General features: G+C 75.7%; 53 protein-coding genes, 1 tRNA gene, 1 pseudogene and 1 riboswitch (1 of these 56 only partly in view). Of the genes and pseudogenes, 27 read left to right on the forward strand and 28 right to left on the reverse strand.

Annotated elements, in window-relative coordinates:
- Positions 1 to 70: 70 nt before the first annotated feature.
- On the reverse strand, positions 71 to 1,570 hold the full coding sequence (locus ACGBYP_RS16415; protein WP_411585812.1) for a S1C family serine protease: 1,500 nt from the start codon (positions 1,568 to 1,570) through the stop codon (positions 71 to 73).
- A gap of 230 nt (positions 1,571 to 1,800) precedes the next feature.
- On the opposite strand from ACGBYP_RS16415, the gene ACGBYP_RS16420 reads away from it, so the two are divergent.
- Complete coding sequence (locus tag ACGBYP_RS16420) at positions 1,801 to 2,445, forward strand: hypothetical protein (protein ID WP_411585814.1); 645 nt, start codon at positions 1,801 to 1,803, stop codon at positions 2,443 to 2,445.
- Between the two features lie 41 nt (positions 2,446 to 2,486).
- On the opposite strand, the gene ACGBYP_RS16425 is transcribed toward ACGBYP_RS16420, so the two are convergent.
- The gene (locus ACGBYP_RS16425; protein WP_411585816.1) at positions 2,487 to 3,353 is read right to left on the reverse strand and encodes an NAD(P)-dependent oxidoreductase; all 867 of its coding nucleotides are present in this window, start codon (positions 3,351 to 3,353) and stop codon (positions 2,487 to 2,489) included.
- Between the two features lie 78 nt (positions 3,354 to 3,431).
- Between ACGBYP_RS16425 and ACGBYP_RS16430 the strand changes: the two genes are divergently transcribed.
- The 4 genes from ACGBYP_RS16430 to ACGBYP_RS16445 all read left to right on the forward strand — a co-directional run bounded on the left by ACGBYP_RS16430 (position 3,432) and on the right by ACGBYP_RS16445 (position 5,631).
- Positions 3,432 to 3,506: transfer RNA gene (locus ACGBYP_RS16430), tRNA-Thr, on the forward strand.
- Between the two features lie 55 nt (positions 3,507 to 3,561).
- Positions 3,562 to 4,530, forward strand: a complete 969-nt coding sequence (locus ACGBYP_RS16435; protein WP_411585818.1) for a Gfo/Idh/MocA family protein — start codon at positions 3,562 to 3,564, stop codon at positions 4,528 to 4,530.
- Entirely contained in the window at positions 4,527 to 5,333 is an 807-nt protein-coding gene (locus ACGBYP_RS16440; RefSeq protein WP_411585819.1) for an LLM class flavin-dependent oxidoreductase, read from the forward strand. Before ACGBYP_RS16435 ends, ACGBYP_RS16440 begins: the two co-directional genes overlap by 4 nt.
- Positions 5,334 to 5,415: 82 nt before the next feature.
- Complete coding sequence (locus ACGBYP_RS16445; protein WP_163611292.1) at positions 5,416 to 5,631, forward strand: dodecin; 216 nt, start codon at positions 5,416 to 5,418, stop codon at positions 5,629 to 5,631.
- Between the two features lie 81 nt (positions 5,632 to 5,712).
- Here ACGBYP_RS16445 and ACGBYP_RS16450 read toward each other — a convergent pair whose 3' ends face one another.
- The 3 genes from ACGBYP_RS16450 to ACGBYP_RS16460 form a co-directional block, all read right to left on the reverse strand.
- On the reverse strand, positions 5,713 to 6,123 hold the full coding sequence (locus ACGBYP_RS16450) for a Rieske (2Fe-2S) protein (protein WP_411585821.1): 411 nt from the start codon (positions 6,121 to 6,123) through the stop codon (positions 5,713 to 5,715).
- Positions 6,124 to 6,207: 84 nt separating this feature from the next.
- Complete coding sequence (locus ACGBYP_RS16455) at positions 6,208 to 6,606, reverse strand: DUF5313 family protein (protein WP_411585823.1); 399 nt, start codon at positions 6,604 to 6,606, stop codon at positions 6,208 to 6,210.
- Between the two features lie 43 nt (positions 6,607 to 6,649).
- A complete protein-coding gene (locus tag ACGBYP_RS16460) occupies positions 6,650 to 8,305 on the reverse strand; it encodes a Na+/H+ antiporter (protein ID WP_411585825.1) in 1,656 nt (551 codons plus the stop codon).
- 141 nt (positions 8,306 to 8,446) lie between these two features.
- On the opposite strand from ACGBYP_RS16460, the gene ACGBYP_RS16465 reads away from it, so the two are divergent.
- The 6 genes from ACGBYP_RS16465 (at position 8,447) to ACGBYP_RS16490 (ending at position 16,251) form a co-directional block, all read left to right on the forward strand.
- The gene (locus tag ACGBYP_RS16465; protein ID WP_411585826.1) at positions 8,447 to 9,448 is read left to right on the forward strand and encodes an SDR family oxidoreductase; all 1,002 of its coding nucleotides are present in this window, start codon (positions 8,447 to 8,449) and stop codon (positions 9,446 to 9,448) included.
- 38 nt (positions 9,449 to 9,486) lie between these two features.
- The gene (gene rarD, locus ACGBYP_RS16470) at positions 9,487 to 10,401 is read left to right on the forward strand and encodes an EamA family transporter RarD (protein ID WP_411585827.1); all 915 of its coding nucleotides are present in this window, start codon (positions 9,487 to 9,489) and stop codon (positions 10,399 to 10,401) included.
- 192 nt (positions 10,402 to 10,593) lie between these two features.
- Complete coding sequence (locus tag ACGBYP_RS16475) at positions 10,594 to 10,887, forward strand: DUF3263 domain-containing protein (RefSeq protein ID WP_411585829.1); 294 nt, start codon at positions 10,594 to 10,596, stop codon at positions 10,885 to 10,887.
- A gap of 113 nt (positions 10,888 to 11,000) precedes the next feature.
- Positions 11,001 to 12,446, forward strand: coding sequence for a LytR C-terminal domain-containing protein (locus ACGBYP_RS16480; RefSeq protein WP_411585830.1), 1,446 nt, complete (start codon positions 11,001 to 11,003; stop codon positions 12,444 to 12,446).
- A gap of 53 nt (positions 12,447 to 12,499) precedes the next feature.
- A complete protein-coding gene (locus ACGBYP_RS16485) occupies positions 12,500 to 15,361 on the forward strand; it encodes an alpha/beta fold hydrolase (RefSeq protein ID WP_411585832.1) in 2,862 nt (953 codons plus the stop codon).
- Positions 15,358 to 16,251, forward strand: a complete 894-nt coding sequence (locus ACGBYP_RS16490) for an ABC transporter permease (RefSeq protein WP_411585834.1) — start codon at positions 15,358 to 15,360, stop codon at positions 16,249 to 16,251. The genes ACGBYP_RS16485 and ACGBYP_RS16490 overlap by 4 nt, the downstream gene beginning before the upstream one ends.
- A gap of 103 nt (positions 16,252 to 16,354) precedes the next feature.
- On the opposite strand, the gene ACGBYP_RS16495 is transcribed toward ACGBYP_RS16490, so the two are convergent.
- The gene (locus tag ACGBYP_RS16495) at positions 16,355 to 17,176 is read right to left on the reverse strand and encodes an HAD family hydrolase (protein WP_411585836.1); all 822 of its coding nucleotides are present in this window, start codon (positions 17,174 to 17,176) and stop codon (positions 16,355 to 16,357) included.
- A 59-nt stretch (positions 17,177 to 17,235) separates the two neighbouring features.
- Positions 17,236 to 17,361, forward strand: a riboswitch (SAM riboswitch).
- Positions 17,362 to 17,373: 12 nt separating this feature from the next.
- Between ACGBYP_RS16495 and thrC the strand changes: the two genes are divergently transcribed.
- The 4 genes from thrC to ACGBYP_RS16515 all read left to right on the forward strand — a co-directional run bounded on the left by thrC (position 17,374) and on the right by ACGBYP_RS16515 (position 22,007).
- Complete coding sequence (thrC, locus tag ACGBYP_RS16500) at positions 17,374 to 18,675, forward strand: threonine synthase (RefSeq protein ID WP_411585838.1); 1,302 nt, start codon at positions 17,374 to 17,376, stop codon at positions 18,673 to 18,675.
- A 192-nt stretch (positions 18,676 to 18,867) separates the two neighbouring features.
- Positions 18,868 to 19,068 carry a cold-shock protein gene (locus tag ACGBYP_RS16505; protein ID WP_411585839.1) on the forward strand — a complete coding sequence of 67 codons (201 nt, stop codon included), beginning with the start codon at positions 18,868 to 18,870 and terminating at the stop codon, positions 19,066 to 19,068.
- Positions 19,069 to 19,320: 252 nt separating this feature from the next.
- Positions 19,321 to 20,952 (forward strand): chaperonin GroEL, encoded by a 1,632-nt coding sequence (gene groL, locus ACGBYP_RS16510; protein ID WP_411585841.1) that lies wholly within the window; start codon positions 19,321 to 19,323, stop codon positions 20,950 to 20,952.
- A 230-nt stretch (positions 20,953 to 21,182) separates the two neighbouring features.
- A complete protein-coding gene (locus tag ACGBYP_RS16515) occupies positions 21,183 to 22,007 on the forward strand; it encodes a DUF72 domain-containing protein (protein WP_411585842.1) in 825 nt (274 codons plus the stop codon).
- Here ACGBYP_RS16515 and ACGBYP_RS16520 read toward each other — a convergent pair.
- Complete coding sequence (locus ACGBYP_RS16520) at positions 21,965 to 22,957, reverse strand: Gfo/Idh/MocA family protein (protein ID WP_411585844.1); 993 nt, start codon at positions 22,955 to 22,957, stop codon at positions 21,965 to 21,967. The genes ACGBYP_RS16515 and ACGBYP_RS16520 overlap by 43 nt on opposite strands.
- A gap of 33 nt (positions 22,958 to 22,990) precedes the next feature.
- Here ACGBYP_RS16520 and ACGBYP_RS16525 point away from each other — a divergent pair, with 33 nt between their 5' ends.
- Positions 22,991 to 23,257: a DUF4031 domain-containing protein gene (locus ACGBYP_RS16525; RefSeq protein WP_411585846.1), complete on the forward strand. Its 267-nt coding sequence runs from the start codon at positions 22,991 to 22,993 to the stop codon at positions 23,255 to 23,257.
- A gap of 16 nt (positions 23,258 to 23,273) precedes the next feature.
- Here ACGBYP_RS16525 and ACGBYP_RS16530 read toward each other — a convergent pair whose 3' ends face one another.
- The 3 genes from ACGBYP_RS16530 to ACGBYP_RS16540 all read right to left on the reverse strand — a co-directional run bounded on the left by ACGBYP_RS16530 (position 23,274) and on the right by ACGBYP_RS16540 (position 27,658).
- Positions 23,274 to 23,894: a metal-dependent phosphohydrolase gene (locus ACGBYP_RS16530; RefSeq protein WP_411585848.1), complete on the reverse strand. Its 621-nt coding sequence runs from the start codon at positions 23,892 to 23,894 to the stop codon at positions 23,274 to 23,276.
- Between the two features lie 286 nt (positions 23,895 to 24,180).
- The gene (locus ACGBYP_RS16535; protein ID WP_411585850.1) at positions 24,181 to 25,623 is read right to left on the reverse strand and encodes a glucose-6-phosphate dehydrogenase; all 1,443 of its coding nucleotides are present in this window, start codon (positions 25,621 to 25,623) and stop codon (positions 24,181 to 24,183) included.
- A 259-nt stretch (positions 25,624 to 25,882) separates the two neighbouring features.
- On the reverse strand, positions 25,883 to 27,658 hold the full coding sequence (locus ACGBYP_RS16540; protein ID WP_411585851.1) for a DEAD/DEAH box helicase: 1,776 nt from the start codon (positions 27,656 to 27,658) through the stop codon (positions 25,883 to 25,885).
- A gap of 227 nt (positions 27,659 to 27,885) precedes the next feature.
- Here ACGBYP_RS16540 and ACGBYP_RS16545 point away from each other — a divergent pair, with 227 nt between their 5' ends.
- The gene (locus tag ACGBYP_RS16545; protein ID WP_411585852.1) at positions 27,886 to 28,413 is read left to right on the forward strand and encodes an N-acetyltransferase family protein; all 528 of its coding nucleotides are present in this window, start codon (positions 27,886 to 27,888) and stop codon (positions 28,411 to 28,413) included.
- Positions 28,414 to 28,461: 48 nt separating this feature from the next.
- Here the strand turns inward: ACGBYP_RS16545 and ACGBYP_RS16550 are convergent, their stop codons facing one another.
- The 3 genes from ACGBYP_RS16550 to ACGBYP_RS16560 form a co-directional block, all read right to left on the reverse strand.
- Entirely contained in the window at positions 28,462 to 30,144 is a 1,683-nt protein-coding gene (locus ACGBYP_RS16550; RefSeq protein ID WP_411585853.1) for a DNA repair helicase XPB, read from the reverse strand.
- A gap of 159 nt (positions 30,145 to 30,303) precedes the next feature.
- Complete coding sequence (locus tag ACGBYP_RS16555) at positions 30,304 to 31,590, reverse strand: class I SAM-dependent methyltransferase (RefSeq protein WP_411585855.1); 1,287 nt, start codon at positions 31,588 to 31,590, stop codon at positions 30,304 to 30,306.
- Between the two features lie 141 nt (positions 31,591 to 31,731).
- A complete protein-coding gene (locus tag ACGBYP_RS16560; RefSeq protein WP_411585856.1) occupies positions 31,732 to 33,990 on the reverse strand; it encodes a helicase C-terminal domain-containing protein in 2,259 nt (752 codons plus the stop codon).
- A gap of 196 nt (positions 33,991 to 34,186) precedes the next feature.
- Between ACGBYP_RS16560 and ACGBYP_RS16565 the strand changes: the two genes are divergently transcribed.
- Together ACGBYP_RS16565 and ACGBYP_RS16570 are read left to right on the forward strand one after the other, a co-directional pair.
- A complete protein-coding gene (locus ACGBYP_RS16565; RefSeq protein WP_411585857.1) occupies positions 34,187 to 34,693 on the forward strand; it encodes a hypothetical protein in 507 nt (168 codons plus the stop codon).
- A gap of 113 nt (positions 34,694 to 34,806) precedes the next feature.
- Entirely contained in the window at positions 34,807 to 35,019 is a 213-nt protein-coding gene (locus tag ACGBYP_RS16570; protein WP_411585858.1) for a hypothetical protein, read from the forward strand.
- 44 nt (positions 35,020 to 35,063) lie between these two features.
- Here ACGBYP_RS16570 and ACGBYP_RS16575 read toward each other — a convergent pair whose 3' ends face one another.
- Together ACGBYP_RS16575 and ACGBYP_RS16580 are read right to left on the reverse strand one after the other, a co-directional pair.
- Positions 35,064 to 35,387 (reverse strand): DUF202 domain-containing protein, encoded by a 324-nt coding sequence (locus tag ACGBYP_RS16575; protein ID WP_411585860.1) that lies wholly within the window; start codon positions 35,385 to 35,387, stop codon positions 35,064 to 35,066.
- On the reverse strand, positions 35,384 to 35,752 hold the full coding sequence (locus ACGBYP_RS16580) for a YidH family protein (RefSeq protein WP_411585861.1): 369 nt from the start codon (positions 35,750 to 35,752) through the stop codon (positions 35,384 to 35,386). The genes ACGBYP_RS16575 and ACGBYP_RS16580 overlap by 4 nt, the downstream gene beginning before the upstream one ends.
- A 147-nt stretch (positions 35,753 to 35,899) precedes the next feature.
- Between ACGBYP_RS16580 and ACGBYP_RS16585 the strand changes: the two are divergent.
- Positions 35,900 to 36,085: pseudogene (locus tag ACGBYP_RS16585) on the forward strand (cold-shock protein); the annotation flags it as partial.
- Positions 36,086 to 36,298: 213 nt separating this feature from the next.
- On the opposite strand, the gene ACGBYP_RS16590 reads toward ACGBYP_RS16585, so the two are convergent.
- The gene (locus tag ACGBYP_RS16590; RefSeq protein WP_411585863.1) at positions 36,299 to 36,811 is read right to left on the reverse strand and encodes a DUF2771 family protein; all 513 of its coding nucleotides are present in this window, start codon (positions 36,809 to 36,811) and stop codon (positions 36,299 to 36,301) included.
- Positions 36,808 to 38,391 (reverse strand): MFS transporter, encoded by a 1,584-nt coding sequence (locus ACGBYP_RS16595; protein ID WP_411585864.1) that lies wholly within the window; start codon positions 38,389 to 38,391, stop codon positions 36,808 to 36,810. Before ACGBYP_RS16595 ends, ACGBYP_RS16590 begins: the two co-directional genes overlap by 4 nt.
- A gap of 115 nt (positions 38,392 to 38,506) precedes the next feature.
- On the opposite strand from ACGBYP_RS16595, the gene ACGBYP_RS16600 reads away from it, so the two are divergent.
- Entirely contained in the window at positions 38,507 to 39,319 is an 813-nt protein-coding gene (locus tag ACGBYP_RS16600) for a DUF3027 domain-containing protein (protein WP_411585865.1), read from the forward strand.
- 238 nt (positions 39,320 to 39,557) lie between these two features.
- Here ACGBYP_RS16600 and ACGBYP_RS16605 read toward each other — a convergent pair whose 3' ends face one another.
- On the reverse strand, positions 39,558 to 39,767 hold the full coding sequence (locus ACGBYP_RS16605; protein WP_411585866.1) for a DUF2530 domain-containing protein: 210 nt from the start codon (positions 39,765 to 39,767) through the stop codon (positions 39,558 to 39,560).
- A 190-nt stretch (positions 39,768 to 39,957) separates the two neighbouring features.
- Here ACGBYP_RS16605 and ACGBYP_RS16610 point away from each other — a divergent pair, with 190 nt between their 5' ends.
- From ACGBYP_RS16610 to thpR, 5 genes are read left to right on the forward strand one after another with little or no spacing between them, the layout of a single operon-like run.
- Positions 39,958 to 41,466: an NCS2 family permease gene (locus tag ACGBYP_RS16610; protein ID WP_411585867.1), complete on the forward strand. Its 1,509-nt coding sequence runs from the start codon at positions 39,958 to 39,960 to the stop codon at positions 41,464 to 41,466.
- A 45-nt stretch (positions 41,467 to 41,511) separates the two neighbouring features.
- Positions 41,512 to 41,946: a MarR family winged helix-turn-helix transcriptional regulator gene (locus ACGBYP_RS16615; RefSeq protein ID WP_411585868.1), complete on the forward strand. Its 435-nt coding sequence runs from the start codon at positions 41,512 to 41,514 to the stop codon at positions 41,944 to 41,946.
- A complete protein-coding gene (locus ACGBYP_RS16620; RefSeq protein WP_411585869.1) occupies positions 41,943 to 43,337 on the forward strand; it encodes an MFS transporter in 1,395 nt (464 codons plus the stop codon). The genes ACGBYP_RS16615 and ACGBYP_RS16620 overlap by 4 nt, the downstream gene beginning before the upstream one ends.
- 56 nt (positions 43,338 to 43,393) lie before the next feature.
- Entirely contained in the window at positions 43,394 to 43,927 is a 534-nt protein-coding gene (locus ACGBYP_RS16625) for a hypothetical protein (RefSeq protein WP_411585870.1), read from the forward strand.
- A gap of 29 nt (positions 43,928 to 43,956) precedes the next feature.
- Entirely contained in the window at positions 43,957 to 44,520 is a 564-nt protein-coding gene (gene thpR / locus ACGBYP_RS16630; RefSeq protein ID WP_411586062.1) for an RNA 2',3'-cyclic phosphodiesterase, read from the forward strand.
- A 75-nt stretch (positions 44,521 to 44,595) separates the two neighbouring features.
- On the opposite strand, the gene ACGBYP_RS16635 is transcribed toward thpR, so the two are convergent.
- The 10 genes from ACGBYP_RS16635 to ACGBYP_RS16680 form a co-directional block, all read right to left on the reverse strand.
- Positions 44,596 to 47,271 (reverse strand): FtsX-like permease family protein, encoded by a 2,676-nt coding sequence (locus ACGBYP_RS16635; protein WP_411585871.1) that lies wholly within the window; start codon positions 47,269 to 47,271, stop codon positions 44,596 to 44,598.
- Complete coding sequence (locus ACGBYP_RS16640; RefSeq protein WP_411585873.1) at positions 47,268 to 47,939, reverse strand: ABC transporter ATP-binding protein; 672 nt, start codon at positions 47,937 to 47,939, stop codon at positions 47,268 to 47,270. The genes ACGBYP_RS16635 and ACGBYP_RS16640 overlap by 4 nt, the downstream gene beginning before the upstream one ends.
- The gene (locus ACGBYP_RS16645) at positions 47,936 to 48,682 is read right to left on the reverse strand and encodes an ABC transporter ATP-binding protein (RefSeq protein ID WP_411585875.1); all 747 of its coding nucleotides are present in this window, start codon (positions 48,680 to 48,682) and stop codon (positions 47,936 to 47,938) included. The genes ACGBYP_RS16640 and ACGBYP_RS16645 overlap by 4 nt, the downstream gene beginning before the upstream one ends.
- 12 nt (positions 48,683 to 48,694) lie before the next feature.
- Positions 48,695 to 49,264 (reverse strand): TetR family transcriptional regulator, encoded by a 570-nt coding sequence (locus tag ACGBYP_RS16650; RefSeq protein WP_411585877.1) that lies wholly within the window; start codon positions 49,262 to 49,264, stop codon positions 48,695 to 48,697.
- Between the two features lie 74 nt (positions 49,265 to 49,338).
- A complete protein-coding gene (locus ACGBYP_RS16655) occupies positions 49,339 to 50,145 on the reverse strand; it encodes an ABC transporter permease (protein WP_411585879.1) in 807 nt (268 codons plus the stop codon).
- On the reverse strand, positions 50,142 to 50,858 hold the full coding sequence (locus ACGBYP_RS16660) for an ABC transporter ATP-binding protein (protein ID WP_411585881.1): 717 nt from the start codon (positions 50,856 to 50,858) through the stop codon (positions 50,142 to 50,144). Before ACGBYP_RS16660 ends, ACGBYP_RS16655 begins: the two co-directional genes overlap by 4 nt.
- A 79-nt stretch (positions 50,859 to 50,937) precedes the next feature.
- Positions 50,938 to 52,257 (reverse strand): diguanylate cyclase domain-containing protein, encoded by a 1,320-nt coding sequence (locus tag ACGBYP_RS16665; RefSeq protein ID WP_411585883.1) that lies wholly within the window; start codon positions 52,255 to 52,257, stop codon positions 50,938 to 50,940.
- Between the two features lie 91 nt (positions 52,258 to 52,348).
- On the reverse strand, positions 52,349 to 53,380 hold the full coding sequence (locus tag ACGBYP_RS16670; protein ID WP_411585884.1) for a hypothetical protein: 1,032 nt from the start codon (positions 53,378 to 53,380) through the stop codon (positions 52,349 to 52,351).
- Positions 53,381 to 53,396: 16 nt separating this feature from the next.
- A complete protein-coding gene (locus ACGBYP_RS16675; RefSeq protein ID WP_411585885.1) occupies positions 53,397 to 54,347 on the reverse strand; it encodes an NAD(P)/FAD-dependent oxidoreductase in 951 nt (316 codons plus the stop codon).
- Positions 54,348 to 54,479: 132 nt separating this feature from the next.
- Positions 54,480 to 55,484, reverse strand: coding sequence for a type IV toxin-antitoxin system AbiEi family antitoxin domain-containing protein (locus tag ACGBYP_RS16680; protein WP_411585886.1), 1,005 nt, complete (start codon positions 55,482 to 55,484; stop codon positions 54,480 to 54,482).
- 205 nt (positions 55,485 to 55,689) lie between these two features.
- Here ACGBYP_RS16680 and ACGBYP_RS16685 point away from each other — a divergent pair, with 205 nt between their 5' ends.
- Positions 55,690 to 56,412, forward strand: partial view of a TrmH family RNA methyltransferase gene (locus ACGBYP_RS16685; RefSeq protein WP_411585887.1) — the 5' portion only. Its footprint extends 87 nt past the window's final position; only the first 723 of its 810 coding nucleotides appear in the window; it begins with the start codon at positions 55,690 to 55,692; its stop codon lies beyond the right edge, outside the window.

Genomic DNA, 56,412 nt, shown 5'->3' on the forward strand with positions numbered 1-56,412 from the left:
CGCCCCCCCCGCCCCCGGGGCCGGGTCCCGCCCCGAGCGTGCGAGGGGTGGGGGGCAACGGGGTCCTTGCTCAGTCGGTGGCGGCGTCGAGGGTGACGTCGACCGTGGTGCTGCTCCCGCCACGGCGAACGGTCAGGGTGACCGTGTCGCCGGGGCTGGAGCTGCGGACGGCGGCGGTCAGCTCGGTGGAGGTGGTGACCACCCGGTCGTCGACCGCGGTGATGACGTCGCCCACCTGCAGGCCGGCGTCCGCGGCCGGGGACCCGTCCGAGACCGAGGCCAGTTGCGCGCCGCTGCCCACGGCCGAACCGGCGGACGACGCGGTGCTCGCGCTGACCCCGAGCAGGGCGTGGCTGGCCGAGCCGGTGTCGATGATCTCCTGGGCGATCCGCTGGGCGCTGTTGGCCGGGATGGCGAAGCCGACGCCGATGTTGCCGCCCTGGCCGGAGTCCTGGCCGGTGCCGGAGGCGACCGTGGCGATCGCGGTGTTGATGCCGACCACCTCGCCGGCGCCGTTGACCAGCGCGCCACCGGAGTTGCCCGGGTTGATGGCCGCGTCGGTCTGGAGCGCGTCGATCACCGTGCTGTCGTCCTGCGTCGAGCCGGTCTGCACCGCGCGGTTGGTGGCGCTGATGATGCCGTCGGTGACCGTGTTGGACAGCCCCAGCGGCGCCCCGATGGCCACCGCCGCGTCGCCGACCTGCACCGCGTCGGAGTCGGCGAACGTGGCCGGCGTGAGCCCGGAGGCGTCGGTCAGCTTCACCACGGCCAGGTCGGACGTCGGGTCGGTGCCGACCACGGTGGCGTCGTAGAGCGTGCCGTCGGCGGTGCGCACCTGCACGGCCACCTGGTCGGTGGTGCTGTCCAGCGAGACGACGTGGTTGTTGGTCACCACGTAGCCGTCGGCGGTCATGATGACGCCGGACCCCGAGCCCGACCCGGAGCCGGAGCTGACGTAGATGGTCACCACGCTGGGCGAGGCCTTGCCGGCCGCCGCGGTGGCGGTGGTGGCCGTCTCCGGGTCGTTGATGACGACGGTCTGCGCGCTCGGCGCCGCGGCGGTGCCCAGGGCTCCATCGTCGCTGAGGGCCACGACGCCGGCGCCCACCCCGCCGCCGACGAGCGCGCCCGCGGCGACCAGGCCGATCGCCCCGAGCCGCCACCGGCCGCCGCGGGCCGGCTTCGCCGGTGCGGGGGCGGCGGGGGAGAAGGCCGGCGGGAGGCCGCCGGGCTGGGTGGTCGCCTGGTGGTAGCCGGGGGTGCCGTAGCCGGCCGGCGGCCAGGGCTGCGCGGCCGCCGGGGTGGCGAACTGCTGGGGGTGCTGGCCGGGGTGCCCCTGCTGCGGCGCGCCGCCGGTCGGCGGGAACTGCTGCGTGGGGGCCTGCGCGCCGTACGGGGCCTGGGCCCCGTACGGGTTGCCCTCGGGGCGGTACGTGGCCGGGGCGTCGTAGGTGGGGCGGCCGTCGTGCGTGGGCCCGCCGTCCGGTCGCGGTGCCCACGCGGAGCTGCCCCCGGCGTGCGGGTCCGTGCCGTGCCCCTGCTCGTCGGCCGGGCGGTTGTGCTCACTCACGGGTCGTCCCTCCCACTCACCGCAGGACCTCCCTGCCGTGCTGCGTCCACTGTGGGTCCCGGGACTGGTCCGGAACTGGTGGTGCGCTGTGAGTTCCCTGGACGCGCGCGCTCATGCCCGGCGTGTCGACGCGCGTGCGGAGGGTGATCTTGCCCCGTCCTGGGCAGGGACGGCCAGCTGCGGGGGGAACCGCCCCGCCGCGCCTGCCGTCCCGACCCCTGGAGGCCCCGGTGCCCGTGCGCCCGCTCCTCGCCCGTTGCGGGCTCACCCTGCTGGTGCTCCTCGGTGCGGTGCTGGCCGCGGCCGGCGGGGTCTCGCTCGGCGGCGACGGCCTGGTGGCCGTTGCGCTCGCCGCCGTGGTCGCGGCCAGCATCGGTGCCGGGGTCGCCCGGGAGAGCGACGCCCCGGACCCACGCCGTGCGGCACTCGACGCCGCGTGGCGCGCCGCCGTCGGCACCGTCGCGGCCCTGCTGCTGCTCAGCGGGGGTGTCGTGCTCGCCGGGGGCGCGGTCACCGCGCTGACGGTGGCGGCGGTGCTCGGGGTGCTGCTCGCCCGGTGGGCGCTGCGCTCGGCCCGGGCCGAACGGCAGGCCGTGGTGACCGGGACGTCGCTCGCCGGTGACGGGCGCTGGGTCCGGGGGCTGTCGGTGCAGGACCTGGGACGTGAGTGGGTGCGCAGCTCGGCCGAGCTGGCCCGGGCCCGGGACCCGTTCACCCGGCAGGGGCTGGTCCGCCGCCGGCAGGAGGCGCTCGACGAGCTCGAGCGGCGTGACCCGGCCGGCTTCGTGCGCTGGCTCGAGGGTGGCGCGACGGTCGACAGCGACCCGGCCGAGTACGTCTCCGGCGACCCCGCCGCAGGATCCGAGACCGCCTGAGCCCGGGAGCCGCCCAGCCGCGCGGGCCGGGCGGCCGGGCGTCAGTCGCGCAGCTCGAGCCCGACGATGAGCGCGCTCAGGTCGACCGCGCCCGGGTCGGGCAGCCGGTCGATCGCCAGCTGCATCGTCTCGACCGCGGCCGCGTCGAACCGGTCGGAGACCCCGGCGGTCCTCAGCGCGGCCTGGATCAGCACGGCGTCCTTGGTGGCCCCGGTCAGCCCGAAGCTCACCGGGTGCTCGCCGGTGATCATGTTCTTCGCCTTCATCTTCGCGTAGGGGGTGTCCATCGGGCCGCTGTCGACCGCGTCGAGGAACAGCTGCGGGTCCAGCCCCAGCCCGCGGGCCAGCGCGACCGACTGGGCGGTGCCCACGCTGATCGACACCAGCCAGGCGTTGCAGGCCATCTTCAGCCGGCTGCCGGCGCCCGCCTCGCCGGCCCACACCGTCTTGCGGCCCAGCGCGTCGAACACCGGGGCGAGCGCCGTGCGCTGCTCCTCCGGGCCGGAGGCCAGCATCACCAGCTGGCCCTGCTCGGCGGGGGCCTTCGTGCCCAGCACCGGGCAGTCGACGAGCACGAGGCCCAGCTCGCGGGCGACCTCGGCGACCCGCTCGATGCCCTCGACGCCCACGGTGGACGTCTGCAGCCACACCGTGCCGGCCGGGACGTCGGCCTGTCGGACCACCTCGATCGCCGAGTCGGCGTCGAACAGCATGGTGAGGACGACGTCGGCGCCGGCGACGGCCTCCGCGGCGGTGCCGAAGGCCTCCGCGCCGGTGTCGGTCAGCGCGGCGGCCTTGCTGCCGTCGCGGTTCCACATCCGCACCGGGATGCCCTCACGCCGCAGCGACCGGACCATCCCGGCGCCCATAGTCCCCGTGCCCAGGACCGCCACCGTCGAGTTGCTCATGCCCTGATCCTCACCCGGACACCGGGAGGCGGCAGCCCGGGCCCTCCCCGGCCGGTAACCTGCTGTGCAGTCCGACCCGCCCCATTAGCTCAGTGGTAGAGCACCCGCCTTGTAAGCGGAAGGTCGTCCGTTCAATCCGGACATGGGGCTCCACCCGCGGCCCCGGCGCAGGGCAGGATGTTCCCGTGCAGAACCCGGCCGCCCGCTGATGCCCGCGCCCACGACCCGCTGGGGCGTGCTCGGCACCGCCGGCATCGCCCGGTCCCGCTTCCTCCCCGCGCTGGCCGAGGCCGGGGGCGAGGCGGTGGTCGTGGGCAGCCGGGACGGCGTCCGGGCCGCCGACTTCGCGCAGGCGCACGGTGCCGCCCGCGGCGTCGCCGGCTACGAGGCGGTGCTCGCCGACCCGGCCGTGCAGGCGGTCTACGTGCCGCTGCCCAACCCGCTGCACGCCGAGTGGGCGGTCGCGGCGCTGGAGGCCGGCAAGGCGGTGCTCTGCGAGAAGCCGCTGTGCGTCGACGCCGACCAGGCCCGCCGGGTGCTGGCGGTGGCCGGGCGGGCCGCGCTGCCGCTGTGGGAGGCGTTCGTCTTCCCCTTCACCGACCAGCACCGGCGGCTGGTCGAGCTGCTGGCCGAGGGCGCGATCGGCGAGCTGCGGGAGATCTCCGGCGCGTTCCACTTCCTGCTCCGCCGCACCGAGGACATCCGGCTGTCCGCCGCCACGGCCGGCGGCGCGCTGGCCGACGTCGGCTGCTACCCGCTGCGGCTGGCCGCCGAGCTCTTCGACGCCCCGGCGCTCACCGCCGCGGCGTCCGCCGTGCGCGGCGCCGAGGTCGAGACCGAGCTCGCCGCCCTGGTCGGCTACCCCGACGACCGGCGGCTGCTGCTGTCCTGCGGCTTCCGGCGCGGCGCGGACACCACGACGGTGCTCAGCGGCACCGAGGGCACGATCCGCCTCGAGGACCCGTACCACCCGCGTCCGGGCAGCACCCTCGAGCTGCGTCGTCCGGGGGCGGGGGCCGTGGTCGAGCGGCCCACCCGCGACCAGCACTCGTTCACCGCGGCCCTGCGCCACGTCGGGGCCGTCCTGGCCGGGGTGGAGGCGCCGCGGCACACGGCGCTGGACTCCTCGCTGCCGGTCGCCGAGGCGATGGACCTCGTGCGGGCGGCGGCACGATGAGCCGGCGCGGGCTGTTCCTGCCGCCGTTCGACGCGCTGGCCGACCCGGTGCTGCTCGCCGACCTCGCGGTGGAGGCCGAGGAGGCCGGCTGGGACGGCGTCTTCCTGTGGGACCACCTGCTGTACGCCGCGCCGGTCACCGAGATCGCCGATCCGTGGACCTGCTGCGCCGCGATCGCCGTGCGCACCACGCGGCTGCAGTTCGGCCCGATGGTGACGCCGCTGACCCGGCGGCGTCCCCAGGTGCTGGCCCGGCAGGCGGCCACCCTCGACCGGCTGTCCGGCGGGCGGCTGGTGCTCGGCTTCGGCCTCGGCGACGACGGCGGGGTGGGGGAGCTGTCCCGCTTCGGCGAGGAGCTCGACGCCCGGGTCCGCGCCGCGCGGCTGGACGAGGGGCTCGGGCTGCTGCGCCGGCTGCTGGCCGGGGAGCAGGTCGACCACGACGGCGAGCACCTCACCGCCCGCGACGTCCGCTTCCTCCCGGCGGCGACCCGGCCCGGCGGGATCCCGTTCTGGATCGGTGGCCGCTGGCCCAACGCAGCACCGCTGCGCCGAGCCGCCCGGCACGACGGCGCCTTCGTCATCTCACTGTCCGGCCCCGGCGACCTGGCCGGGGTGCGGCAGACGGTCGCCGACGCCCGGGGCGGTGACCTGACCGGCTTCGACGTCGTGGTCGAGCTGCCCGCTGACGCCGACCCGGCCCCGTGGGAGGCCGCCGGCGCCACCTGGGTGCTGACCCGGCTGGGCCCCTACCGGCTCGACGTCGACGAGGTGCGCCGGGTCGTCCGGAGCGGCCCGCGCTGACCGCAGGCCGGGCGGGCAGCCGCCCGGTGTGCCAGGGTCGGGCAGTCGCCGCCCGCCGGGCGGCAATCGAGGAGGAGGACCGATGAGCGACCACGTGTACCGGCTGAGCGAGATCGTCGGCAGCTCCACCACCAGCGTCGACGACGCCATCCGCACCGCCGTGAAGAAGGCGTCGGAGACCGTCCGCCACATCGAGTGGTTCCAGACCAGCGAGATCCGCGGCCAGGTCGTCGACGGCGACGTCGCCCACTTCCAGGTCACCATGAAGATCGGCTTCCGGGTCGAGGACGGCGAGTAGCTGGAGGCCCCCTGCCCCCCACCGCTCGCGAGCTCGCGGCGGGCCCCTGCAGAGGGGCCGACGGGACCGGGACGGGGGCCGTCAGGCCAGGAGGACGTCGGCGCCGGAGACGGTGACCGCGAAGGGGGCCAGCGGTTCGACGGCCGGCCCCTGCAGCACGTCGCCGGTGGCCAGGTCGAACGCCGACCCGTGGCAGGGGCAGACCAGGGCGCCGTCCTCTCCGGCCCGCACCGTGCAGCCCTGGTGCGGGCAGGTGGCGTCGTAGCCGACGACGGTGCCGGCGGTCGGCTGGGCGATCAGCACCCGGCGTCCGTCGACCGCCAGCTGGTACGCCCCGCCGACCGGGACGTCGGCCAGGGCGGCGATGCGGCCGCCGGGTGCCACGCCGTCCACCTCGGGGACGGGGATGCCGCCGCAGGCACTCAGCGCCACGGCCCCGAGCCCGGCACCCCCGGCGACGAGCAGCGACCGGCGGGAGAGGCAGGGGTCCATGCCGGCATGGTCCCAGGGAGGCAGGCCCCCCTCGTCGGGCCCCGGCGCGAGCCTGCGAGTGACGGGCGGCGAGGGGGTCCTTCGTCAGTCGAAGCTGCCGGCTCCGTCGGAGCGGTAGCGGGCGTGGCGCTCGATGCGGTCGCGCTCGGCGCGCTGGGCCCGGCGGTGCGCCGTCGTCCCGGGCGGCCAGCCGGCCTTGACCGCGCGGTGCTCGGTCGTCTCGGTCATGTAGGCCAGCGAGAAGAGCAGGCCGATGACCAGCCCGCCGCCGGCCGCGGTGGCCCGGATGCCGAAGGGCACCGGCGGGACCAGCAGGCAGAGCAGCACGACCGGGGCGAGCTGGGCCAGCGCACGGCCCAGGTGCCGCAGCACCCAGCTGCGCCGCGTGGTGTCGTCGAGCACCCAGTCCGACAGCGAGCGGGGCAGCCCACCGCCGTAGGCGTACCACAGCCACTGGGCCGGGTTGGGTCGTCCAGCGTGCACACAGCCACGGTAGGCGCCGCAGCGGCCGCGCGTCGGGGACGGCTCAGAGCCGGGTGGTCCAGCTGTGCGCGCTGGCCGCCTCCTCGTAGTCCAGCTCCTGCAGGACGCCGCGCACGACCTCGTCGTCGACGGTGCCGCGGTCGCGTTCGGCCATGAGCGCGCGGCGCTGGGCCTGCACGACCTGCTGGCGCAGGTGCCGGAAACCCTCGGCCCGCCGGCGGCCGCGCTGCTGCTCCTCCTCCTGGTCGGCCCGGACGGTCTGCGCCATCGTCCGGGTGCGCGCCTGGAGCGGGCCGCGGATGCGCTGCTCCCACTGGTCGGCCCGCTCGTCGCCGACCTTGGGCCGGGCCTGCGCGATGAGCTCCTCGGCGCGCTGCAGGGCGGCGGCGGTGGTGCGCTCCTGCAGCCGCAGCTCGCTCTCGGCGTCCCGCTGGTCCTGGTCGGGGTCGCGGACGGCCAGCCGCCGGATCAGCGCCGGCAGGGTGAGGCCCTGCAGCAGCAGGGTGCCGATCGTGACCGCGTAGGCCAGGAACTGCACGGCGCCGCGGTCGGCGAACGGGGCGCCGTTGACCTCCTCGGGCAGGGCCGCGGCGACCGCGAGGGTGACCACGCCGCGCATGCCGGTCCAGGAGATCACCGCCTGGTAGGTCCACGGCGGCCGGGCGGGGGAGACCCAGTGCCCGCCGGGCACCGGCCGGGGCGTGCGGCGGACCAGCTCGAGCCCGAAGACGAACACCGCCCGGACGACGATGACGGTGGCCAGCACCACCGCGGCCGCCACCAGCAGCTGGCCGGTGGAGCGCTCGGAGTCGGCGACCTCGCCCACCACCGCGCGCAGCTGCAGCCCGATCAGCGCGAACACCACCGCCTGGAGCAGCAGGTCCAGCGACGACCACAGCGGCCCCTCCTGCAGCCGGGTGGCGTAACCGGCCTCGGGGCCGCGGTGGCCCAGGTAGAGGCCGGCGGCGACGACGGCCAGGACGCCGGAGCCGGACAGCTCCTCGGCCAGCAGGTAGGCGGCGAAGGGCACGATCAGCCCGAGCACCGACTCCACCACCGGGTCGTCCAGGCGCATCCGGACGACGTGCACGACCACGCCCAGGACCAGGCCGAGCCCCACGCCCACGCCCACGGCCAGCCCGAAGGTGCCCGCCGCGGACCCCCAGTCCAGCCCGAGCAGCCCGCCGCCGGCGCCGAACACCGCGGCCAGGGCCACCTTGTAGAAGGTCAGGGCCGCCGCGTCGTTGATGAGGCTCTCCCCCGACAGCACGGTCATCATCGGCCGGGGGAGCCCCAGCCGGCGGCCGACCGCCGCGGCCGAGACCGCGTCCGGCGGCGCGACGATCGCGCCGAGCACCAGGGCGACCGGCATCGGCAGCCCGGGCACCACCAGCCGCGCGAGCAGGGCCACGACCACCGCGGTCACGAACACCAGCACCACGCCCAGCTGCACGATCGGGTGCAGCAGCGAGCGGAAACCGGCGTAGCTGACGCCCAGCGCCGCCGAGTAGAGCAGCGGCGGCAGGACGAGGGCCAGCAGCAGCTCGCCGTCGATGGCGAACTCCGGCACCCCCGGGACGAAGCTGGCAGCCAGGCCGACGACGACCAGCAGGAGCGGGGCCTGCCACCCCATCCGCCGGGCCAGTGCGGTCACCGCCACCGCGGCGAGCGCCAGTCCCAGCAGTTCCGCTCCGTGCACGCGCCACCCCTCACGACCCTCCACCCCGCGGTCGCGGGTCGGAGCTGTGTGGTGCCCATGTTTGCTGCCCACCGCCGACCGAGCAGAACGGGGGCCGGGAACGGCCCAGGGCGGGCCGCCTGCGGAAGAGGTGGATGTCACGTGAGCGGTCAGGTCGTCGTCGTCACCGGGGCCAGCGGCGGGATCGGCCGGGCCACCGCGGTGGCCTTCGCCCGCCGGGGCGACCGGGTCGCCCTGCTGGCCCGGGGGGAGAAGGGCCTGGACGCCGCCGCCGCCGAGGTGCGGGCGGCCGGGGGGACGGCGCTGGTCGTGCCGGTCGACGTCGCCGACGCCACGGCGGTCGACGCCGCCGCCGAGCGGGTGGAGGCCGAGCTCGGCCCGATCGACGTCTGGGTCAACGTCGCGTTCACGGCCGTCTTCGCCCCGTTCGCCGACATCACCGCCGCCGAGTACGCCCGGGTCACCGAGGTCACCTACCTGGGCGTCGTCCACGGCACCATGGCCGCGCTGGCGCGCATGCGGCCGCGCGACCGCGGCGTCATCGTGCAGACCGGCTCGGCGCTGGGCCGCCGGGGCGTGCCGCTGCAGAGCGCCTACTGCGGGGCCAAGCACGCGGTGAAGGGCTTCACCGAGGCGCTGCACACCGAGCTGAAGGGCCAGGGCAGCGGCGTGCACGTCACCCGGGTCGACCTGCCCGGCGTGAACACCCCGCAGTTCGACTGGGTGCTGAACAAGATGCCGAAGAAGCCGCAGCCGGTGGCGCCCATCTACGCGCCGGAGCTGATGGCCGCAGCGCTCGTGCACGCCGCCGAGCACCCGACCCGGCGGGCGTGGTGGGTGGGCCTGCCCACGGTCTACACGGTGCTGGGCAACGAGGTCTGGCCGCAGTTCATGGACTGGTACCTGGCCCGCACCGGCAAGGACGGCCAGCTCACCGGGGCCGACGCGAGCCCCGACGACCCGTCGAACCTGTGGGAGCCGGCCGACGGGCCCGACGGGCGCGACTTCGGCGCCGAGGGCCGGTTCAGCGACCAGCAGTGGACCCGCGACCCGCAGATTTGGGCCAGCCGGCACCACGGCGTCCTCGCCGCGGCCGGTGCGGCCGGGCTCGCCGGGCTGGCGGTGCTGCGCCGCCGGCGCTGACGCGCGGGCACCCGGGACGGCGCGCGTACGGTGCGCCGGTGGACGAACGACGCACCGGGGTGCTGGCGGGCCTGTCGGCCTACCTGCTGTGGGGCCTGTTCCCGCTGTACTTCCCGCTGCTGGAGCCCGCCGCCGGCCTGGAGATCGTGGCCCACCGGATCGTGTGGTCGCTGCTGTTCGTCGGCCTGCTGCTGACCGTGCGGCGGGGCTGGTCGCAGGTGCGGGCCGCCGTCGCCGACCGGCGCACCCGGCTGGTGCTCAGCGCCGCGTCGCTGCTGATCGTCGTCAACTGGACCGTCTACGTCTACGCGGTGAACGCCGGGCACGTGGTCGAGAGCTCGCTGGGGTACTTCGTCCAGCCGCTGTTCAGCGTCCTGCTCGGGGTCGTGGTCTTCGGCGAGCGGCTGCGGCGGCTGCAGTGGGTGGCGGTCGGCCTGGCCGCGGTGGCCGTGGTCGTGCTCACCGTCGACTACGGCCACCCGCCGTGGATCGCGCTGGCGCTGGCCGGCTCCTTCGGTCTCTACGGCCTGATGAAGAAGCTCGTGCGGGTCGACGCCGTGCCCGGCCTGTTCGTCGAGACGGCGGTGGCGTTCCTGCCGGCGCTCGCGGTGATCGCCGTGCTGCAGGCCCGGGGCTCGGCCGCCTTCGCCCACGAGGGCGCCGGCAACGCGCTGCTGATGGCCTTCGCCGGGGTGGCCACGGCGGTCCCGCTGCTGCTCTTCGCGGCTGCGGCCCGCCGGATCCCGCTGTCGACGGTGGGCCTGCTGCAGTACGTCAACCCGCTCATCCAGCTGGCCATCGGGGTCTTCGTGTTCAGCGAGCCGATGCCCCCGGCCCGGGTGGTCGGCTTCGCCGTCGTCTGGCTGGCCCTGGTCGTCTTCTCCGCCGACAGCCTGCGGCAGGCCCGCAGCACCCGGCGCGCGGCGGCGGACACCGTCCCGGCCGCGGCCTGACGCGCGCTCCGGTGCCCCGGACCGTCGGTGCGGCGACTACCGTCGAGGGTGCCGGCTTCCCCACGGCGCCGCCTCGTCGCGCACGCCCCGGCACCCACCCACCGGAGGCACCCCATGAGCAGCGAACCCGCGCCGGGCGTCCCGTCGCCGGCCGCTCCCGACCCCGCGACGGCACCGGTAGCCGGTGCTGCTGTGACGGATGGGGCGCCCGGGGACGACACGCGAGCCGGTCTGTCGGCCCGTGACCGCGCCGTCCTGGCCTTCGAGCGGCAGTGGTGGCGCTTCGCCGGGGCCAAGGAGGCGGCCATCCGGGAGACCTTCGGGATGTCGGCGACCCGCTACTACCAGGTGCTCAACGCCCTGATCGACCGTCCGGAGGCCCTCGTGGCCGACCCGCTGCTGGTGCGCCGGCTGCGCCGGATGCGGGCCGCGCGGCAGCGGCAGCGCTCCGATCGGGTCCTGGGCAGCGACCGCGGACGGGACTAGCCTCTCTCACCGTGGGGAGGCATCTCGATCCGGTCGGTGACGGCAGCTCGTCCAGCGAGCCTGCGGGCACGGGTCGCCCCCACGACCCTCGTCCGCGCACCGCTCCGGACGCCGTGCTGAACCCGCACCTGCGCGACGCCGACCTGCGCGGTGCCGCGGCGCCCCGGACGCCCGGTGCGGACGTGCTCGGCGCCTCCCGCCCGAGCCGCGCCGAGCGCCGCCGCGACGGCCTGCTGCCACAGAGCGAGGACCCGCTGCTGCGCCGGCCCAGCGGCCCGCCGCCGGGCGGTGGCCGCCGCCGCTCCGACGCCGGCCCCCTGACCCCCGCCCGGGACACCGGCCCGGTGCTCGCCGGCCGCGACGCCGGCCCCGCCGCCGGGTCGGCACCGGCCCCGCGAGCGGTGCCGCCCGTCTCCGGGCCGATGACCGCCGCCACGCCGGCCTCCACCGTGCCGCCGCGGGCCTCCGCCCGTCCGGTGCCACCGCGACCGACGCCCGCGGCCGGCCCCGCCGCGCGGCGTCCGGACGGCGACCGGCCCGAGCCCACCACGGTGCCGCCGCGACCCTCCGGGGCGAGCGCCTGGTCCGCCGCCCCGGCGACCCCCGACGTGACCCAGCGCGTCTCCGGCGCGGCCCCGGCCGAGTCGGCCTGGGGTGCGATGGCCGCCGAGGCGCCGGTGGCGGCCCCCCGGTCGGCCCCGCCCCGCTCCCCGCAGATCGCCCCGCGCGCCGCCGACCGCGCGGCCCCGGCCGGGTCCGCTGCGCCGGCCCGTCCGCTGGTCGATCGTCCGGCCGCCGATCGCCCCGGCGCCGAGCGCCGGGACGACGAGCGGATGCGCACCGACGAGACCGCCCTCGTGTCGGTCGTGGACGGCGAGTCCCCGGCCCGCCGCCCCGTCGACGTCCCCGTGGGTGGCCGCGCCGCCGCCCGGCTCGAGCGGCAGGCCGCCGAGGCCGCCGCGCGCAAGGCCGGCGGACGGCGCACCGCCCCCCCGGCGGCGCCCGCCGGCGGGCGTGGTCCCGGCCGCGAGGACGACGCCGCTGCGCCGGGCGCCCCGCGCCGGGCCGTGCAGGGCGTGCTCGCCGTGGTCGTCGTCGCCCTGGTCGTGCTCGGCGTCTGGTCGTTCACCTCGCCCCGCACCTCCGAGATCGCCGCGCAGACGCCGGTGACGTCGGCGCCCGCGCTGTCGGCCCTGCCGCCGCCGCCCCTGCCGTCGCTGGCCCCGGTCACCACCGAGGCGCCGGTGCCGCCGGCGCCGGTCAAGGCCCCGATCACCGTCCTCAACAGCACGAACATCACCGGGCTGGCCGCCCGGATCGGCGACGCGTTCACCGCCGGCGGCTGGGAGGTGCTCGACACCGGCGCCTACCCCGGTGACGACATCGCTGCCACGACCGTCTTCTTCACCGCGGGCGACACCGAGCAGCAGCAGGCCGCCCTGCAGCTGGTCGAGCAGTTCGGTGCCGACGTCACCGGGCCGGTCGAGCGCTTCTTCGACGTCGAGGGCGTGGCCGACCCCGGCATCGTCGTCGTCGCCACCGGGAACTGGAAGCCCTGAACCGGCTGCCCGCCGGCCGGAACGCCGGCGGGGTGTCGTGCGTTGCGCGGTGCGTGCGCACCGCTCCCGGGCCGGCGCGGATCGGCTCGCGCCCCGGCGCCCGGCCGGTGCCGTCCGCCCTGCTCGCCCTCCTGCTCCTGCTCCCCGTCCTCTCCGCCGTGCTCGTCGGCACGGCGCCGCCGGCCCGGGCCGCCGAGGACGTGACCACCGAGGACGCCCGGGTGCCCTCCGGCTCGGGCGCCGACGCCGTCGAGCTCGACACCACGCTCTACCGGCCGGCCTCGGCCACCGCCGGCACGCCGGCCCCGGCGGTCCTGCTGGCCCACGGGTTCGGCGGCAGCAAGGCCTCCGTGGACGCCGACGCCCGCGACCTCGCCGGCCGCGGCTACGTCGTCCTGGCCTGGTCGGCCCGCGGCTTCGGCGCCAGCACCGGGCAGATCGGGCTCGACGACCCGCGCTACGAGGTCGCCGACGTCAGCACGCTGATCGACCTGCTCGCCGCCCGGGACGACATCGTCCGCGACGCCCCCGGCGACCCGCGGGTGGGCGTGGCCGGCGGCTCCTACGGCGGGGCGCTCTCGCTGCTGGCCGCCGCCTACGACGACCGGGTCGACGCGATCGCCCCGCAGATCACCTGGAACTCCCTCACCAGCGCGTTCTTCCCCGACCAGGCCGCCGAGGTCACCGGCGCCGGCACCCCGGCCGCCACCCCCGGCACCGACGACGCCGGGGTGTTCAAGCGGCTGTGGGCCGGCCTGTTCTTCGGCGTCGGCTCGGTGCCCACCGGTGACGGCCTGCTCGGCGGGCCGGCCGGTGGCGGGGGCAGCGCGGCCGCCGTCCCGGACCTGTCCGGCGTCGACCCCCAGGCGCTCACCTGCGGCCGCTTCCGGGCCGACGTCTGCGCCGCGTACCAGTCGGCGGCGTCCACCGGCACGCTCACCCCGGAGATCGCCGCCGTCCTCGACCGCAGCAGCCCGGCCGGCGTGCTCGACCGGATCACCGCGCCCACCCTGCTCGTGCAGGGCACCCAGGACTCGCTGTTCGGGCTCGGCCAGGCCGACGCCAACGCCCGCGGGATCGCCGCCAACGGCACCGACGTCCGGGTGGTCTGGTACGCCGGGGGCCACGACAGCCCGGCGTCGGCGGGTGTCACCGCCGACCTGCGCGACGAGGTCGCCGGCTGGTTCGACCGGTACCTGCGCGACTCCGGCACCGGCACCGGCGGGGGCTTCAGCTACCCCGCACCCACCGGCCTGGGCTCGGGCATCGGCCAGGTGCAGGGCGGCGCGCAGACCGTCTCCGCCCCCGCCTACCCCGGCCTGGACGGCGGCGACCCGGTGCAGCGCCAGGACGTCGCGGTGAGCGGCCCGACCCAGCCGGTGGTCACCCCCGCCGGCGGCAGCCCCGCCGCGCTGACGATCGTGCCGGGCCTGGGCTCGGTCAGCTCCGCCCTCGGCGGCACGACGCTGGAGATCCCCGGCCAGTACGCCGCCTTCGACAGCGAGCCGCTGACCACCGCGCTCGACGTGGTCGGCGCCTCGACGGTGCGGCTGGCCGTGTCCGCCCCCGGTGGCACCGCGACGATGTTCGCCAAGCTCTACGACGTCGGCCCCGACGGCGCGACGACGCTGCCCGGCGGGCTGGTGGCGCCGCTGGCGCTGACCGGGGTGTCCACCGACCCCGCCGCGCCCACCGAGGTCGCGGTCACCCTGCCGGCGATCGTGCACCGCTTCGAGGTCGGCCACACGCTGCGCGTGCTGGTCTCCAGCACCGACCAGGCGTTCTCCCTGCCCGCCCAGCCGTCGGTCGCCTCCGTGGCGCTGGCCGACGGGACGACGCTGTCGGTGCCCGAGGTCCCCGGGTCGGTGCAGGCCGCCGCCGGGGCCACCCGCTGGTGGGTGCTGCTCGGTGCCGTCGTCCTGCTCGGGCTGCTCGGCTGGCTGGCCGCCGTCCTGCTCGGCCGCCGCCGGGCCCGCCGGCTGTCGGTGGTCGAGCCCGACGGCGAGGACGTGCCGCTGCGCTTCGAGCACGTGAGCAAGGCCTACAAGGACGGCTTCGTCGCCGTGCGGGACCTGTCCTTCGAGGTGCGCCGCGGCCAGGTGCTCGGGCTGCTCGGGCCCAACGGCGCGGGCAAGACCACGTCGCTGCGCATGTTGATGGGGCTGATCCGGCCCACCGAGGGGCGCATCTCGATCTTCGGCCACGCCGCCGGCCCCGGCGCCCCGGTGCTGTCCCGGCTGGGCTCCTTCGTCGAGGGCACCGGGCTGCAGCCGCACCTGTCCGGCCGCGACAACCTCACGCTCTACTGGGCCGCCACCGGCCGGCCGCTGGCCGACGCGCACATGGAGGAGGCCATCGAGGTCGCCGGCCTGGGCAAGGCGCTGGACAAGCGGGTGCGCAGCTACAGCCAGGGCATGCGGCAGCGGGTGGCCATCGCCCAGGCGATGCTCGGCCTGCCCGACCTGCTGGTGCTCGACGAGCCGACCAACGGCCTCGACCCGCCGCAGATCCACGCCATGCGCGAGGTCCTGCAGTCCTACGCCCGCACCGGCCGCACCGTCATCGTCTCCAGCCACCTGCTCAGCGAGATCGAGCAGACCTGCAGCCACGTGGTCGTGATGGCCAAGGGGCAGAAGATCGTGCAGGGCACCGTCGAGGAGATCATCGGCGCCGGTGGCTCGGTCCTGGTCGGGCTGGCCGACCCCGCCGACACCGACCGGGCCGTCGCGCTGCTCGAGGGGCTGCCGGGGGCCGGGCAGGTGGAGCGGACGAGCGAGGGGCTGGTGGTCGACCTCGGCCCGACCGGCCGCGCCACCGCCCTGACCGCGCTGGTCGGGGCGGGCATCGCCGTCGACCAGCTCACCCCGCGCCGCCGGCTCGAGGACGCGTTCCTGTCACTGGTGGGGGAGTCATGAGCCACGCATCAAGGGCCGAAGTCGCGACTTCGGCCCCCCAGGCCTCCGGGGCGGCCGCCGGTTTCCGACCCGAGCGCACCCTCCGGCTGGGGGTCGAGCTGCGCCGGCAGTTCAAGCGCCGCCGGACCATCGGGGTGTTCGCGCTGATGGCCGCGCTGCCGCTGATCCTGATCGGCGCGCTGGCCCTGGGCGGTGCCGAGGAGGCCGAGGAGAACGCCCGGGTCAACCTGGTCGACGTCGCGACCGCGAGCGGGCTGAACCTGACCCTGTTCACCCTCTTCGCCACCAGCGGGTTCTTCCTGGTCGTGGTGTTCGCGCTGTTCTTCGGCGACACCGTGGCCAGCGAGGCGTCCTGGGGGTCGCTGCGCTACGCGCTGGCCACCCCGGTGCCGCGGGCCCGGCTGCTGCGGCAGAAGTGGCTGGCCGCGCTGGTCATGTCGGTCGGCGCGATGCTGACGCTGGTCCTCGTCGCCCTGGTCGCCGGCGGCATCGCCTACGGCTTCGATGCCGTCCAGACCCCGGTCGGCGTCGCGCTCGACCAGCGGACCGGGCTGGTGCGGTTGGCCGGGATGGTCGGCTTCCTCGTCGTCCACCTGCTGATCGTCGGGACGCTGGCGTTCTGGATCTCGACCCTCACCGACGCCCCGCTGGCGGCGGTCGGCGGCGCGGTGTTCACCACCGTGGTGTTCGCGGTGCTCGAGGCGGTGGAGCAGCTCGGCGCCATCCGTGACTGGTTCCCGACGGCGTTCGGGTTCGCCTGGACCGACCTGCTGCAGACCCCGGTCGACTCCGGCGACCTGTTCCGCGGCGTCGTCCAGGGGCTGGCGTGGTCGGCGCTGTTCACCGCCCTCGCCTTCCGCCACTTCGCCCGCAAGGACGTCACGAGCTGATGCACAGACGGTGATCAGGTCACCTGATCACCGTCTGTCCTACCTCACCAGCGTTGGTGCGGTAGGACAGTCTCTGATCAGGTGACCTGATCCAACTCCGGGGTCAGAGCGAGGCGCGGACGGCCTGGGCCCAGCCCTCGCCCATGTGCGCCTCGGTCACCGAGACGTTGGCCAGGGCGGCGATCCGCTCGGCCATGCCGCGTACCGCGGCCCCGTTGGCGGTGATGAACAGCCGCCCCACCGCGGCGGCCATCTCCAGGTCGCTGACGCTGTCGCCCACCGCGACGGCGTCCTCGGCGGTGAGCCCGCGGCGGGCGAGGTCCCAGCGGATCGCCTCGCCCTTGCTGATCCCGCGCGGCATCAGGTGGTAGACGTGCGGCGGCAGCGCCCCGTCGGCCAGGGTCATGTCCGGGGTGACCGGCACCTCGCCGTTGTCGTTCATCGTCAGCCAGCCCCAGCCGCGCTCGGCCAGCCAGGCGTCGACCGCCGCGGCGTCCACCCGTCCGCGCAGCAGCGCGTCGGCGGAGTGGGTGGCGTGCCAGGGCGCGTGCCACTCGACCCGGCCCGGGTGGTCGGCCATCAGCTCCTCGACGACGCCGAGCTCGGCCAGCACGTCGACCGGCTCGCGGCCGGCGTACTGCTCCGGCAGGGCACCGGTGAGCAGCCGGCTGCGCGTGCCGCCGTCCCAGGTGACCAGCGAGCCCAGCTCGGCGATCGCGCCGTCGGCGGCGAAGACCCGGGCGGTCTCCATCAGCTGGGTGGCGGTGCGGCCGCTGACCAGCACGAGCGGGACGCCGGACCGGTGCAGCTGCAGCAGCGCGTCGGCCGCCGCGGAGGTCCACCCACCGCCCGCCGCCGTCCAGAAGGACCCGTGCGGGCCCACCATCGTGCCGTCGAGATCGGTGTAGACGATGCGGGTGGCCACCGGCCCATCCTGTCGGTGCCGAGGACCGGCGGTGGGCGCGGGTAGAGTCCGTGTCGTTCCACTCATCCAGAGGGGCAGAGGGACACGGCCCGATGAAGCCCCGGCAACCGCCGTCGCACTCCCGCGACGGAAGGTGCCAATTCCGTCTCGCGCGGCTCGACGGCCCGGCGCGGGGAAGATGAGGAGGTAGTCGTCGCATGACCATGACCGCTCCCGGCTCCGCCCAGGCTGACGTCACCGAGGGTGGGCCGGTCCCGCCGAACCCCGCCCGCGGGCTCGTCTGTCGCAACTGTGGCGCCACCTTCGGCCTGATCGCCGAGCACGCCTGCGCCGAGTGCTTCGGCCCGCTCGAGGTCGACTACGACAAGGACCTCATGCGGGCGGTCACCCGCCAGCAGATCGAGGCCGGCCCGCAGAACATCTGGCGCTACGTGGCGCTGCTGCCGGTGGGCCACAACCCCGCCGACCGGGTCACCCTCGACCCGGGCATGACGCCGCTCGTGCAGGCCGACCGGCTCGCCGCCGAGCTCGGCCTCACCGGCGGGCTGTGGGTCAAGGACGACTCGGCCAACCCCACGCACTCCTTCAAGGACCGGGTGGTCAGCCTGGCCGCCACAGCCGCGAAGACCTTCGGCTACGCCAAGATCGCCTGCGCCTCGACCGGCAACCTGGCCAACTCGGTGGCCGCGCACGCCGCCCGGATGGGGCTCCCCTCGTTCGTGTTCGTGCCCAGCGACCTCGAGCCCGGGAAGATCACCCAGTCCGCGGTCTACGGGCAGGCGCTGGTCGCCGTCGACGGCAACTACGACGACGTCAACCGGCTGACCAGCGAGCTCGCCGAGACCGACGAGTTCGAGGACACCGCCTTCGTCAACCAGAACGTCCGGCCGTACTACGCCGAGGGCTCGAAGACGATGGGCTACGAGATCGCCGAGCAGCTGGGCTGGCGCATCCCGGCCCAGGTGGTCATCCCGATGGCGTCGGGCTCGCTGCTGACCAAGGTCGACAAGGCCTGGCGCGAGCTGGTCGCCGCCGGCATCGTCGAGGACACCGAGTGGAAGATCTTCGGCGCCCAGTCGGCCGGCTGCGACCCGATCGCCACCGCGTTCGACAACGGCTGGGACGTCGTGAAGCCGGTCAAGCCCACCGGGATCGCCAAGTCGCTGAACATCGGCAACCCCGCCGACGGCCCCTACGCGCTGGACGCCATCCGGCGCACCGGCGGCTCGGTCGGCCGGGTCGGTGACGCCGAGATCATCGCCGGCATCCGCGACCTGGCCCGCACCACCGGGGTCTTCGCCGAGACCGCCGGCGGCGTCACCGTCGCGGTGCTGCGCCAGCTGGTCGAGCGCGGCCTGCTCGACCCGGCGCAGGAGACCGTCGTCCTCAACACCGGCGAGGGCCTCAAGACCCTCGACCCGCTGCTGCCGGTGATCGGCCCGTCCCACCACGTGCAGCCCTCGCTGAAGTCGCTGCGCGAGGCCGGCCTCATCTCCTGAACGGCCGGCTCCTCCGGTCGTGGGCGAGTACCACGACCGGAGGAGTCGCGCGGCAGCAGGGTGACCTCGGACACCCTGCTGCTGTACCGTTCCGCGCGGTCAGCGTCCGACGTTCGTGATCACGGGCGGAAGCGCGACACCCGGCCCCGCGACTCCAAGGGGCCGTCCGCACGCACGAACGTGGGAGCACACGTGGCACAGGGCACCGTCAAGTGGTTCAACGCCGAGAAGGGCTTCGGCTTCATCGCCGTCGACGGCGGTCAGGACGTCTTCGTCCACTACTCGTCGATCCAGATGGACGGGTACAAGAGCCTCGAGGAGGGCCAGCGGGTCAGCTTCGAGGTCGTCCAGGGCGCGAAGGGTCCGCAGGCCGACGCCGTCCAGGCCGTCTGACCGCTGCCCCGCCACGAGGCCCGGTCCCCGCTCGGGGACCGGGCCTCGCTGCGTCCCAGGACCCCCCGTTCTTGCACTCGCCGGGGTCGAGTGCCAGACTTTGCACTGGCACTCGGAGCACCCGAGTGCCAACCAGGTCGGAACGGTGAGGTACCGGAACGTGGGCCGCAGGAGCGTCCACGGCGCCGGTGCCGTCCGTCGCGGGCGCCGGACCCGGCCGTGCAGCGATCCACGCTCGGAGGACATCACCACATGGCCAAGATGATCGCGTTCAACGAAGAGGCCCGCCGCGGCCTCGAGCGGGGCATGAACCAGCTCGCCGACGCCGTCAAGGTGACGCTCGGCCCCCGTGGCCGCAACGTCGTGCTGGAGAAGAAGTGGGGCGCCCCCACCATCACCAACGACGGTGTGAGCATCGCCAAGGAGATCGAGCTCGAGGACCCGTGGGAGAAGATCGGGGCCGAGCTCGTCAAGGAGGTCGCCAAGAAGACCGACGACGTCGCGGGTGACGGCACCACCACCGCCACCGTGCTCGCCCAGGCCCTCGTCCGCGAGGGGCTGCGCAACGTCGCCGCCGGCGCCAACCCGATGGCCCTGAAGAAGGGCATCGAGAAGGCCGTCGCCTCGGTCTCCGAGTACCTCCTGTCGACCGCCAAGGACGTCGAGACCAAGGAGCAGATCGCGGCCACCGCCTCGATCTCCGCCGCGGACCCGGCCATCGGCGAGCTCATCGCCGAGGCGATGGACAAGGTCGGCAAGGAAGGCGTCATCACCGTCGAGGAGAGCAACACCTTCGGGCTCGAGCTCGAGCTCACCGAGGGCATGCGCTTCGACAAGGGTCACCTGTCGGCCTACTTCGTGACCGACACCGACCGCATGGAGACCGTGCTCGACGACCCGTACATCCTGGTCGTCAACTCGAAGATCTCCACGGTCAAGGACCTCCTCCCGCTGCTGGAGAAGGTCATGCAGTCCGGCAAGCCGCTGGCGATCATCGCCGAGGACGTCGAGGGCGAGGCCCTCGCGACCCTGGTCGTCAACAAGATCCGTGGCACCTTCAAGTCGGTCGCCGTCAAGGCCCCCGGCTTCGGTGACCGCCGCAAGGCCATGCTCGCCGACATCGCCATCCTCACCGGTGGCCAGGTCATCAGCGAGGAGGTCGGCCTCAAGCTCGACACCGCCGACCTGTCCCTGCTGGGCCGCGCGCGCAAGTTCGTCACCACCAAGGACGAGACCACGATCATCGAGGGCGCCGGTGACGCCGACCAGATCCAGGGTCGCGTCAACCAGATCCGTGCCGAGATCGAGAAGTCGGACTCCGACTACGACCGCGAGAAGCTGCAGGAGCGGCTGGCCAAGCTGGCCGGCGGCGTCGCGGTGATCAAGGCCGGTGCCGCCACCGAGGTCGAGCTGCGGGAGCGCAAGCACCGCATCGAGGACGCGGTGCGCAACGCCAAGGCCGCCGTCGAGGAGGGCATCGTCGCCGGTGGTGGCGTCGCCCTGGCGCAGGCCGTCACGGTCGCGTTCGACAAGCTCGAGCTCGAGGGTGACGAGGCGACCGGTGCCAACATCGTGCGCGTCGCGCTCGAGGCCCCGCTGAAGCAGATCGCCGTCAACGCCGGCCTCGAGGGTGGCGTCGTGGCGGAGAAGGTCCGCAACTCCGAGATCGGTTGGGGCCTCAACGCCGCTTCCGGCGAGTACGTGGACCTGATCGCGGCCGGCATCATCGACCCGGCCAAGGTCACCCGCTCGGCCCTGCAGAACGCCGCCTCCATCGCGGCGCTCTTCCTGACCACCGAGGCCGTCATCGCCGACAAGCCGGAGAAGAACGGCCCGCCGGTCGGCGGCGGCGAGGGTGGCGGCATGGGCGGCATGGACTTCTGAGTCCGCCACTCGGCGCCAGCTGAGCACAGCACCACCAGCACTGCCCGGCAGGGGCGGTCCGCGCATCGCGCGGGCCGCCCCTGTCGGCGTTCCTGGGCCGCTCACCGCGTCGATCATGGAGGTCTCGCCGTCGACACACCGGTGGACGGCGTGCCGTGGCGCAACGACCCCATGATCAACGGTTCGGCGTCGGGGGCGTGGCCACCGGCGGCAGCGGGTAGGCGCGGCGGGTGACGGTGGTCATCGGGACGTCGGGGTGGCAGTACCGCGACTGGCGTGGCCGCTTCTACCCGCCGGCCCTGGCGCAGCGGCTGTGGCTGGAGCACCACGCGGCCCACTTCGCCACCGTCGAGAGCAACAACGCCTTCTACCGGCTGCCGGAGCGGGCGACGTTCCAGGCGTGGCGGGACCGCACGCCACCCGACTACCGCTGGGCGGTCAAGGCCAGCCGCTTCCTCACCCACATGAAGCGGCTGCGGGACCCCGCCGAGCCGGTCGCCCGGCTGATGGACCGGGTGGCCGGCCTCGGGGACCGGCTGGACGTCGTCCTGCTGCAGCTGCCCCCGACGCTGCGGGCCGACGTCGACCTGCTCAGCGAGTGCCTCGCCCAGTTCCCGACCGGCACCCGGGTGGCCGTCGAGCCGCGGCACGAGAGCTGGTGGACCGACGACGTCCGGGCGCTGCTGGAGCGGTACTCGGCGGCGCTGTGCTGGGCCGACCGCGGCGAGCAGCCGGTCGCCCCGCTGTGGCGGACGGCGGAGTGGGGCTACCTGCGGCTGCACACCGGCGCCGAGGGGTGGGGCTACCGGCCGGAGACGCTGCAGCTGTGGGCCCAGCGGCTCGCCGACACCTACGGCGCCGACGACGTCCTCGTGTACTTCAACAACGACCCCGGCGGTGCGGCCACGGTCGACGCGGTCACCTTCGCCGGGGCCGTCCGGGCGACGGGCGGGCAGCACACCCGGGTGCCCGCGATGGCCGAGGCGGACGGGACCGCGTGGCCGCCCGCCCGTCAGAGGACGGCGGGGTCCTCGGCGAACGTCACGCCCAGCTGACCGGCGGCCTGCTCGAGCGCGTCCTGTACCGCGAGGGTGTCGGCCAGCGGCATCACGGCGCTCTCGGTGCGGCCGGCCCGCAGGCACTCGGTCACCTCGATCAGCTCGTGCGAGTAGCCGGCGGCCAGCGCCGGGAGGGTGATCTCCTCGGCCTCCGCACCGACCCGGTGCAGCACGATCGTGGCCGGGTGGTGGAAGCGGGGGAGGACGTCGATCCAGCCTGCGGTGCCGAACACGCGGGCCTGCCCGGGCAGCGCGTTGTGCAGCGAGGTCATCAGCGTCGCCGAGCGGCCGTCGGCGTACCCGAGCAGCAGCGAGGCCTCGGCCTCGACGCCGTTGTCGAACAGCGACCCGGTGGCGGTGACGGTGTCGGGGTCGCCGAGCAGCATCTGGGCGAAGGAGACGACGTAGACGCCCAGGTCGAGGAGGGCGCCGCCGCCGAGCTCACGCGCGAACAGCCGGTCGGTGAGGTCGAACTCGCGCTGGACGCCGAGGTCGGCCTGCACCGAGCGCACCTCACCGATCGCGCCGTCGGCGATCAGCTCGCGCAGCCGGACGACGGCGGGCTGGAAGCGGGTCCACATCGCCTCCATGACGAAGACGTCGGCGGCGCGGGCGGCGTCGACGACCTCGCGGGCCCCGGCGACGGTGGCGGTGAACGCCTTCTCCACCAGCAGCGCCTTGCCCGCGGCGATGGCGCCCAGGGCGATGGCGTGGTGCTGCGGGTGCGGGGTGGCGACGTAGAGGACGTCGACGTCCGGGTCGGCCAGGATCGCGGCGTAGGAGCCGTGCGCCCGCTCGACGCCGTGCCGGTCGGCGAAGTCCCGGGCCCGGTCGGCGGAGCGGGAGGCGACGGCGACCGCGCGGGCGCCGTCCACGGCGGCGAAGTCGGCCACCACCTTCTCCGCGATGCGGCCCGGCCCGACGACGCCCCAACGGATCTCGCTCATGTCCCCAGACGCTACGGGAGGCAGACTGACCCGGTGGCACTGCTGATCGACAACCCCGTCTGGCCGTGGCGGGGGCGCAAGTGGTCGCACCTGGTCAGCGACGTCGACCACGACGAGCTGCACGCCTTCGTGGCCGCGCACCTGGGCATGCCGCGCCGGGCCTTCCAGGGCGACCACTACGACGTCCCCGAGGAGCTGTACGCGGTCGCGGTGGGAGCCGGCGCCGAGCCGGTGGGCAGCCGGGAGCTGCTGCAGCGGCTGATGGGTGCCGGCCTCCGCCGCAAGAAGCCACGGCCCTGAGGAGCGGCGCCCCGGGTCAGGACCGGGCGCGCAGCAGACTGAGCTCGGCGGCCAGGTTGGCGCGGGCGGGGGCGGTCCACGCCTGGCCGGTCGGGGTCCGGAAGAGCGCGGGCAGGGCCAGCAGCTGCTCGAGCACGGCGGACCGTCCGGCGGCGAAGGCGGCGTCGGGGACGTGCGCGTACTCCGCCCGGACCGCGGTGGCGTAGGCCACGTAGGCCTGCGGTGGGCTGGCCAGCACGGCCAGGTCGGCGTCGCACAGGACGGCGCCGTTCGCGTCGTCCGGCGCGGGGTCGTGCCCGGCGGTCAGCAGCACCAGGCGCTCCACCTCGGCGACCCGGCCGGGGTCGACCAGGCCGAGCAGCCCGATCCGTGCCCGGTCGGCGCTGACCTGCTCGTTGTCGCGGCGCTGCGGGTCGTAGGCGACGTCGTGGTACCAGGCGGCCAGCCGGACGGCGGTGGGGTCGCTCGCGTGGTCGACCAGCTCGTCGACGATGCCGAGGACCGCGGCCAGGTGGGCCAGGTCGTGGTACCGGCGGTGCGGCTCGGACCACGCGCCGACGACCGCGGCCCACTCGGTGCGGGAGGTGGGCGAGTCGCCGGCGAGGGCGGCCCAGTCCTCGAAGGCGACACCGGTCACGACGGGAGTCTGGCACGGCGGGGTGCCGCGGGTCGTTGCGCGGGTAGACTGGGGACGTCCGGGCCGGGCGACCTGTGTCCCCGGGCTCCACTAGATAACTGCCGCCGCGGAACACCGCCCCGACCTCGGTCGGGGGCTGGAGCTGCGGATGTGCAAACCGCCGCGAGGCGACCAGCGTCCGGTCCGGACCCCGACGCAGAACGGCCCCCGACCATCCGGTCGGGGGCCGTTCGCGTGTCCGGCCCCCGCCGCGAGCGTGTGTGTGGTGGGGGGCGCGGGGGTCCTTCTACTGCTCGGTCTGGCCCAGCAGCCAGCCGTGCTCGCCGGCCAGCTCGTTCGCCTCCGCCGGGCCCCACGAGCCGGGCGCGTAGGAGTGCACCTCGGGCCGGGCGTCGAGCACCGGCTGCAGTGCCCGCCAGGTCTGGGCCAGGCCCTCGCTGGTGGTGAACAGCGACCGGTCACCGACGAGGACGTCGTGGATCAGCGAGACGTAGGGCGGCAGCGGGCTGCCGCCGGGGATCTTCGACAAGTCCAGTGAGACCCGGGCCGGGGCCATCGCCAGGTCGGGGCCCGGCTTCTTGGCCATCACGTCGATGTCCACCGAGCCCGCGCCGGCCAGCGACAGGGAGACGACGTTGCCGTTGGCCGGGACGTCGTCCACCGGCCCCTTGGGGCGGTGCAGGATGAGGCTGACCCGCTGCTGCTTGGCCGCCATCCGCTTGCCGGTGCGCAGCAGGAACGGCACACCCCGCCAGCGGCCGGAGTCGATGCACAGCCGGGCGGCGACGAACGTGTCGGTGTCGCTGTCGTCCGGGACGCCGTCGAGCTGGCGGTAGCCGTCGAACTGGCCCAGGACGACGTCCTCGGGCTGCAGCGGGCGGAACTTCGACAGCACCGACTCGCGGGCGGCGAGGATGTCGTCGGCCTTGAAGCTGACCGGGGGCTCCATGGCCACCTCGGCGGCGACCTGGAACAGGTGGGTCACGAGCATGTCGAGGGTCGCGCCGGTGGCGTCGTAGAACTCGGCGCGGTCGGCGACGTCGAGGTCCTCGGGGACGTCGATCTGCACCTGCGCGATGTGCTCGCGGCTCCAGATGTGCTCGAACAGCCCGTTGGCGAAGCGCAGGGCGTGCAGGTCCTGCGTGCCCTCCTTGCCCAGGAAGTGGTCGATGCGGAAGACCTGCTCCTCGTCGAACACCGAGTGGACCAGGTCGTCGAGCTCGCGGAAGCCCTCGGGCGAGGCGCCGAACGGCTTCTCGTAGACGATCCGGGCGCCCTCGGCGAGGCCGTGGGTGCCGATCGCGCGGGTGTAGCCGGTGAAGGCCTTCGGCGGCAGCGACAGGTAGTGCACCAGCTGGGCCTCGTCACCGAGCTCCTTGCGGGCGGTGGCGACGGCGTCGATCAGCTGGCCCGGGTCCTCCTCGGTGAACCCGCCGCCGGCGAAGCGCAGCCGCTGGCTGAACTCCTCCCACGGGCCGTCGTCGGTGCCGGAGGCGAACTCCTCCAGCGCGCCCTGGACGTGGTCGACGAAGTCCTCGTCGCTGCGCTCACCGCGGCCGCTGCCGATCAGGCGCCAGTCCGCGGGGAGCAGGCCGTGCTGGGCCAGCTGGTAGAACGCCGGCAGCACCATGCGGCGGGCCAGGTCACCGGTGGCGCCGTAGAGCACGAAGACGGTGGGGGACAGGTCTGGGGTCGTCCCGGTGTCGGGCACGTTGATCCTCTCGGGCACGGCCGGCCTCCGTGGGAACCGGAGGTCGGAGGTCATCGGCCCGTGCGGCGCTGCACGGCCTTCGTGGGCGTCAGTCTGCCCACACGGGGAAGTGCTCACCCCTCAGGGGAGCGCGTCCCCAGGTGAGACACCGCTGGGCGGGGTTTTCTTCCGCGACCCGCCCGATGATCATGGGCGTGGCTGTGCCCACCGGCGCGGCGCGCAGCCACTCGCCGATGGTCGATCGCCCGGCACGGTCAGGGAGTCGTGCGGAGCACTCTCAGAGCATCGTGCGCAGGCGCTCGCGGCGGGCGCGCAGGACCTCGACCGACGCGGACGCCGACGGCGGGCCGGGCACCGACTGCCGCAGCTGGGTGTGCACCACGGCCTGCGGCTGCGACGTCTTCGCCGCGATCCGGTTGACCAGCCGGTTGATCTCCCGGCGCAGCTCGGCGACGTCGCGCCAGCCGTTGCTGACCGCGTCCTCCTCCGGGTGGTCCTCGACGACCATGAAGCCGTCGTCGTCGCCCCGGGCGTGCGAGGCGGCGATCCGGATGCGCAGCTCGTCGTCCCGCTTGGCCAGCAGCTCGGCGGTCTGGGCCGGGGTGAGCAGCCCGGGGATGCCGAGGTACTCCTCCTCCTCGTCGCCGAGCGCGACCACGGCGGGGCTGCCCTCGCCGGTGTGCGCCGTCCCGCTGTGCAGGACGTGGGCGAAGCGGGCGTCGGCCTCCAGCGCCTCCCACTGCTTCATCTCGCCCTCACGGGGCTCGCGCGGCGGCAGGTCGAGCGCCTCGAGCTCCTCGTCGGGCTGGGACTTCGGCGGGGGCATGACGTGGTTGCGCTGCTCCTCCATCGACGCGGCCAGGCTGAGCAGCGGCCGCACCGCGGGGAGGAACACCGTCGCCGACTCGTGCGGCGCCCGGGCGCGCACCACGCGGCCGACGGCCTGGGCGAAGAACAGCGGCGTCCGGTAGGAGGTCATCCAGGCCAGGACGGCGGCGCGCGGGACGTCGACGCCCTCGGAGACCATGCGCACGCAGACGGCGATGCGCGCACCGCCGGCGTTGAACTTCTCGATCTTCTTGGAGGCCTTCGGGTCGTCGGAGAGGATCAGCTCCGGCGCCTTCCCGGTGACCCGGCGGACGATCTTGGCGTACTCGCGGGCGTCGTCCTGGTCGCTGGCCAGCACCAGCCCGGCGGCGTCGGGCATGCCGGACTCGCGCAGGTGGGTGATCCGGTCGTCCATCGCGGCGATGACGTGCGGCACCCACTGGCCCTTGGGGTCCAGCGCGGTGCGCCAGGCCTGCATCTCCACCGACTTGGTGCCGGCCTCGGTGAGCGAGGCGGCGACGACCTCGCCGGCGGAGTTCCGCCAGCGCGAGGTGCCGGTGTAGGCGGCGAAGACGACGGGCCGGACGACGTTGTCGGCGAGCGCCTCCTTGTAGCCGTAGGTGAAGTCGGCCATCGACATGAGGCCGCCCTGGCCCTCGAACCCGTCCTCGACGTAGCGGACGAACGGGATGCGCTCGTCGGCCTTGGTGCGGAACGGCGTCCCGGTCAGGCAGAGCCGGCGGGCGGCGCGGCCGTAGGCCTCCTCGACCGCCTCGCCCCAGGACAGGCCGTCGCCGGCGTGGTGCACCTCGTCGAGGATCACCAGCGTCTTGACGCTGGTCGCGCGCGCGGCGTGCAGCATCGGCTTGCCCGCGACCTGGGCGTAGGTGGTGACGTACCCCTGGGTGCCGGCGCGGACCGGGCCGATGGCGTTGGTCAGGTTCGGGTCGAGCACGATGCCCATCGCGTGGGCGGCGTCGGCCCACTGCATGCGCAGGTGGTCGGTGGGGCAGACGACGATCACCCGGGCGACCTCGCGCTTGGCGAGCAGCCGGGTGGCCAGGGTCAGGGCGAAGGTGGTCTTCCCGGCGCCCGGGGTGGCGGTGACCAGGAAGTCCTTGGGGGAGGACTCCTCGTACTTGCCGAGGGCCGCGGTCTGCCAGACCCGGAGCGGTCGGCTGTTCGTCTGCGGGGCTCGCGCCGCCGCCTGTGTCGCAGTCGCCATGTCGAGGGTCATTCTGGTCGGCGCGGGGTCGACACGCCCAACCGGGTGCCTCCGGCGCGCCTCCCCGTCCAGCGCGTATGGGGCGGAGCCACCCCTGGCCTGACCTGCGGTTTCTCGCCACCGGACGGCGGGGTGTGGGACTTCTCATGGCGCGTGCCGGACCGTCCCGTCACCACCGCCGGTCCCGCCGTCCCCAGCTGCCCCCCGCCCCTTGACAGACTGCGCCGGTGACCCCGTCGCTCACCTGGCTGACCGCACCGGACGAGGTCGGCGCCGACCTGCGCGCCGAGCTGACCACCTGCTGGCGCGACGTCGTCAACGCCGGGGGAGCGGTCGGGTTCGCCCAGCAGCTGCCGGTCACCGACGCCGTCGTCCGTCCGGTGCTCGACGCGACCGTCGAGGCGCCCGGCGCGCGGCTGCTGGTGGCCCGGGCGGACGGCGCGGTGGCCGGCTGGCTCGTGCTCTCCACGAACGCCGAGCCGGTGTTCGCCCACTGGGCGTGGGTGAAGCGGGTGCAGACCTCGGTGACGCACCGGGGCAGCGGGGTGGCCCGCGCCCTGATGACCGAGGTCGCCCGCGCCGCCCGCGACGACCTCGGGCTGGACTGGCTGCGCATCGAGGTGCGCGGCGGAGCGGGGTTGGAGCCGTTCTACGAGCAGTTCGGCTGGCAGGTCGTCGGCGCCTGGCCCAGCGGTGTGGCGGTCACCCCCGACGACCGCCGCGACGAGGTCCTGATGGCCCTGCCCCTGCGCTGATGGAGTCCCAGGGGCGCGTTTCCGGCGCCCTGGGACTCCATCGCCTGCTCAGGCGCCCTCGTCGACCCAGTCGGGACCGTTGACCTCGCCGGGACCGGCCAGGTCGGCGGCGTCGACGATCGTGTACGCGTAGCCCTGCTCGGCGAGGAAGCGCTGCCGGTGGGCGGCGTACTCGCTGTCGAGGGTGTCGCGGCTGACCACCGTGTAGAAGTGCGCCTGCCGGCCGTCGGCCTTGGGGCGGAGCACCCGGCCGAGGCGCTGGGCCTCCTCCTGCCGGGACCCGAACGTGCCCGACACCTGCACCGCGACCGCGGCCTCGGGCAGGTCGATGGAGAAGTTCGCGACCTTGGAGACGACGAGGGTCTTGATCTCGCCGGTGCGGAACGCCTGGAACAGCCGCTCGCGCTCCTTGTTGGTCGTCGACCCCTGGATCACGGGTGCGTCCAGCGCCGTCCCGAGCTCGTCGAGCTGGTCGAGGTAGGCGCCGATGACGAGCTTCTGCTCCTCGGGGTGCCGCTCCAGGACCCGGCGGATCACCGGCAGCTTGGACTGCGCGGTCGCGGCGATCTTGTAGCGCTCCTCGGGCTCGGCGACCGCGTAGGTCATCCGCTCCTCGTCGTCCAGGCTGACCCGCACCTCGATGCACTCGGCCGGGGCGATGTAGCCCTGCGCCTCGATGTCGCGCCACGGGGCGTCGTACCGCTTGGGCCCGATCAGGGAGAAGACGTCGTCCTCGCGGCCGTCCTCGCGCACCAGCGTCGCGGTGAGCCCCAGCCGGCGGCGGGACTGCAGGTCGGCGGTGAGCCGGAAGATCGGCGCGGGCAGCAGGTGGACCTCGTCGTACACGATCAGGCCCCAGTCCTGGGCGTCGAACAGGTCCAGGTGCCGGTACTCGCCCTTCCGGCGGGTGGTGATCACCTGGTAGGTCGCGATGGTGACCGGCCGGATCTCCTTGCGCTCGCCGGAGTACTCGCCGATCTCGTCCTCGGTCAGCGAGGTGCGGGCGATGAGCTCGCGCTTCCACTGCCGCCCGGAGACGGTGTTGGTCACCAGGATCAGCGTGGTCGCCTTGGCCTCGGCCATCGCCGCCGCACCCACCAGCGTCTTGCCCGCACCGCAGGGCAGGACGACGACGCCCGAGCCACCGGCCCAGAAGCCGTCGACGGCCTCCTGCTGGTAGTCGCGCAGGTGCCAGCCGTCCTGCGCCAGCTCGATCGGGTGGGCCGCGCCGTCGACGTAGCCGGCGAGGTCCTCGGCCGGCCAGCCGATCTTCAACAGCGCCTGCTTGAGCCGGCCGCGCTCGGCGGCGTGCACGACCACGGTGTCGGCGTCGATCCGGGCGCCCAGCATCGGGGCCACCCGCTTGCTGCGGACGACCTCCTCGAGCACGGCCTTGTCGCTGCTGGTCAGGGTCAGCCCGTGCACCGGGTTGTTGGCCAGGGTGAGCCGGCCGTAGCGGTCCATGGTGTCGGCGATGTCGACCAGCAGGGCGTGCGGCACGGGGTAGCGGCTGAACCGGACGAGGGCGTCGACGACCTGCTCGGCGTCGTGGCCGGCGGCGCGGGCGTTCCACAGCGCGAGCGGGGTGACCCGGTAGGTGTGCACGTGCTCGGGGGAGCGCTCCAGCTCCGCGAACGGGGCGATCGCCGCCCGGCACTCCTTGGACTGCGGGTGGTCGACCTCCAGCAGGAGCGTCTTGTCGGACTGGACGATCAGGGGGCCGTCAGGCACGCGTGGGCATCCTCTGCTCGGGGCTCCGCGCGGGCTGCGCGCGGACTGTCCACGGTAACGCCGTCCGGCGACCCCGCCTTCCGGGCGACCGTGTGCGCACGACCTCACCGCGGGGGCGGAAGTGGCCACTCCCGCCCCCGGGGTGCCGTCGGGGGTCGGTCAGACCCAGGCGGTGCGGCGCAGCGGCGGTCGCTGCTCGCCGCCGCGCTTCTGCAGCAGCACCTGGTCCACGCCCATCTCGCCGGACTCGAAGGTCAGCGCGCTGGCGGCCATGTACAGCCGCCAGACCCGCGCCCGGCCCTCGCTGGTGGCGGCGACGGCGGCGTCCCAGTGGCGCTCCAGCCGCTCGACCCAGGCGCGCAACGTGAGGGCGTAGTGCTGGCGCAGCGCCTCGACGTCGAGGACCTCCATGTCCGCGCTCTCCAGGAAGCCGACGGTCTCGCCCAGGTTCAGCAGCTCGCCGTCCGGGAAGACGTAGCGGCCGATGAAGCTGTCCGGCTTCACCGTGGAGCGCCCGGCGTTCCAGGCGATCGCGTGGTTGAGCAGCCGGCCGCCGGGGCGCAGCAGCCGGGTGAGCTGGGCGGCGTAGCCGGGCATCTGCGCCCGGCCCACGTGCTCGGCCATGCCGATCGAGCTGATCGCGTCGAAGGGCCCGTCGTCGACGGTCCGGTAGTCCTGCACCCGGATCTCGACCCTGTCGGTGAGCCCCGCCTCGGCCACCCGCTTGCGGGCCAGCCGGGCCTGCTCCTCCGACAGCGTGATGCCCACGACCGTGGCGCCGTACCGCTGCGCGGCGTGGATCGCCATCGACCCCCAGCCGCAGCCGACGTCCAGCAGCCGGGCGCCCTCGGTGAGGCCGAGCTTGCGGCACACCAGGTCGAGCTTGGCCTCCTGGGCGGCGTCCAGCCCGGTGTCCGGGGTCGCCCAGACGGCGCAGGAGTAGACCATCGACGGGCCCAGGACCAGCTCGTAGAAGTCGTTGCCCACGTCGTAGTGGTGGCTGATCGCCGCGGCGTCCCGGCTGCGGGAGTGCCGCAGGCCGCCCTTCTCGACCGTCGCCTCCTCGGCCGGCGGGGCCGGCTCCGGGCCGAGGGCCCCCAGCCGCAGCGCCGTCCCGAGCAGCGACAGCCGCTCGCGCCACGTGGTCTCCGGCGCCGGCCCCTCCTGGTTCAGCCGGCCGGCGGTGCGCAGCGCGGCGAACGTCGCGAAGACGTCGTCCTCCATGTCGATCTCACCGGCCACGTAGGCCCGGCCCAGGCCGAGCTGGCCCGGGGCCCAGACCATCCGGCGCAGCGCCCGCCGCGAGTGCACCGCCACCACCGGGGCGCCGGCCGGGCCGCTGACCGACCCGTCCCAGCCGCGCAGCCGCACCGGCAGCTCGCTCGTGCCGAGCACCGCACCCAGCGCCTCGGCCAGCCGGTCGGCGACCGTCGTCCTGCTCGTCATGTCCACCACTCCTGCCTGCGGCAGAGCCAGCGGAGGTCCGGGACGGTCTGCCCAGTCGCTGGTTGCCCTCACCAACTTCCTCCGCGCAACGCCGGGCGGGGGCTTGATCATCCCGAGTTCCCCGGATCGGGGGAACAGGTCTCAGGACGGCGCGGAGGTGTCCTGGGACTCGACCAGCGCGACCGAGGTGATCCGGTGGACGGCGAAGGTGCGGGTCTCGCCGCGGCCCTCGTCGAAGCCCTGCAGGAACCCGCCGGACAGCGACACCGGCTGCACGACCCGCTGGCTGCCGCTGCCCTGGGCGTCGACGTACCCCAGCCAGACCGGCAGCCCCTCGCTGACCGCGCGGGACAGCAGCTCCAGCGTGCTGGCCGTGGTGACGCCCGGGATCTGGCGCACCGGCTCGGCGCGGCGGGCGGCCAGCGCGGCGTCGCCGGCGCGCACCTCGCGGACCGTCGCCTCGACGTCCTCGGGTCGCAGCGGCCGGGGACCGGCGGCCGCCGCCGCGCCCGGGCGACGTCCGGCGGCCCGCGCCGGCGCGCTCGGCCGGGTGAGCACCGCACCCCCGGAGGACTCGCCGGCCGGGGCGTAGCCGGCGGCGCGCAGCACGGTGAGCACCTCGTCGGCGCCCAGCCCGCTGACCAGGACGCCGGGAGCCAGCCGGCGCAGCTCGGCGTTCGCGGTGCGCCGGTCGCTGAGCACCTGGGAGACCAGCCCGTGGTCGTCGGAGCGGACGTAGCACTCGATGGCGCCGACCCGCAGCCGGCCGTGCTGGCGGGCGACGTCGTCGACCAGGTACTCGAGGGCCTGCGGCACCGGCGTGCGGGAGGCGCGGGTGAAGAAGTCGTGCAGGTCGCCGGCCGACCAGCCCTGGTCCAGCGCCCGCCGGATGCTCGCCTCCGACACCCGGTAGACCGTCGCGCCGCCGGAGGACTCGACGTCGGCGACGACGGCCAGCGTGCCGGCCAGGTCGGCCAGCAGCGGCCCGGGCGCGATGAGGGAGAGGTCGGGCTGGGCCAGCACGTGGTCGACCGGCGCCGGCAGCAGCCCGCGCATGCCCTCGGCGGCGCCGTCCTCGCCGTCGGCCAGCAGGCCGCGGCCCCCGGAGCCGAGCACCCCGCCGACCGCGATGCCCAGCCGCTCGGCCTCGGCCAGCAGGTCCGGCACCGGCGACAGCCGGTCGGCCCGCCGCGGGGTGCGCCAGCGCAGCAGCGACACCAGCTCGCCCGGGGCCAGCCCCTGACCGGGCGGGAACTCGGCCAGCACCGCCAGCGCCGAGCGGCGCAGCGCCGGCGCGGTCTGCCGGACGACGTCGGGCGAGAGCACGTTGACCGCCTTGCCCGCGACGTCGCGCTCGCCGACCAGGGAGATCAGCCGCGGACTGGTCAGCCAGCCGTCGGCGAGCACCGCCCAGCGGTCGGTGAGGTCCTGCTCGCGCCAGGCGTCGTAGCCGCGGGTGGGCAGCCACTCGTCCCGGTGCGCACCCCCGACGTCCAGCAGCCCGGCGGCGTGGGCGACCTCGACCAGGAACGCGATGTCGCGCTCGCCGACCTTGAGCTCCTTGGCCAGCCGCTTGGTGTCCCGCACGCCCAGCCCGCCGCTGCGCAGCAGCCCGGCCGGCTCCTCCTCCAGGGCGGTGAGGACGTCGGTGACCCGGCTGAGCACCTCGAGGGCGGACCCGGCGGCCTGCTGGTCCACCACGGCCGGGTCGCGGCGGCTGACCTCGGGCTCGGGGCGCAGCCGCGGCGGGCCGAGCGGGGAGTCGCCGCGCAGGGCCAGTCCGATCTCCCGGGGCAGCTCGACGTTGATCGCGTCGATGCGGGCCAGCAGGCCGGCCTGCAGCAGCCGCCGGGCGGGGGTGAGGGAGCCGGCGGAGGAGTCGGGCAGGTGGCCGACCGGGCGGTCGCCGGCCAGCCGCTCGAGCACCGTGCGCTCGTCGGGGGCGAGCTCGGCCAGCGTCGCGGGCAGGTCGCGGGGGAGCGGCACCCGCAGGTCGGTGGCCCGTCGGCCCAGGCCCGCCGGGTAGCGGACCGCGCGCCGCACCGGCTCGGGGGCGTGCAGCTCGGCGTCGCCCCACAGCAGGGCGCGGGTGGTCAGCGTCTCCACGGCGGCCTCGACGACGTCCGCGGGGACGCCGGGCAGCAGGCCGGGCAGCTCGGTGCGGGCGACGCCGTCGGTGGTGGAGAGCAGGACGGCGTCGAGCACCTGCAGCGTGGCGGCGTCCAGCTCGTCCAGCGCCCGGTCGACCGAGACGGGGACCGCGAGCCGGGTGGCCAGCCCCACGATGTCGGAGGGTGCGGGGCGCGCGACGTCGGGCCGGGCGACCAGGAGGGCGCCCAGCTGCTCGTCGGTGCGGGTGCGCAACCAGGCGGCGAGCGTGGCGGGCTGGTCCGGGGACATCCGCTCCACGCTACGTCGGCCGGGGGTGCCGCCGCTGCGGCGGCCGCTGCCGCTCACCCGACCGGCTGACCCGTGGGCGGGACCGCCGGGCGGCGGGCGGTGTGCGGTGGGCGCCCACTCCGCTCCGGGAACGGGCACCCACCGCACGCCGCTCGGTCCGGCGGAGGGCGCCGGCGGGTCTGGGAGCATCGCGGCCGTGCCCGCCCTCGACGACCCGCAGACCCGCACCGACCTCGCCGCGCTCCGGGCGGGGGCGCTGCGCTGGCTGGGCGGTGGGCTGCTGGCCGTCGTCCTGGGCTGCGTGGCCGGCGCGGCCGTCGTCCGGGTCACCGAGGACGGCGGCGCCCGCCCGCCGGGGGCCGGCCTGCTGGTCGTCGGGCTGGTCCTGGCCGGCATCGCGGCCGCCCTGGCCGGGCTCGGGTCGCTGCTGCGCGCGCGCCGGTGGACCGCCGGGCTGGCCCGCGAGCCGTGGCGCTCGGGGATCCTGCGCATCGCCGGACCGGCGATGCTGCACGTCGAGTCCGACGACGTCGACGAGCCGCTGCGGCTGCGGCTGATGTCGACCGCGGTCTGGCGCACCCGCGAGGTGCAGCGCCTGGCCGGCGCCGAGGTGCGCTGGGCGCAGGTCGCCCCGCAGGAGTGGGTGCTGTCCGCCGACGGCGCGGGCACGGTCTACGGCGCCCGCCCGGCCCGCCGCCGCTGACCCCTCCCAGCGACACGGCAGGGAGTGCGGCTGCGCGCCCGCAGCTCGATCCGGGAGGATGGCACCGAGGCACCCGGGGAGCTGACCCGGGCCGCACCGCAGATGGAGGCACCGTGTCCAAGCGCAAGGACAAGCACGCCCACCTGGTCGAGCCGACCTGGGGCAAGTCGGAGGGCGACGGCCCGCCCGTCACCGAGCTGATGAGCGAGATGGCCGGTGGCCTCTCGCCGTTCGGTGAGGACCACGCCTTCCCGCTGCCGCCGGAGCGGCTGCGGTACGCGCACCCCACCGACCGCCCCAACCCCTCGGGTCGCGGGCGCGACTGACCTGCGCCGCGCTGCCGCCCGCCCGGGCGGCAGTGCGGGCCGGCTCAGCCGACGCGGACCACCAGGTCCGCCGCGAGCGCGCACGCCGCGCACAGCACCACCAGCCCGGTGGCCCCGGCCGCCAGCCGCGGCGCCCGGCCGTCACCGGACCGTCCCGCCGCCTGCTGGGCGGTCCCGGCCCGCCGCCGGGTGAGCACGCCCAGCACGAGCAGCCCCGCCGCGGCCACCACCGCCGCGAGCACGAGCACCGCCGGCCGGTCGTGCACCGCCGCCGAGCGCAGCAGCAGCCCCGCCACCGCCAGCACCCCCAGCCCGGTCCGCTGCCAGGCCAGCACCGTGCGCGCCGGCTGGGTCTCGCCCCCGCTCACGCCCGGCCGATCTCGACGGCGACCAGCACCAGCAGCGCCACGGCCAGCAGCGCGACCAGCCCGGTGACCCAGGCCGCGGCCGTGCTCACCGGGAGCGGGGCGTCGGCGGCGATCGCCCGCTCGTTGCTCCGGTACCGCCGGTGCCCGGCCAGGGCGGTGACCCCGCCGGCCAGCACCAGGGCCACCGAGACCGCCGGGCCGCCCGCGGGGAAGCCCAGCTCCGGCACGAACTGGGTCATCGCCACCCCGCCCGCCACCAGCGCCAGCGCGGTGCGCAGCCAGGCGAGCAGGGTGCGCTCGTTGGCCAGGCTGAACCGGTAGTCCGGGTGCGGCGCGGGGGCCGGCGGGCCGTCGGGAGTCGACACGGCGGCCAGCGTAGGGGCGGGCCGGACCGCCCCGGGAAGCGGCGGCGGAGGCCTCCCGCGCGCGGTTAACCTGGGGCGGAGCAGCCGTGAGCGGCTGCGTCCCCGGCCACGCCGGCCGGGACCGGAACGAGTGACCGAGGGATCGACGTGCCCAGCGGCAAGGTGAAGTGGTTCAACGCGGAGAAGGGGTTCGGCTTCCTGGCCCACCCCGACGGGCCCGACGTGTTCGTGCACAAGGACGCGCTGCCCGCCGGCACCACCGAGCTCAAGCCCGGCCAGCGCGTGGAGTTCGGCATCGTCCAGGGCCGCCGCGGCGACCAGGCGCTGCAGGTCCAGGTGCTCGACCCGCTGCCCTCCGCCGTCGCCGGCACCCGCAAGAAGCCCGACGACCTGGTGCCGATCATCGAGGACCTCATCCGGCTGCTCGACGGCGTCTCCGAGGGCCTGCGGCACGGCCGGCACCCCGACAAGCCCGCGGCCCGCAAGGTCGCCGCCGTCCTCCGCGCCGTCGCCACCGACCTCGAGGGCTGACGCGGGACCCGCCGTTCAGCCGGTGGGGGACGCGGAGGGGCTGGTGGCCGGCGTGCCGCCACCGGCCCGAATGAAGCCGACCGGCCACGCGCCGGACAGCCCGTTGCAGGCCTCCGGGTCGCTGTCCTGCACGACCACCAGGTAGTAGGTCGCCGGGACGACGTCGGAGGTGTTGATCCCGTCGAAGACGGTGGTGCCGTCCTCGACCTCCACCTCGCCGATCCGCTCCTGCAGCTGCTCGTCGAACACCTGCACGCCCCAGCCGAACCCGGCCACCTCGTCGGCCACCGTGAGGACGACGGTCGTGTCCGGCGCGACCTCGATGACCGGTGGGGAGACCTGGTAGCGCTCGCCCTCCCCGCCCCGGCAGTACTGCGTCGGCTGCACCGTGACCGGGTCGCCACCGGCCTGCACGGTGAGCGTCGGGACGGCGGTGGCCCGGCCCTGCCCGCCCGCCCCGCACCCGGTGAGCGCCACCAGCCCGCCCAGCAGCACCACCCCCGTCGCTGCCCGTGCTGCGCTGCTCACGTCCGTGCCTCCTGGTCGGTGGTGTGGGTGACCCGGCGGCTGCGCAGGCTCCAGAGGGTGAGGCCGACGGCGAGCACCAGCAGCGCGGCCGCGACGGTGAAGCCGATCCAGCCGGTGGTGGGCACCGCGATCGCCAGCGCGCCGCCCACGACCCAGGCCAGCTGCAGCCAGGTCTCGGAGCGGGCGAACGCCGACGCCCGCAGCCGGTCGGGCACCTCCCGCTGGACGATCGCGTCGAGCGCGGCCTTGCCCAGCGCGTTGGTCACCGCGGCGACGAACGCGACGAGCGCGGCCATGGGCAGGCTGTAGAACACCGCGGCCAGCACGGTGATCCCGGCGGCGACGCCCGCGGCGGCGAGCACCACCCGGTCCGGGCTCGCGGTGCGCAGCCGCGACCCGGCGGCCGTGCCCAGGAAGCTGCCCAGCCCGGCGGCGGTCGCGAGCGACCCCAGCGCGAGGGTGGCCGGCCAGCCGTCGTCCACGGTGGCCTGCACCAGGAACGCGGCGAAGATGGTGAGGAAGCCGCTGAGCCCGCGCAGCGCGGCGGTGGCCCGCAGCGCCGTCACCACGTGCGGCGTCGTGGCCCGGCGCCGGCCGGGCAGCTCGATCGGCGTCGTGCGCAGCACGTCGGCGGGGTCCTCCCCGGCCGGGACGTCGACGTGCGCGGGCAGCCGCACCGCCAGGACGGCGGCGAGGGCGAACACCGCGGCGGTCGCACCCAGCTCCCAGCCGAACCCCAGCAGCCAGGCGAGGCCCGCCCCGAGCCCGCCGGCGACCCCGCCGGCAGCGAGCCCGAACACCGACATCCGGGCGTTCGCCGAGGTCAGCGACAACGCCGGCGGCAGCACGCGGGGGACCACCGCGGCCCGCAGCACGTTGAAACCCTTGCTGAGCACCAGCACGCCGAGGGCGGCCGGGTACAGCGCCAGGTCGTCGTGGTGGGCGGCCATCACCAGGGCCAGCACCGCCCGGGCGGCCAGGCTGCCCGACAGCGCCCAGCGCCGCCCACGCTGCAGCCGGTCCAGGGCCGGGCCGATCACCGGGGCGACGACCGCGAACGGCGCCATCGTCACCAGCAGGTAGAGGGCCACGTTGCCGCGCTGGGCGTCGGCCGCGGCGGCGAAGAACAGCGTGCCGGCCAGCGAGACGGCGATCATCGCGTCGCCGGCGACGTGCAGCGCGTTGACGCCGAGCAGCCCGGACAGCCCGCTGTCGCCGGCCCCGTCGGCCCGGCTGGCCGCCCGCACCCGCCGCACGGCCGCCCCGCTGAGCTCGCGCGACCGGGCGGCGGCCACCCGGGTGACGGTCAGCCGTGGCGGCCGGGCCCCGAGTCCCGGCGCCGTCCCCTGCGGTCCCGCGGGCTGGGGTGCGACGGCGTGCGGCGTCGTGTCCACACCCGGCGTGCCCACCGGCGGGACGGCGGCCGGGCGGGTGGTGGCGTCGTCCGGGGCGCCGACGACCGGCAGCGGCCGGGTCTGCTGGCGCCGGATGCCCAGCGGCGAGGTCTCCACCCCGGGCTCGGGCTGCCGCCGCGCCGTCCGCCGCCGCAGCCGCGCGCGGGGGAGCGGGGAGTCGGGCACGGCCACATCGTGCCGCAGCCCGCTGTGTCCCGGTCCGGGCCCGCCCGCGGCGCCCGGACGACGGACCGGGGAGCGCGCCCGCCACGTGCTTGCTGCCATCCGCGACAATGGCGGTGTGTCCGACTCCGCTGCCTCCGCCGCCGCCCCTGGACCCGCGCCGGAAGAGGTGCTGGCCGCCGCGGTCGATCTGGCCCGCGCCGCCGCCGTCGACGTCGCCGGCGACCCGGCGGTCGTCGGCGAGCACCTCGGCACCCACGCCGAGCCGGTCGCGGAGGACGCCGACCCGGCCCTGGGCGTGGTGCTCACGCACTCCTTCGCCGCCGGGCTGTCGGGCTACCGGGGCTGGCACTGGGCGGTCACGCTCGCCGTCGTCCCGGGCGACGAGCAGCCCACCCTCGACGAGGTCGTGCTGCTGCCCGGCGACTCCGCGCTGCTCGCCCCGGCCTGGGTGCCGTGGCACGAGCGGCTGCGCCCGGGCGACCTGTCGGTGGGCGACGTCCTGCCCTCCACCGAGGACGACCCCCGCCTGGTGCCCTCCTACCTCGCCGACGACGACTCCGCCGACGACCCGGCCGGCCGCGTGGTCGCCGAGGAGATCGGCATCGGCCGCGAACGGGTGCTGTCGGTCGAGGGGCGCAACGAGGCCGCCGAGCGCTGGCGGGAGAGCGAGTTCGGCCCCCGGTCGGCCATGGCCCGGCACGCGCCCGGCCCGTGCGCGACCTGCGGCTTCTACCTGCCGCTGGCCGGCTCCCTGCGGCTGTCGCTGGGCGCCTGCAGCAACGGGTTCTCCCCGGCCGACGGCCGCGTGGTCACCGCCGACTACGGCTGCGGCGCGCACAGCCAGGCCAGCCTCGAGCGCACCGGCGGCGAGCCGGCCGAGTTCGTCCCGACCGCGCGCTACGACACCGCGGACTTCGACGTGCTGTGACACGGCGACCCTGCCGGGTCGCAGCGCGGTGACACGGCGACCCTGCCGGGTCGCAGCGCGGCCAGGTGCCGTGCCCCGGTGCCGTTGAGCCGCTCCCGGTGATCAGGTCGGGAGCCTCCGGCCCCGCGACCTGATCACCGAGCACGCTGGCGCGTGCGGTGTCCCGTCCCCGGCCTTCGTCGTCCTGCTCGCCCACGTCCGCCACTGCTCTGATCGCGGCGGCTGCACTCCCTCCTGCCTAGCGCTGGCCCTGCCGGCGCATGAGGGCCAGGCCCAGGCCCGGGAGGACGACGCCGGCGACGCAGGTCCAGGTCCACACCCGGTCGACGGCGTCGCCCAGGACCAGCAGCACGACCAGGGCGACCGCCCACAACGCGGTGCCGGCCAGGACGACGCGCACGGTGTCGACCTGCAGGGGCGGCGGGGACGGGCGGGTGGGCGCGGGCACGCCCCGACCCTAGGGCCTGGACGGCGGGCCGTTACCCCGACGGAACCCACCCGGGGCGCCGCGTGTGGCACGCTGTCGCCGCTCGCAGCCACCCACGCCGGGCGGTACCGCCGGGGAGCCACCTCGCGCGACCGTTCGCCGGCGCCGTACCAAGGGGTCCCTCATGCCCAGCAGGTCGCGTCCCGTCCGCATGCCCGCACGCACCGGCAGCACGGCGGTGGGGGCCGCGGGGGAGCAGAAGCCGGCGGGCGACGGGCCCCGGCGCAGCGCCGGCCCGACGATGCGGCCGAAGAACGGCGTCGACCGGTACTTCGAGGTCACCGCGCGCCGCTCGACGTTCGGGCGCGAGGTGCGGGGCGGCGCGACCACCTTCTTCACGATGGCCTACATCGTGGTGCTCAACCCGATCATCCTGTCCGGCGCCGACATCAACGGCACGACGCTGCCGTTCGCCTCCGTCGCCGCGGTGACCGCGCTGGTCGCCGGCGTCCTCACCGTCGCCATGGGCATCGTCGGGCGCTACCCGCTGGCGCTGGCCACCGGGCTGGGCATCAACGCGATCGTCGGGGTCTACGCCGCGACCCAGCTGTCCTGGCCGGAGGTCATGGGGCTGGTCGTGCTCGAGGGCCTGCTCATCACCGTGCTGGTGCTGACCGGGTTCCGCCGGGCGGTGTTCACCGCCATCCCGGCCCAGCTGAAGATCGCCATCGCCGTGGGCATCGGCTTCTTCCTCACCATCATCGGGCTGGCCGACGCCGGCATCATCCGGCCGGGCAACCCGCTGATCAGCTTCGGCGTCAACGGGGCGCTGGCCGGCTGGCCGATGCTCACCTTCGTCGCCGGCCTGCTGCTCACCAGCGTCCTGGTGGTGCGCAAGGTCCGCGGGGCGCTGCTGATCGGCATCGTCGTCACCACCGTGTTCGCCATCGTCGTCGAGGCGATCGCCGACGTCGGCCCGCGCACCGGCCCCGACGGCGCCGTGGCCGACGCGCACGGCTGGGCGCTGCAGGTGCCCACCTGGCCCGGCCAGGTCTTCGACCTCCCGGACCTGTCGCTGATCGGCAACGTCTCGCTGTTCGGCGGCTTCGACCGGATCGGCCTGCTCGCCGCCGTCCTCATCGTCTTCTCGATCATGATCGCCGACTTCTTCGACACCGTCGGCACGGTCACCGCCGTCGGTGCGGAGGGTGACCTGCTCGACGAGGACCGCAACCTGCCGCGCTCGCAGCCGGTGCTGCTGGTCGACTCGCTGGCCGCCGCGGCCGGTGGTGCGGCGAGCGTCTCGTCGAACACCACGTACATCGAGAGCGCGGCCGGTGTCGGCGACGGCGCCCGCACCGGGCTGGCCAGCGTGGTCACCGGCGTGCTGTTCCTGGCCGCCACCTTCTTCACCCCGCTGGTGCAGGTCGTGCCCTCCGAGGCGGCCGCCCCCGTGCTGGTGATCGTCGGGGCGATGATGATCAGCCAGATCCGCGACCTGGAGTGGGGCGACATGTCCCTGGTCATCCCGGCGTTCCTGACCATCGCGCTGATGCCGTTCACCTACTCGATCACCAACGGCATCGGCGCCGGGGTGGTCAGCTACGTGCTGCTGCGGGTCGCCACCGGCCGCGGCCGCCAGGTCCACCCACTGATGTGGGTGGTGGCCGCCGTCTTCGTCGTCTACTTCGCGCTCGACCCGATCCAGCAGCTCCTGTAGCCGAGATGGTTAGACGTGCTTCGGACTTCGACTAAGGTGGGCCCCGTGGCACGGACGACGCTGGACACCGCGGCGCTCGCCCACGACCTGCGCCTGGCTGTCATGCGCTTCTCCCGGCGGCTGCGCAACCAGCGCGTCGACACCACGGTCACGCTCACGCACCTGGCCGCGCTGTCGACGCTCAAGCGCAACGGTCCGATGAGCCCGGGCGAACTGGCCGCGCACGAGCGGGTGCAGCCCCCGTCGATGACCCGGGTCGTCGTCGCCCTCGAGGCACAGGGCCTGGTCACCCGCACCCCGCACCCCACCGACGGCCGGCAGGTGGTCATCGGCCTGACCCAGGCCGCGGAGGACCTGCTGACCGAGGAGGTCCGGGCCCGCGAGGCGTGGTTGTCCGGGCAGCTGCAGGAGCTCACCGCCGAGGAGCGCGCCACACTGCGCGAGGCCGCGGTCATCATGGACAAGCTCGCCAGTGGGTGACCTCGACGGCTGCTGACCCCGCACCCCGCCCCGGCTCGTTCCGGGCGCTGCGCGCGCACAACTTCCGGCTGTACGTGTCGGCCAACCTGGTCAGCCAGACCGGGACCTGGATGCAGCGCATCGGCCAGGACTGGCTGGTGCTGCAGCTGTCCGGCGACAGCGGGGTCGCGCTCGGGATCACCACGGCCCTGCAGTTCGGCCCCAGCCTGTTCTTCAGCTTCTACGGCGGCGTGCTGGCCGACCGGTTCGACAAGCGCCGGCTGCTGATGGTCACCCAGGCGGTGATGGGCGTGCTCGCCCTCGGCCTGGGGCTGCTGGTGGCCACCGACGCCGCCGTGCTGTGGCACGTCTACCTGCTGGCGCTGCTGGTCGGCGTGGTCTCGGCGATGGACACCCCCGTGCGGCAGGCGTTCGTCTCGGAGATGGTGGGCCCCGACCTGCTGGCCAACGCGGTCAGCCTGAACTCCACCGTGTTCAACGCCGCCCGGCTGGTGGGCCCGGCGGTGGCCGGCGGGCTGATCGCGGTCTCCGGCGGCAACACCGCCCCGGCGTTCCTGGTCAACGCCGCCAGCTTCGCCACCACGATCGCCGCGCTGCTGCTCATGCGCGCCGACGAGCTCGACCCGAGCCCACCCGCCCCGCGCTCCCGCGGGCAGCTGCGGCAGACGCTGGCCTACACCCGCGGGCACCCCGACCTGCTGCTGGCGATGAGCCTGGCCTTCACCCTGGGCACGTTCGGCTTCAACTCCCAGATCACCATCGCGCTGATGGCCCGCGAGGTGTTCGGGCTGGGTGCCGGCGCCTTCGGGCTGCTGTCGACCGCCTACGCCGTGGGCTCGCTGTCGGGCGCGCTGCTCTCGACGCGGCGCAGCACCCGGCCGCTGCAGCGGTTCCTCATCGTCTCCGCCGTCGCCTTCGGCGTCCTGCTCGTGGTCAGCGGGCTGATGCGCAGCTACTGGGCCTTCGCCGTGCTGCTTGTCCCCACGGGTGCGGCGGCGCTGGTGTTCAGCGTGGCCTGCAACAGCTTCGTGCAGCTGGGCGTCGAGCCGCAGTGGCGCGGCCGGGTGCTGGCGCTGTACTTCATGGCCTTCCTGGGCGGGACGCCGATCGGGGCCCCGCTGATCGGCTGGATCTCCGAGCGGCTGGGTGCCCCCTGGGGCCTCATCAGCGGCGGCCTGGTCTGCGTCGTCGTCTCCGTCGTCGCCGGTGCGCTGCTGGCCCGCGGGCGCCGGGTGCGGCTGGAGATGCACGTCCTGCCGCCGAGCCTGCAGCTGCACGTGGCGGCCACGGCGCCGCCGAACCAGGTCGCGGTGCTGGCCGAGGAGGCCGACGGCGGCATGCCCGCCGAGGCCGTCCCCGACGACCAGGTGGCGCGCGACCCGGCTCGATGACCGTCGCCCTGAGCGTCGGCGTTGTGACTCGGCGCTGACGGCGATACCGTCGCTGGGTGCCCCTCCCAGGGTCGGTCTCCGCAGATGCCGGGGCGTCGCTGCTGCAACTCGGCGGCCTCGCCTCGCTGGTCGCCGTGGGCGCACTCCTGCTCGCGCTGCTGGTCCGCCTGCTGGTCCGGATGAGCCGGTCGGCCGCCGCGGCGGAGCCGCCCCCGCCGCCTCCCGCTCCGGCGCCACCCCGGGTCGCCGGGCCGGCCACCCCACGGCCGGCCGCCGCCGGCCACCACCCGGTCGGCCGCCGCAGCCCCGGCACCGGGGCGCAGCGGGCCGTCACCGGCCCGCGCCGGCCGCTGCAGGCGGTCGCCGCCGACCTGCGCCGGCTGACCGGTGAGCTGTCGATGGTCCCCGGCGGGCTGTCCGGCGAGCGCCGCCGCGACCTGCTCGCCGCCTACGACGACGTGCTGATGGAGGCCGCCGACCTGCTGCAGGTGCCGCACCGGCTGCGCACCGAGCCGCCGGCGACCCGGGAGCTGGAGCGGCTGCGGCTGCTCAGCGAGCTCGAGGCCGCGGGCCTGGTGGTGTCGGGCTGAGCGAGCCGGTCCCCGGCACCGCCGGCCGGCTGTTCCTCGCCGTCGACCCGCCCCCGGCCGCGATCGCCGACCTCGATGCCGCGCTGGCCCCGCTGCGGGCCGCACCCGGGGCGCCGCGCTGGACGGCGCCCGAGCGCTGGCACCTCACCCTGGTCTTCCTCGGCGACGTGCCGGCGCCGCTGCTCGCGCCGCTGACCGCCGCCGTGGGCGCGGCGGTGGCCGGGACGCCGCCGCTGTCGCTGCAGCTGGCCGGAGCCGGACGGTTCGGCTCCCGGCGCCGGCCCGCCGTCTGCTGGGCGGGGCTGGCCGGGGACGTCGTCCCGCTGACCGCGCTGGCCGGGCGGCTGGCCGATGCGGCCCGCGCCGTGGGCCTGCCCGTGGAGGACCGGCCGTTCCGGCCGCACCTGACCGTGGGCCGCTGGCGCCCCGGGCAGGACGCCGACGCCGCGCTGCCCGAACGGCTGGCCGGCCACCGCGGCCCGGTCTGGACCGCCTCGGAGGCGGTGCTGTGGCGCAGCCACCTGGGTTCCGCCCCCCGCTACGAGCGGCTCACCGGCTGGCCGCTCTCGCCCCGCCGGGATCAGGTCACCTGATCGTGGCTGCTCCTGGCTCGCGGCAGGAGGTGAGCCAGGAGCACGTGCGGTGAGGCAGGACGACGTCCGGCGCCCTCAGGCGTCCTCGCGCAGCACCGACGCCGGGTCGGCCCGGTCGGCGGCCCGCTGGGCGTACAGCGCGGCGAGCCCGGCCACGACCAGGACGACGACCACGCTGCCGGCCAGCGCCGGCCACGGGACGTCGAGCAGCGGGGTCGGCGGCCGCAGCCGGTCGACGTCCAGCCGGCGGTACACCAGCGCGACGGCGCCGGCGGCCAGCACGCCGCCCAGCACGGAGCCCACGACCGCGACCCCGGCCAGCTCGACGAGCAGCGAGCGCAGGTGCGCGGCCCGGGTCAGCCCGAGCCGCCGGGCCATCACGTAGCCCGACACCCGGGTGCGCGAGCGCGCCTCCAGGTACAGCAGCAGCCCGCCCACGGCGATGACCCCGACGAAGACGGCCAGCGCGGACAGGTAACCGAAGGTCCAGGTGATGCCCAGGAAGTTGGCCCGCTGCTGCACCTGGCCCGGCTCGATCAGGCGGGTCGCGGTGGCCCCGGCGTCGAGGACGGCGTCCAGCGCCGGCTCGATCGGGCCGTTCGTCCACACCTCGCCGACCCGGGCGGCGCCGGCGCTGCGCGGGATCTCCGGCAACCGGTCGGCGGCGACGAGCACCAGCGGGGCGTTGCTGCGCCGGCCGGGCAGCACCCGGGCCACGTCGACGACCTCGGCCCCGACCGGGGTGCTGCCCACCCGCAGGTCGGCGTCGCCGAGGGCCAGGTCGGTGGCGACCACGGGCAGCCGGCCGTCGACCTCCGGGCCGTCCAGGGCGGCCATCAGCGCGGGCAGCGAGGAGTCGGCGAACGAGTCGTCCCAGAAGGCGGTGCCGGCGAGGTCGTCGGGGTCGACGGCGAGCACCTGCACGTCGCCGCGGTCCGGGGCGCCACCTCGACGGTCGGGCACCTCGGCGCTGCCGTCGTAGCGCACGACGAAGGTGCCGACCGCGTCGACCGCCGGGGTGGGGGCGAACCGGGCCACCGCCACGACCGCCCGCGCGGCGCCGATCTGCACGCCGACCTTGGCGTCCAGCGTCGTCTGCGCGCTGGCCGTGAGGGTGGCCGTGTAGCCCAGGACGGCGACCGGCAGCGTGACGGCGACCAGGAGCGTGCCGGTCGCCAGCCGGGCGGCGCCGAGCCGGTTGACCGCCAGGAAGACCGCGGGAGGACGGCGCCGGGCCCAGCGGCGCAGACGGGGCAGCAGGGCGGTCACCAGCCGGCCCAGCAGGACGGCGGCACCGGCGATCGCCAGCAGCGGGAAGGCCACCAGCAGCCCGTTGACCTGGGCGACGTTGGCCTCGCTGACCACGGCGTCACGGTCCTGCAGCAGCGCCCAGCACCAGCCGGCGGCGCCCAGCAGGGCCAGCTCCCACGGCACCCGCGCGGGCCAGCGGGGAGCGGCGCCCATCGGCCGCTCGGCGGTGCTGCGCGCGCGCAGCCCGGCCACCAGCGCGGCGGCGCCCAGCCCGACGACGAACGCGCCGACGCCGGCCCGCACCGCGGCCGTGCTGGCCGAGGGGTCGAGGTCGTCGGCGGGGCCCAGTCCGGCGACGAGCGCCCGGGACGCCGCCCAGCCCAGCGCGGCCCCGGCGAGCGCGGGCAGCTCGAGCTCGAGCGCCGCCTTGCCGGCCAGGGGCAACGGGCCCACCCCGCGGGCGGCCAGCAGCCGCACCTCGGTGGCCCGGCGGTCGGCCCAGAAGCTGCCGGCCGCGGCGACGAGCACCAGCGCCAGCAGCCCGCCGGCGACCGCCACCGGCACGACGGGTCCGCGCAGCCCGCGCTCGATCAGCCCGGCCCGGTCGGCGGCGTCGGCCAGCCGGGTGCCGGGCAGCGGGCCCTGCACCCGGGCGCCGACGGCGGCGGCGGCCTGGGCGCTCGCCTGGTCGGTCAGCAGCGCGCGGGCGTCGGAGACCGAGAGCGCGGCGGGGTCGGTGTGCACCTGGCGCAGCGTCGACACGCCACCGAACCCCGTTGCCAGCCGGGCGAAGGTCGTCGGGTCGGTGGCCAGCAGCAGGGCCGGCGGCGGGGTGTTGGCGCTGGTGTCGTTGGCGTAGAGCTGCCGGTAGTCGCAGAACACCGACGACGGAGTGGTGGCGAACAGGTCGGTGTAACGCCCGGCCACGGGAACGGGGGAGTCGGCGACGGTGATCGTGTCGCCGGCCGCGATGCCCGCCTGGTCGGCCCAGCTGCGCGGCACCCACACCCCGTCGCCGCCGCCGGGGTCGACCCGTTCGACGTCGTCCACCGCACCGGGGCGGTAGAACACGGTGCCCGGGACGGCCAGCGCCGCGCCGGCCGCGTCCCGGACGAGCCCGGCCACCGGTCCGGTGTCGGTGGTGCCGATGGCGCCGGTGGCCATGACCGGGACGCTCTCGTGCCCTGTCTCCCGCCACCCCCGCTCGAGCGCGCCGTCGAGCGCCGGGCCGTCGAACCGCTGGCCGGTGGGCCGGCCGTTCTGGTCGAACTGCAGGACGAAGGCGCCGGTCTGACCCCAGCCGGCCTCCGCGCACTGCGGCGCGAGCTGCTGCTGCAGCGCCCCGGACCGGGCGGAGGAGAGGAACAGCGGGGCCGAGGCGACCGCGCAGGCCAGGATCGCCGAGGTCACCAGCACGGCCAGGACGGCGGCCGGCTGGCGCAGGCCCAGCAGCGGTGCCCGGGTCCACGGTGCCAGCCGCCAGAGCGGGGGACGGCTCATGCCGGGGGCCCGTCGGTGAGGTGCCCGTCGCGCATCGAGAGCACCCGGTCGGCGCGGGCCCAGGCGAGCTCGTCGTGGGTGGCGATCAGCACCGCCGCGCCCGCCCGGGCGGCCGCACCGACGGCGTCGAGCAGCCGGTCGGCGTTGTCGCGGTCCTGGTGGGCGGTGGGCTCGTCGGCCAGCAGGACCGCCGGGCGCAGCAGGAGGGCGCGCGCCACGGCGACCCGCTGCTGCTCGCCGAGCGAGGCCTGGTGCGGGTACCGGTCGGCCAGGTGGTCGACGCGGAAGTCGGTCAGGAGCCCGGCGGCCCGGGTCTCCTCGGCGGCGGTGGTGCCGCGCAGCCGGGCCGGCAGCAGCACGTTGTCGGCGAGGCTGAGGTCGGCGACCAGCCCCAGCGCCTGGGGAACCAGCGCCAGCTCCGGCCAGCCCAGCGCGACCGGCGGGCGGTCGGCCAGCGGGCCGCGGTACGTCAGCTCGCCGGAGTCGGCGGTCTCCCAGCCGCACAGCAGCGCCAGCAGGGTGCTCTTGCCCGAGCCCGAGGGGCCCACCAGCGCCACGAGCTCGCCGGCGTCCACGTGCAGGTCGACCCCGGCCAAGGCGGTGACGGTCTCCGCGCCGCGGGAGAACCGCTTCACCAGCCCGGCGCCGGTGAACCCGCCGGCGCTCACGCGCCCACCAGCCGGCCGTGGTCGAGCCGGACGAAGCCGTCGGCGATGGCCATCACCCGCGGGTCGTGGGAGGACAGGACGAACGCGACGCCGGCCGCCGCGAGGTCCTCCATCGCGGCCAGCACCCGCTCGGCGGCCGCGGTGTCCAGCTCGGCCGTCGGCTCGTCGGCCACCACCAGCGCGGGCCCGCCCACCACGCCGCAGGCCACCGCGAGGCGCTGCTGCTCACCGCCGGACAGTTGCGCCGGGGTGTGGTCGGCGCGGTCGGCCAGCCCGAGCCGGGCCAGCAGCGCCCGGGCGTCGTCCGCGCCGACCGGGGCGCCGCGCAGCGAGGCGGCCAGCCGCACCTGGGCGACGGCGTCGAGGTAGGGGAGCAGGTTCTCGCCCGGGCGCTGGAACAGGTAGGCCACCTGCCGTTGCCGCAGCCGGCGGCGGCGCCGGGCACCCAGCCGGTCGACCCGCTGCCCGGCGACGTGCACCTCGCCGGTGTCGGGGGAGTCGATGCAGGCCAGCAGCCGCAGCAGCGAGGACTTGCCCGACCCCGACGGCCCGACCACCACGGTCACCTGCGCCCGGGGGATCGACAGCGTGACGTCGTCGAGGGCGGTGACCGACTCGGTCGCCGTCCGGTAGGTCTTGCCCACCCCGCGGCAGACCGCCGCCGCGGTCGTGGGAGGGGCGGCGGCGAAGACGGGGTCGGTCAGCGGGTCGGCGGCGAACCGGGAGCCCTCGTCGTCGCTCATCGAGCCGAGAGCCTAGGGGGGCGGGGTGACCGACCCGGGGAGGTCGACGTCCCCGGTGAGGTAACGCTGCACGGTCGGCCCGACGGCCGCCACCAGCTCCTCGGTCGAGGCGGACGCCAGCGGTTCCACCCGCAGCACGTACCGGGTCATCACCACCCCGATCAGCTGCGAGGCGACGAGCGCCCCGCGGGCCTCGGCCTCGGCCGGCGGTAGGTCCAGCGTGCCGACCACGCGGCGCAGCACCCGGGCGACGAGGAACTCCCGCAGCAGGCGGGCGGTCCACTCGTTGCTCACCGCGGAGCGGATCAACGCCAGGCCGCCGGCCCGCGCCGGTCCGTCCCAGACCCGCAACAGCAGCCGGACGACGTTCGCGCCCAGGTCGGCGGTGCCGCCGGCCAGGACCTCGGGCAGCAGGTCCTCGGGGTCGGCCGGTGCCTCGACCGCGGCGAGGAAGAGCTTGTCCTTGCTGCCGAAGTAGTGGTGCACGAGAGCCGGGTCGACGCCGGCCGCTGTGGCGATCACCCGGATCGACGCGCCGTCGAAGCCGCGTTCGGCGAAGGTGGCGCGGGCCGCGGCCAGCACGGCGTCCCGGGTGCCCGGGGTGCCCGGACGACGTCCGGTGGGGCGGGTGCGCCGTGGTCGTGCCGCCGGGTCGCTCAGCTGGTCCTCCTCCGCAGGGTGGCCGCCGCGAGCCCCAGGGACAGCATCGCGGTGCCGGCCACGATGCCGACGTCCGCCCACATCCTGCCGGTCGCCGCCGTCGAGCTGCCGACCTCGGCCAGCGCCTCGACCGCGTGGGTCAGCGGCAGCAGGTCGCCCGCCGTCTGCAGCCAGCCGGGCAGCTGGCCCCGCGGGGCCAGCAGACCGCAGAGGAAGAACTGGGGGAGCACGACCACGGGCATGAGCTGCACCGCCTGGAACTCGGTGCGGGCGAACGCGCTGGCCAGCAGGCCCAGGGCCACCCCGAGCACCGCGTCGACCACGGCGATGAGCACGACGAGGCCGAGCGGGCCGGCGACGTCCAGGTCGTAGACCGTGACGGCGACCGTGGCGGTCACCAGCGCCTGCCCGGTGGCGGCCAGCCCGAAGGCCGCGCCGTAGCCGAGCAACAGGTCCGGCCGGGACAGCGGGGTGGTCAGCAGTCGCTCCAGCGTCCCCGAGGTCCGCTCGCGCAGCATCGCGATGCTGGTGACCAGGAACATCACGACGAACGGGAGGACGCCGAGCATGACCAGCCCCACCCGGTCGAAGGTGCTGGGCTGCCCCGGGGCGGTGGGCACCTCGGACCAGATCAGGTACAGCAGACCCAGCAGCGCGCTCGGCAGCACCAGCAGCATGGCGACGGTGCGGTGGTCGTGGCGCAGCTGGCTCAGCACGCGGCTCGCGGTGGCCCCGCTGAGCCGGGGCGACCAGGCCCGCGGCCGGCGGGGGGAGTCGGTCGTGTGCAGTTCGAGCGTGGTCATGCCGCGACCTCCACGGCGCGCACCAGGGAGAGGAACGCCTCCTCCAGGTCGTCGGTCCCGGCGACGGTGCGCAGCTCGGCCGGCGTCGAGTCGCTGAGCAGTCGGCCCTCGCGCAGGAGCAGCAGCCGGTCGCACCGGCCGGCCTCGTCCATCACGTGGCTCGAGACGATCAGCGTCGTCCCCGCGGCGGCGAGCGCGTGGAACTGGCTCCACAGCTCCACCCGCAACACCGGGTCGAGCCCCACGGTCGGCTCGTCCAGCACCAGCAGGTCCGGCCGGCCGACCAGCGCGCAGGCGAGCGACACGCGGCTGCGCTGCCCGCCGGAGAGGTCGCCGACCATCTGCCCGGCGGCTGCCCGCAGCCCCACGTCGGCGACGGCCGCGTCGGCGGCGGCCGCCCGCCGGCCGGAGAGCGCGGCGAAGTACCGGACGTTCTGCCGGACGGTCAGGTCGGGGTAGACGCTCGGCGCCTGGGTGACGTAGCCGACGCGGGAGCGCAGGGCGGCGGAGCCGGCAGGCTCCCCGAGGACCTGCACGGTGCCTGCGGTGGTGCGCTGCACCCCGACGATCGTGCGCAGGAGCGTGCTCTTGCCGCCGCCGCTCGGGCCCAGCAGGCCGGTGACCTGTCCGCGCGGCACCGCACAGGACACCTGGTGGAGGACCGGTCGCGCCCCGCGGTGCACGACCAGGTCGGCGATGTCGACAGCGTTCACGTCGGCCTCCGAGGAGAACTCATCGAGTGATGAACTCAACGGTAGATGAAATCCTCCCGCCGGGTCAACGGGGAGGTCGTCAGTCCAGCTGCGCCCGCATCAGCAGACGCCGGCGGCGGTCGTGGTCCTCCGCGGCCGGGTCGTAGAGCTCCACGCGCGTGCGTCCCTCCTTGGCCAGGTACATCGCCACGTCGGCCTGGCGCAGCAGCGCGCCGATCTCCTCGGGCCCGGCACCGACGGCCACGCCGATGCTCACGTCGACGTCCAGGGTGATCCCGTCGACGGGGAACGGGGCGGTCAGCGCGGTGCGCAGCCGGGTCGCCGCGGCGCACGCCTCCTGCGGCGTCACCTCGGGCAGCAGGACGGCGAACTCGTCGCCGCCCAGCCGTGCCACCAGGTCGACCTCGCGCAGCAGCGGGGTCAGCCGGGGACCGATCTGGGCCAGCAGCCGGTCACCGTAGCTGTGGCCGAGGGTGTCGTTGACCTCCTTGAAGCGGTCGAGGTCCATGAGCAGCACGGCCAGCCGGACCGGGCCGGCGAGCAGCTCGCTCCCGCGGGCGAGCAGCGCGGCGCGGTTGGGCAGGCCGGTCAGGTCGTCGTGGGTGGCCTGGTGCGCCAGCCGGCGCTGCAGCTCCAGCCGCTCGGTGACGTCGCGCGCGGTGATCAGCAGAGCGGCGATGGTGGGGTCGTCACGCCGGTCGGAGGAGCTCACCTCGAGGTGGCGCCACCCGCCGTCGGCGTGCCGCACCCGCACCAGGAACACCTGGGAGGGCTGCCCGTCGTGGCTGATCGGCGCGCCGATGTCGGTGAACAGGTGGTCGTCCTCGGCGAAGAGCAGGCCGGAGGCGTGCCGGCCGATCAACTGACCGGGCGCCCAGCCGAGCACGGTGGTGACCGAGTCGGAGACGAAGGAGATCCGGCCGTCGTCGGTGAGCAGCGCGAGGACGTCGTTGGTGGCGTGCACCACCGAGCGGAAGCGGCGCTCGCGCTCGAGGGCGGTCAGCAGGGCGTTGAACGCGGTCGCGGCGACCCCGAGGGAGTCGGTGGAGTGCACGGGGATCGCCAGGTCGGTCACCGGGGGCGTCGTGCGCGACGCGAGGGCGGCGGGGTCACCGGCGATCGCCGCCACGTCGCCCAGCCGGCCGGCGAGGACCTGCAGGCGGGTGCCGATCACGTGCCGGGCGAGCAGCCAGTTCGCCGCACCGAGCACCAGCCCCGCCGCGAGGCAGGCCGCGCGGAAGTCCGGCGTCCCGGCGTAGACGGCCGGCACCCCCAGCAGCACCGCGAAGAACGGGAAGACGGCGCCGACGGCGAGGCCGAGGACCGCCATCCCGACGGCCAGGCGGGAGAAGGCAGCACGGCGCCCCGGTCCTGGGTCCTCCCGGTCGGTCGGCTGCATGCCCACCTCTTCGGCCGCTGCGGTCGCCAGCTGGACCCCCTGTGACGAGGGCACCCCCGACGGGGGATGCGCGGCCGTCACCGTAGCCGGATCAGCGGGCCGTGCGGCGGCGGAACGCGTCGAGTCCCGCGATGAGCAGCAGCGGGACCACCGCCCACAGCCCCAGCACCCAGTACGCGCGGGTCACGCCGTCGTCGGCGAAGTAGGTCGCCCCGCGCAGCGCGCGCACGGCCACCCCCGGCGGCAGGATCCCCGCCAGCGGCGCCAGCCACGGTGGGAGGTAGGCGTCGGGGAGGTTGCCGGTGCTGCTGGCGTTGCCGAGGATGACCAGCGCCAGCGAGGTGACGAACGTGCCGGCCGAGCCGATCGCCCGCAGCACCAGCGCGGCCGGGGCCGCCACGGCGAGCGCGAGCAGCCCGACCAGCAGCGCCACGGTGCCGAACCCGGCCGGGACGGCGGCGAAGAGGACGTCGGCCGCCCAGGCGACCAGCAGGCCGGACACCACCGCGAACAGCAGGATGCTCACGACCCGCCAGCGCAGCGGCAGCTTCGGGGCGGCCGAGTAGGTCTGGATGCCGAACAGGAAGCCGCCGAGCACCACGCCGAACGCGGCGTAGAAGATGCCCAGGCCACGGGAGTCGCCCGGCGCCAGCGGCACCAGGTCCTCGGGCTGCAGGGACCCGCCGGCCTGCTGCGCGAGCGGGGTGAACGCCTGGGTGAGCGTCATGCTGACGCCCTGTCCGTTCGCCCCGGCGGTCAGCAGCCGGGCCGGCGTCCCGGGCAGGTAGACGCCGTACAGGTCGTGCTGCAGCACCGCGGCGCGGGCGGCGGCCTCGTCGGCCACGCCCTGGACGGCGAAGTGCCCGGGCGTCGCCTGCTCGAGCGCCGACCGCACCTGGTCGACCTGGGCCGCGTCGCCGACCACCCCGACCGGCAGGTCGTGCGGCTGGGCGGCGTGGAACGCGTCGAGGAAGACCACGACGAACGCCAGCCCGATGACGGTGGCCACCAGGGCGGGGACGCCGATCGCGCGCAGCACGGCCTTGGGGACCGACCCCTCCGACCGCTCGATCTCGGCGCCGGCCACCGCCGGGCCGGGGGGTGGTGCGAAACCTCCGGGCACGCGTCCGGTCCCCGGGTCAGGCGGGGAGCGTGTCGGCCAGGGCGCGGCCCAGGGCGTTCCCGGACCGCCAGGCGCTCTCGACCTTCGACGGCGCCGACCAGCCGTCGCCGCACAGCCCCAGGCCGCCTGTGAGGCCGAACGGCGCGTCGCGGGCGGCGGCCGGCTTGGCGAAGCTCCAGCGGTGCACGTGGCTCCACTCCGGCTCCTCGGCGATGCCCAGCGCCGCGCGCACGGCGGCCGCCATCGCCGGAGCCGCGGCGTCGGGGTGGTCGAGGTGGGCGGCGGCGAACGCCGGCGTGCTGTGCGCGACGAGCACGGGTGCGCCGTCACCGCGCCGGTCGCCGTCGTCGGCCAGCCAGTCCAGCACCGGGGAGTCGTGCACGAAGGCGCCGTGCAGGTCGGCGGCCCAGCGCCGGGTCGCCCAGCCGAGGGCGACCGACAGGGTGGGCTGCCAGTCGGCGTCCGGGACCTCGGCGGAGCCCACCAGCCGCGCGGCCTGCGGGTCGGGCATGGCCAGGACGACGGCGTCCACGGGCTCCCCGTCGACCGAGGGCCGCCCGTTCCCGGTGACCGCCTGCACGCTGCGCTCCAGCCGGACGTCGAGCCCGGTGGCGAGGTCCTCGACCAGCGTGCGGAGACCCCCGGCGGTGCCGTAGCGCACCGGGCCGGTCTTGGTCTGCTCGACGCCGTCGGGCCCGGCGACGGCGAAGGTGTCGGTCCACGGCCGGGCCAGGCCGCGGTCGACCCAGTCGGCGACCACCGGGGCGAAGGGGGAGTCCTCGCCGACGGTCAGGTAGGAGGCGCCCAGGTCGACGACGCGGCCGTGCAGGGTGCGGCCGCCCATCCGGCCGCCGAGCCGGCGGCCCCGGTCGAGCACCTGGACCGTCCTGCCCCGGTCGGCCAGCGCGCGGGCGCAGGCGATCCCGGAGATGCCGCCGCCGATGACCGTGGTGCCCTGGCTGCTCACGCCGTCGATCTTGCGGTGCACCACGGGATCGCGCCCGTCGAACCTGCCGTCCGGGATCAGGTGACCTGATCGTGCTCGCTCCTGGCTCACGGTGTGGGATGAGCCAGGAGCAAGCGTGGTGAGCTCGGACGGTCAGGCCGTCGGACGGCGTCGGCGCTGGGCCGGGGTGGCTCGCACCCGCGGGGTCATCGGGGACCTGGTCGCCAACAGGCTCCTGAGCCGCGCGACCTTCACCGGCCAGGCCTCGCCCAGGTCGGCGGAGACGATGCGCAGCACCCGCACGCCGAGATCGCGGAGCTCGTCCTCACGCCGTTTCTCCTCCCACAGGACCTGAGCGGCTGACCGGCCGTCGAACGGGTCGGTGTACTTGACCAGGCCGTCGAACTCCACGGCGACGGCGGCGTCCTCCCACCAGGCATCGACCCGGCCGACGAAGCCCCGCGGGCCGTGCAGGTCCATCTGCAGCTCGGGCGCGGGCAGGCCGCTGCCGAGCATGCGCAGGCGGCCGAGCGTCTCGAGAGGTGACTCCGCTCTGCCGTCGGCCAGGCCGGCCGCTCGTGCCGCTGCACCGATCCCCGCCCAGTGGGTCTGCTCGAGGACAGCCGTGCGCAGCTCCGCCTCGGTCACCTCCTCGCTGTGCAGGGCGGCGTCCATCGCGATGACGGCGTCCTCGAGGGACCAGGATCGCGCGCAGTCGACCAGCGTCCGGGCGGGGCCGGTGGTCCGGAACCGGCCGTCCACGCGGACGTGGTGGGCGGGCAGTGCGGCCCGCATCACGGCGTAGCCGCGGCCGGTGCGCCACTGCTGCTCGTCGGTCAACGACACGTGGTCGGCCTCAGCACCCCGGGGCGCCAGGAGGCCGGCGAGCCTGGCCGCCGAGGCGTGGCTGACCGCCGGCCGCCCACCCAGGCACAGCAGCACGGCGGCGCACCGGAGGCGGTGGCTGGCGGCATCGCCCCGCCGGATGGCGTCCTCGAGGACGTCGCGCTCGACGTAGACGCCGCGTCTGAGGCGGGACCACTCCCGGCGGCGCAGCGCCGACTGGACGTCGGTGGGGGCCAGCCCGGCGTGCGCGACGTCGGAGGCGGTGAAGGCGCCCCACTGGCGGAGGGCAGCGTCTCGGAGGACCGGGTGCACGGCATCGACCCTGGGGGACGGCGGTGGCCTGCGGTGGCCTCGTCACCGATCTGTGGACCGCGGGTCCGCACCTCGCTGATCTGTGGACAGCGACCGGTCCTGGCTCAGCTCCCGTGCTCCTGGCTCACCCTGTGAGCTGAGCCAGGAGCACCGACGATCAGGTCACCTGATCCCGGCCCGGACGGCGGCGGGGATGATCGTCGGCGTGTCCACTCCGCCCGTGCTGATCACCGACCCGGCCGACGAGCGGGTCGCCGACTTCCGCGACCTGGTGGCGGGGGACCGGAAGCCGGGCACGGAGCGCGGTACCGGGCCGGTGATCGTCGAGGGGGTGCCGGCGGTGCAGCGGCTGCTGGCCTCGCCCTACCCGGTGCGCAGCGTGTTCGGCATCCCCGGCCGGGTCGCCGACCTCCAGCTGCCCGACGACGTGCCCGCCTTCGAGGCCGACCGGTGGGTGCTGTCGGAGGTGATCGGCTTCCGGCTGACCCGCGGGGTGCTGGCCTCGGCCGACCGGCTCCCCCCGGCGGACCTCGACGAGCTGCTGGCCGGCCCCGACCCGACCGCGCCCCGGCGGCTGGCCGTGCTGGAGGGGCTCAACGACCACGAGAACATCGGGTCGATCGCGCGCTCGGCGGTGGCGCTGGGCATCGACGGGCTGCTGCTGGACCCCACCTGCGCCGACCCGCTGTACCGCCGGTGCGTGCGGGTGTCGATGGGGCACGTGCTGTCGCTGCCGATCGCGGTCCTCGCCGACTGGCCCGGTGACCTGGAGAAGGTGCGCGCCGCCGGCTACGAGACGGTCGCGCTGACCCCGGCCGCCGACGCGGTCGACCTGGCCGGGATCGACACCCGGGCGCACCCGCGCACGGCCGTGCTGCTCGGCGCCGAGGGACCCGGGCTCACCCCGCAGGCGCAGGCCGCGGTCGAC

The organism is Modestobacter sp. SSW1-42 (assembly GCF_046635825.1).
Taxonomy (GTDB): domain Bacteria; phylum Actinomycetota; class Actinomycetes; order Mycobacteriales; family Geodermatophilaceae; genus Modestobacter.

What these genes read in the sequence shown, in the direction of transcription:
- ACGBYP_RS16425 (WP_411585816.1), bottom strand. Translation starts at nt 3,353, where the DNA reads ATGAGCAACTCGACGGTGGCGGTCCTGGGCACGGGGACTATGGGCGCC.
- ACGBYP_RS16435 (WP_411585818.1), top strand. Translation starts at nt 3,562, where the DNA reads ATGCCCGCGCCCACGACCCGCTGGGGCGTGCTCGGCACCGCCGGCATC.
- ACGBYP_RS16440 (WP_411585819.1), top strand. Translation starts at nt 4,527, where the DNA reads ATGAGCCGGCGCGGGCTGTTCCTGCCGCCGTTCGACGCGCTGGCCGAC.
- ACGBYP_RS16445 (WP_163611292.1), top strand. Translation starts at nt 5,416, where the DNA reads ATGAGCGACCACGTGTACCGGCTGAGCGAGATCGTCGGCAGCTCCACC.
- ACGBYP_RS16450 (WP_411585821.1), bottom strand. Translation starts at nt 6,123, where the DNA reads ATGGACCCCTGCCTCTCCCGCCGGTCGCTGCTCGTCGCCGGGGGTGCC.
- ACGBYP_RS16490 (WP_411585834.1), top strand. Translation starts at nt 15,358, where the DNA reads ATGAGCCACGCATCAAGGGCCGAAGTCGCGACTTCGGCCCCCCAGGCC.
- thrC (WP_411585838.1), top strand. Translation starts at nt 17,374, where the DNA reads ATGACCATGACCGCTCCCGGCTCCGCCCAGGCTGACGTCACCGAGGGT.
- groL (WP_411585841.1), top strand. Translation starts at nt 19,321, where the DNA reads ATGGCCAAGATGATCGCGTTCAACGAAGAGGCCCGCCGCGGCCTCGAG.
- ACGBYP_RS16520 (WP_411585844.1), bottom strand. Translation starts at nt 22,957, where the DNA reads ATGAGCGAGATCCGTTGGGGCGTCGTCGGGCCGGGCCGCATCGCGGAG.
- ACGBYP_RS16540 (WP_411585851.1), bottom strand. Translation starts at nt 27,658, where the DNA reads ATGGCGACTGCGACACAGGCGGCGGCGCGAGCCCCGCAGACGAACAGC.
- ACGBYP_RS16555 (WP_411585855.1), bottom strand. Translation starts at nt 31,590, where the DNA reads ATGACGAGCAGGACGACGGTCGCCGACCGGCTGGCCGAGGCGCTGGGT.
- ACGBYP_RS16560 (WP_411585856.1), bottom strand. Translation starts at nt 33,990, where the DNA reads ATGTCCCCGGACCAGCCCGCCACGCTCGCCGCCTGGTTGCGCACCCGC.
- ACGBYP_RS16610 (WP_411585867.1), top strand. Translation starts at nt 39,958, where the DNA reads ATGCCCGCACGCACCGGCAGCACGGCGGTGGGGGCCGCGGGGGAGCAG.
- ACGBYP_RS16635 (WP_411585871.1), bottom strand. Translation starts at nt 47,271, where the DNA reads ATGAGCCGTCCCCCGCTCTGGCGGCTGGCACCGTGGACCCGGGCACCG.
- ACGBYP_RS16645 (WP_411585875.1), bottom strand. Translation starts at nt 48,682, where the DNA reads ATGAGCGACGACGAGGGCTCCCGGTTCGCCGCCGACCCGCTGACCGAC.
- ACGBYP_RS16655 (WP_411585879.1), bottom strand. Translation starts at nt 50,145, where the DNA reads ATGACCACGCTCGAACTGCACACGACCGACTCCCCCCGCCGGCCGCGG.
- ACGBYP_RS16665 (WP_411585883.1), bottom strand. Translation starts at nt 52,257, where the DNA reads ATGCAGCCGACCGACCGGGAGGACCCAGGACCGGGGCGCCGTGCTGCC.